48 protein-coding genes (2 of these 48 only partly in view) are annotated in these 57,671 nt (G+C 51.0%); 5 read left to right on the forward strand and 43 right to left on the reverse strand.

Annotated elements, in window-relative coordinates; genetic code table 11:
- The 9 genes from ABID13_RS08555 to ABID13_RS08595 form a co-directional block, all read right to left on the reverse strand.
- A protein-coding gene (locus ABID13_RS08555) for a Ppx/GppA phosphatase family protein (protein ID WP_007861944.1) crosses the window boundary here: on the reverse strand, positions 1–497 show its beginning. 1,069 nt of this gene lie to the left of the window's left edge; 497 of the gene's 1,566 nt are visible here — the first part of the coding sequence; the start codon lies at positions 495–497; its stop codon lies beyond the left edge, outside the window.
- 95 nt (positions 498–592) lie between these two features.
- A complete protein-coding gene (locus tag ABID13_RS08560) occupies positions 593–1,870 on the reverse strand; it encodes an ATP-binding protein (RefSeq protein WP_048929094.1) in 1,278 nt (425 codons plus the stop codon).
- A gap of 56 nt (positions 1,871–1,926) precedes the next feature.
- On the reverse strand, positions 1,927–3,063 hold the full coding sequence (locus ABID13_RS08565) for a bifunctional chorismate mutase/prephenate dehydratase (protein ID WP_048929095.1): 1,137 nt from the start codon (positions 3,061–3,063) through the stop codon (positions 1,927–1,929).
- A 110-nt stretch (positions 3,064–3,173) separates the two neighbouring features.
- A complete protein-coding gene (locus ABID13_RS08570) occupies positions 3,174–3,935 on the reverse strand; it encodes a lysophospholipid acyltransferase family protein (protein WP_007861949.1) in 762 nt (253 codons plus the stop codon).
- Between the two features lie 206 nt (positions 3,936–4,141).
- The gene (locus tag ABID13_RS08575; RefSeq protein ID WP_007861951.1) at positions 4,142–4,645 is read right to left on the reverse strand and encodes a putative ABC transporter permease; all 504 of its coding nucleotides are present in this window, start codon (positions 4,643–4,645) and stop codon (positions 4,142–4,144) included.
- 129 nt (positions 4,646–4,774) lie between these two features.
- Complete coding sequence (gene cls / locus ABID13_RS08580; RefSeq protein WP_007861953.1) at positions 4,775–6,307, reverse strand: cardiolipin synthase; 1,533 nt, start codon at positions 6,305–6,307, stop codon at positions 4,775–4,777.
- A 37-nt stretch (positions 6,308–6,344) separates the two neighbouring features.
- Positions 6,345–6,791: a type IV pilin protein gene (locus tag ABID13_RS08585; RefSeq protein WP_242849205.1), complete on the reverse strand. Its 447-nt coding sequence runs from the start codon at positions 6,789–6,791 to the stop codon at positions 6,345–6,347.
- Between the two features lie 53 nt (positions 6,792–6,844).
- Positions 6,845–7,210, reverse strand: a complete 366-nt coding sequence (locus tag ABID13_RS08590) for a type II secretion system protein (protein ID WP_007861958.1) — start codon at positions 7,208–7,210, stop codon at positions 6,845–6,847.
- Between the two features lie 38 nt (positions 7,211–7,248).
- A complete protein-coding gene (locus tag ABID13_RS08595; protein WP_045093038.1) occupies positions 7,249–8,940 on the reverse strand; it encodes a GspE/PulE family protein in 1,692 nt (563 codons plus the stop codon).
- 68 nt (positions 8,941–9,008) lie between these two features.
- Here ABID13_RS08595 and ABID13_RS08600 point away from each other — a divergent pair, with 68 nt between their 5' ends.
- Positions 9,009–9,767 (forward strand): prepilin peptidase, encoded by a 759-nt coding sequence (locus ABID13_RS08600; RefSeq protein ID WP_048929096.1) that lies wholly within the window; start codon positions 9,009–9,011, stop codon positions 9,765–9,767.
- A 13-nt stretch (positions 9,768–9,780) separates the two neighbouring features.
- Here ABID13_RS08600 and ABID13_RS08605 read toward each other — a convergent pair whose 3' ends face one another.
- From ABID13_RS08605 to ABID13_RS08670, 14 genes are all read right to left on the reverse strand, one after another.
- Positions 9,781–10,587: a hypothetical protein gene (locus ABID13_RS08605; RefSeq protein ID WP_334291741.1), complete on the reverse strand. Its 807-nt coding sequence runs from the start codon at positions 10,585–10,587 to the stop codon at positions 9,781–9,783.
- Entirely contained in the window at positions 10,571–11,119 is a 549-nt protein-coding gene (locus ABID13_RS08610) for a PulJ/GspJ family protein (protein ID WP_276325526.1), read from the reverse strand. The genes ABID13_RS08605 and ABID13_RS08610 overlap by 17 nt, the downstream gene beginning before the upstream one ends.
- Positions 11,120–11,122: 3 nt before the next feature.
- Positions 11,123–11,497 carry a type IV pilus modification PilV family protein gene (locus ABID13_RS08615; RefSeq protein WP_007861965.1) on the reverse strand — a complete coding sequence of 125 codons (375 nt, stop codon included), beginning with the start codon at positions 11,495–11,497 and terminating at the stop codon, positions 11,123–11,125.
- Positions 11,481–12,116: a hypothetical protein gene (locus ABID13_RS08620; RefSeq protein WP_048929098.1), complete on the reverse strand. Its 636-nt coding sequence runs from the start codon at positions 12,114–12,116 to the stop codon at positions 11,481–11,483. Before ABID13_RS08620 ends, ABID13_RS08615 begins: the two co-directional genes overlap by 17 nt.
- Positions 12,103–13,614 carry a type IV pilus biogenesis protein PilM gene (locus tag ABID13_RS08625; protein ID WP_048929099.1) on the reverse strand — a complete coding sequence of 504 codons (1,512 nt, stop codon included), beginning with the start codon at positions 13,612–13,614 and terminating at the stop codon, positions 12,103–12,105. The genes ABID13_RS08620 and ABID13_RS08625 overlap by 14 nt, the downstream gene beginning before the upstream one ends.
- Before the next feature lie 43 nt (positions 13,615–13,657).
- Positions 13,658–14,848, reverse strand: a complete 1,191-nt coding sequence (locus tag ABID13_RS08630; RefSeq protein WP_048929100.1) for a type II secretion system F family protein — start codon at positions 14,846–14,848, stop codon at positions 13,658–13,660.
- Between the two features lie 95 nt (positions 14,849–14,943).
- Positions 14,944–15,123, reverse strand: a complete 180-nt coding sequence (locus ABID13_RS08635; protein ID WP_082082625.1) for a DUF4250 domain-containing protein — start codon at positions 15,121–15,123, stop codon at positions 14,944–14,946.
- Between the two features lie 302 nt (positions 15,124–15,425).
- The gene (clpB, locus tag ABID13_RS08640) at positions 15,426–18,017 is read right to left on the reverse strand and encodes an ATP-dependent chaperone ClpB (protein ID WP_040416153.1); all 2,592 of its coding nucleotides are present in this window, start codon (positions 18,015–18,017) and stop codon (positions 15,426–15,428) included.
- Between the two features lie 266 nt (positions 18,018–18,283).
- Positions 18,284–19,120: a hypothetical protein gene (locus tag ABID13_RS08645; RefSeq protein ID WP_048929101.1), complete on the reverse strand. Its 837-nt coding sequence runs from the start codon at positions 19,118–19,120 to the stop codon at positions 18,284–18,286.
- Between the two features lie 163 nt (positions 19,121–19,283).
- Positions 19,284–20,117, reverse strand: coding sequence for a purine-nucleoside phosphorylase (locus tag ABID13_RS08650; RefSeq protein ID WP_048929102.1), 834 nt, complete (start codon positions 20,115–20,117; stop codon positions 19,284–19,286).
- 107 nt (positions 20,118–20,224) lie between these two features.
- A complete protein-coding gene (locus ABID13_RS08655) occupies positions 20,225–21,262 on the reverse strand; it encodes a hypothetical protein (protein ID WP_053095338.1) in 1,038 nt (345 codons plus the stop codon).
- A 407-nt stretch (positions 21,263–21,669) separates the two neighbouring features.
- Positions 21,670–23,007: an alanine/glycine:cation symporter family protein gene (locus ABID13_RS08660; protein WP_048929103.1), complete on the reverse strand. Its 1,338-nt coding sequence runs from the start codon at positions 23,005–23,007 to the stop codon at positions 21,670–21,672.
- Between the two features lie 119 nt (positions 23,008–23,126).
- The gene (locus ABID13_RS08665) at positions 23,127–24,116 is read right to left on the reverse strand and encodes a PHP domain-containing protein (protein ID WP_007861979.1); all 990 of its coding nucleotides are present in this window, start codon (positions 24,114–24,116) and stop codon (positions 23,127–23,129) included.
- A 61-nt stretch (positions 24,117–24,177) separates the two neighbouring features.
- Positions 24,178–25,482 carry an MFS transporter gene (locus ABID13_RS08670; RefSeq protein WP_007861981.1) on the reverse strand — a complete coding sequence of 435 codons (1,305 nt, stop codon included), beginning with the start codon at positions 25,480–25,482 and terminating at the stop codon, positions 24,178–24,180.
- A gap of 406 nt (positions 25,483–25,888) precedes the next feature.
- Here ABID13_RS08670 and ABID13_RS08675 point away from each other — a divergent pair, with 406 nt between their 5' ends.
- Genes ABID13_RS08675 through sdaAA form a run of 3 tightly spaced genes read left to right on the forward strand, consistent with a single transcriptional unit; the run spans position 25,889 to position 28,302 of the window.
- Positions 25,889–26,668 (forward strand): DeoR/GlpR family DNA-binding transcription regulator, encoded by a 780-nt coding sequence (locus ABID13_RS08675; RefSeq protein ID WP_007861982.1) that lies wholly within the window; start codon positions 25,889–25,891, stop codon positions 26,666–26,668.
- A 16-nt stretch (positions 26,669–26,684) separates the two neighbouring features.
- Positions 26,685–27,344 (forward strand): L-serine ammonia-lyase, iron-sulfur-dependent subunit beta, encoded by a 660-nt coding sequence (gene sdaAB / locus ABID13_RS08680; protein WP_007861983.1) that lies wholly within the window; start codon positions 26,685–26,687, stop codon positions 27,342–27,344.
- Positions 27,345–27,366: 22 nt separating this feature from the next.
- Entirely contained in the window at positions 27,367–28,302 is a 936-nt protein-coding gene (sdaAA, locus tag ABID13_RS08685) for an L-serine ammonia-lyase, iron-sulfur-dependent, subunit alpha (RefSeq protein ID WP_045093046.1), read from the forward strand.
- A 100-nt stretch (positions 28,303–28,402) separates the two neighbouring features.
- On the opposite strand, the gene ABID13_RS08690 is transcribed toward sdaAA, so the two are convergent.
- Together ABID13_RS08690 and ABID13_RS08695 are read right to left on the reverse strand one after the other, a co-directional pair.
- Positions 28,403–29,743, reverse strand: coding sequence for a polysaccharide deacetylase family protein (locus ABID13_RS08690; protein WP_048929104.1), 1,341 nt, complete (start codon positions 29,741–29,743; stop codon positions 28,403–28,405).
- Between the two features lie 11 nt (positions 29,744–29,754).
- Positions 29,755–30,333, reverse strand: coding sequence for an HD domain-containing protein (locus ABID13_RS08695; protein ID WP_007861986.1), 579 nt, complete (start codon positions 30,331–30,333; stop codon positions 29,755–29,757).
- A gap of 209 nt (positions 30,334–30,542) precedes the next feature.
- Here ABID13_RS08695 and ABID13_RS08700 point away from each other — a divergent pair, with 209 nt between their 5' ends.
- On the forward strand, positions 30,543–31,712 hold the full coding sequence (locus tag ABID13_RS08700) for a hypothetical protein (protein WP_045093048.1): 1,170 nt from the start codon (positions 30,543–30,545) through the stop codon (positions 31,710–31,712).
- A gap of 127 nt (positions 31,713–31,839) precedes the next feature.
- Here the strand turns inward: ABID13_RS08700 and ABID13_RS08705 are convergent, their stop codons facing one another.
- From ABID13_RS08705 to ABID13_RS08790, 18 genes are all read right to left on the reverse strand, one after another.
- A complete protein-coding gene (locus ABID13_RS08705; RefSeq protein WP_007861993.1) occupies positions 31,840–32,856 on the reverse strand; it encodes a TRAP transporter substrate-binding protein in 1,017 nt (338 codons plus the stop codon).
- 246 nt (positions 32,857–33,102) lie between these two features.
- Positions 33,103–34,407 carry a TRAP transporter large permease gene (locus tag ABID13_RS08710; protein ID WP_045093050.1) on the reverse strand — a complete coding sequence of 435 codons (1,305 nt, stop codon included), beginning with the start codon at positions 34,405–34,407 and terminating at the stop codon, positions 33,103–33,105.
- Entirely contained in the window at positions 34,407–34,931 is a 525-nt protein-coding gene (locus ABID13_RS08715) for a TRAP transporter small permease (protein WP_048929105.1), read from the reverse strand. The genes ABID13_RS08710 and ABID13_RS08715 overlap by 1 nt, the downstream gene beginning before the upstream one ends.
- A 73-nt stretch (positions 34,932–35,004) precedes the next feature.
- The gene (locus ABID13_RS08720) at positions 35,005–36,114 is read right to left on the reverse strand and encodes a TRAP transporter substrate-binding protein (RefSeq protein WP_007861998.1); all 1,110 of its coding nucleotides are present in this window, start codon (positions 36,112–36,114) and stop codon (positions 35,005–35,007) included.
- A gap of 191 nt (positions 36,115–36,305) precedes the next feature.
- Positions 36,306–37,097, reverse strand: a complete 792-nt coding sequence (locus ABID13_RS08725; protein ID WP_048929261.1) for a response regulator transcription factor — start codon at positions 37,095–37,097, stop codon at positions 36,306–36,308.
- Positions 37,098–37,187: 90 nt separating this feature from the next.
- On the reverse strand, positions 37,188–38,726 hold the full coding sequence (locus ABID13_RS08730) for a sensor histidine kinase (RefSeq protein ID WP_048929106.1): 1,539 nt from the start codon (positions 38,724–38,726) through the stop codon (positions 37,188–37,190).
- A 100-nt stretch (positions 38,727–38,826) separates the two neighbouring features.
- Positions 38,827–41,703 (reverse strand): 1,4-alpha-glucan branching protein GlgB, encoded by a 2,877-nt coding sequence (glgB, locus tag ABID13_RS08735; RefSeq protein WP_048929107.1) that lies wholly within the window; start codon positions 41,701–41,703, stop codon positions 38,827–38,829.
- 55 nt (positions 41,704–41,758) lie between these two features.
- Positions 41,759–42,223 carry a methylglyoxal synthase gene (locus ABID13_RS08740; protein WP_007862008.1) on the reverse strand — a complete coding sequence of 155 codons (465 nt, stop codon included), beginning with the start codon at positions 42,221–42,223 and terminating at the stop codon, positions 41,759–41,761.
- Positions 42,224–42,260: 37 nt separating this feature from the next.
- Positions 42,261–43,157, reverse strand: a complete 897-nt coding sequence (locus ABID13_RS08745; RefSeq protein ID WP_045091423.1) for a fumarylacetoacetate hydrolase family protein — start codon at positions 43,155–43,157, stop codon at positions 42,261–42,263.
- A gap of 262 nt (positions 43,158–43,419) precedes the next feature.
- Positions 43,420–46,128, reverse strand: coding sequence for a cation-translocating P-type ATPase (locus ABID13_RS08750; protein ID WP_048929108.1), 2,709 nt, complete (start codon positions 46,126–46,128; stop codon positions 43,420–43,422).
- A 198-nt stretch (positions 46,129–46,326) separates the two neighbouring features.
- On the reverse strand, positions 46,327–47,289 hold the full coding sequence (locus ABID13_RS08755) for a M20/M25/M40 family metallo-hydrolase (RefSeq protein WP_048929262.1): 963 nt from the start codon (positions 47,287–47,289) through the stop codon (positions 46,327–46,329).
- Positions 47,290–47,437: 148 nt separating this feature from the next.
- Entirely contained in the window at positions 47,438–49,525 is a 2,088-nt protein-coding gene (locus ABID13_RS08760) for an alpha-amylase (protein WP_082173778.1), read from the reverse strand.
- 313 nt (positions 49,526–49,838) lie between these two features.
- Positions 49,839–50,990 carry a galactonate dehydratase gene (gene dgoD, locus ABID13_RS08765; RefSeq protein WP_007862018.1) on the reverse strand — a complete coding sequence of 384 codons (1,152 nt, stop codon included), beginning with the start codon at positions 50,988–50,990 and terminating at the stop codon, positions 49,839–49,841.
- Between the two features lie 79 nt (positions 50,991–51,069).
- A complete protein-coding gene (locus ABID13_RS08770) occupies positions 51,070–52,920 on the reverse strand; it encodes an ABC-F family ATP-binding cassette domain-containing protein (RefSeq protein WP_048929109.1) in 1,851 nt (616 codons plus the stop codon).
- 30 nt (positions 52,921–52,950) lie between these two features.
- Entirely contained in the window at positions 52,951–53,706 is a 756-nt protein-coding gene (locus ABID13_RS08775; RefSeq protein WP_048929110.1) for an exodeoxyribonuclease III, read from the reverse strand.
- A gap of 67 nt (positions 53,707–53,773) precedes the next feature.
- Positions 53,774–54,259, reverse strand: a complete 486-nt coding sequence (locus ABID13_RS08780) for an S-ribosylhomocysteine lyase (protein WP_007862026.1) — start codon at positions 54,257–54,259, stop codon at positions 53,774–53,776.
- Between the two features lie 29 nt (positions 54,260–54,288).
- Positions 54,289–56,412 (reverse strand): substrate-binding domain-containing protein, encoded by a 2,124-nt coding sequence (locus ABID13_RS08785; RefSeq protein ID WP_048929111.1) that lies wholly within the window; start codon positions 56,410–56,412, stop codon positions 54,289–54,291.
- A 112-nt stretch (positions 56,413–56,524) separates the two neighbouring features.
- Positions 56,525–57,671, reverse strand: the 3' portion of a protein-coding gene (locus ABID13_RS08790) for an ABC-F family ATP-binding cassette domain-containing protein (protein WP_048929112.1). Its footprint extends 491 nt past the window's final position; the window shows 1,147 of its 1,638 coding nt (coding positions 492–1,638); the start codon falls outside the window, past its right edge; the stop codon is at positions 56,525–56,527.

Here is a 57,671-nt window from a genome sequence, read left to right on the forward strand (position 1 = left end):
AGGGGCAGGTTCTGGGTGGTGACAAGGGCGTCTTTGTCAAACAGGGACAGCTGGGCGCTGCCAAAGCCAACGTCCACAATGGCCGTCCCCTTTTGGATCACTTTATTAAATTCACCTGCCATGGCGGCAATGGCCTTGTAACTGATGAAGCGCTGCTCTGAATTGCTGATGATGCGCACATTCAGCCCTGTCCTGACCCTGATCTGTTCCAGTATGATCTGATTGTTGCGGGCCTCCCTCATGGCGCTGGTCGCATAAGCCCTGTAATCCTTTACCCGATAGGTCTTCATGATCTGGACAAACTCTCCCAGGACCTGGCACATCTCCTCCACCAAGCCATAGCTGATCTTGCCTTCGCTGTACGTATCCTTTCCCAAGGCAATTACGTGCCGGATGTGGTCAACACGCCGGATTCCCGTCTTGTACGACATCTCGTAAATACCCATCTCCAGCTCAAACGAGCCCACATCAATTGCTGCAAATGTCCGAATAGCCACCTTTATCACTCCTTTTGACCGATATTATAAACGGGTCCGCCTGCTTTTACATGTAATTTCAGTAAATCCCATGTAAAATCCCTGTAAAGTCAGTACTAATCCATACGCTGCCGCCCCAAAAGATGGGTTATGAACTGAGAGGCCGTGCGTCCCGACAGACCGCCGTGGCTCAGTTCCCACTTGTTGGCTTCCCTGTACAGCTCATCCTCCGGCATATCCAGATGGCAGCGGTCTGCCAGCGCTTTCACAATTGTCTCAAACTGCCGCTTGTCCGGTGAACCAAAGTAAATAGTTACCCCAAACCGGGATGCAAGGGACAGCTTTTCCTGCACCGTGTCATTGTTGTGCAGCTCATCATCCAGTTCCCTCTTATCGCTGAATTTTTCCCGGATCAGATGGCGCCGGTTGGAGGTAGCGTATATCAGCACATTGTCTGGCCGCTTTCCAAGCCCTCCCTCCAGAATGGCCTTCAGATACTTGTATTCCAGCTCATAATCCTCAAAAGAGAGGTCGTCCATATAGATAATGAACTTATAGTTTCTGTCCTTGATCTGCTCCAGCACATCTGACAACGCCTTAAACTGGTGCTTGTATACCTCAATGATACGCAGTCCTCTGGAGTAATATTCATTGAGCACTGCCTTGACGCTGGAAGACTTGCCCGTGCCTGCGTCTCCGAACAGGAGCACATTGTTGGCTTCCCTTCCCTCCACAAATGCCTCCGTGTTCTCGATCAGCTTTTGTTTCTGGAGTTCGTACCCCACAATGTCTTTAAAATATACATGTTCCACATTGATGATAGGGTCGATCAGTACGGTCTGCCCCTCATCCTTTTCCACAATGCGGAACGCCTTGTTCAGTCCGAATTTCCCCACGCCGAATTCCCTGTAAAACTCCGTTACATGGCTCTGGAACTCCTCCACATCCCCGGACTCCTCCAGCTGGACGGCCAGGTTCACAATACGGTCCCTGATACGCTTATTAAACACCCGGCTGCCCTTTCCCGCGGGCCTGTAGGCGGAGAGCTGTCTCCACATCCCGGACGGTTCAAGCTTTAATATGTCGTAGTCAAACAGAGCCTTAAAAATACCGAAATCCTCCCTGGCCAGCTCATCCAGGGAACCGCCTGCCGCCCCTGTGATCTCGCAGGTGGTGGTATAGGCATTTTCATTGTTAGCCAGGCAGAATGCCAGAAAACAATGCCACAGATTTCCCTCAAAGCCGTAATTCACGGCCAGTTCGACCAGCCTTCCCCCGCAGTGGAATGCATCCGGTTTTTCCTCACGGGAAGCGTATCCCATAAGGCATGCCATCTCTTCAAACAGTTCCTGGTGCTCCAGGTTCCTGTATATAACCAGTTCATTGATATCCATTTGTCCAAGCCTCCCTGTATGCCCAAATCCCAACGGACTGTACCATTGGTAAAATACTAATAATTTCCCAGGATCCGCATGCTCACGGCTTCCTCCGAGATTCCCTTTAACGCGTTCTGTATGGATGCATCGCCAAGACATCCTTCCACATCCACAAAGAACCGGTACTCCCAGCTGCGTCCCACAATGGGACGGGACTCGATCATGAGCATGTTCACATCATTATAGATAAAGTTGCCCAGCATGTTGTAAAGAGATCCGCTTTTATGTAAACCTTCAAAACAGATACTCACCTTACCGGCGCCTTTCCTGTACACGGGATGCCTGGACAGGATGATAAACCTGGTGGTATTATCCTTGTCATGGTTGATCGCCCGCTTCAGGACCTGAAGTCCGTAGATCCTGCCCGCCGTCTCACTGGCCACGGCCGCCTGGGAAATATCCTGGTCCTCCAGCACTTTTTTTGCAGCCCCGGCTGTATTCTCCACACTGAACTGAGTCCACTGCCGGTTGGCATTCAGGTACGGGGAACACTGCATCAATCCCTGGGGGTGGGAATACACCCGCTTAATATCTGAAAGCCGGGCCCCCTTAAGCCCCAGCAGGGCATGGGTGACGGAGACTTCCGTCTCGCCCACGATGTACAGATTGTGTCTCACAAGATTGTCATAATTGTCGCTGACAGCCCCGGCCAAGGAGTTCTCTATGGGAAGCACGGCGTAATCCGCCCTGCCTTCCTCCACCTCCACCATGGCGTCCTCAAAGATCGCCACATGGTACATATCCGCATCCTCGCCAAAAAACTGTATGGCAGCCCCATGGCTGTAGGCGCCCTCCACACCCTGGTAAACGATCCTGACACCCTCCCGCTTCAGTTCATCCACCATGGTAAAACCTGTATCCAATCCAAGTCCGTGCCGTGCCAAAAGCCCATACTGGTACTTGCGGCTTATGGTCATAAGCTGTGTGAACAGTTCATACATGCTCTGCCTGTTAAAATCCCCCTGGACCATGTCCATGACTGACTGAAGCTTCTGTTTTTCCCGCTCCCCATCATAGACCGGTTTGCCGGTCCCGATTTTAAACTCCGCCACATCCCCGCACAGCTTCATCCTCTGCTCAATTAATTTTACCAGCTGTTGGTCGATCTCATCCAGCTGTCCCCTGATCTCCTGTAAATCCAGATTTTCCATGGTCCTTCTATACTCCTGTTCTATCTTTCGGTTCTGTCTTTCGGTTCTGTCTTTCGGTTCTGTCTTTCGGTTCTGTATTTCGGTTCTATCTTTTGGTGATATTTTTCGGTTTAGGCTTTTTTATCCCCTAAGTCCTGCGCCTGATTCATTTCCCTCAACATACCGGAAATAATATTCCTTGTATAAGATCCCGGGAACTTGCGGCCCTCAGGCGGAAGCTCCTTGATATAAATAGGCTCTCCATACCGTATGATCACATGGCTCGGCTTGATCAGGGGCAAATGCTGCTCGAAAATAGGGGCCGTCCCTGTAATGGCCACGGGGATCACCGGGCATCCGCTCTTTTGCGCGATCTTCAGGCTGCCTTCATGAAAGGGCAGCAGCTCTGTCATATCCTCATTCTCATTGCGCGTCCCCTCCGGGAAGATCCAGATGGAAATGCCTGACTTCACCTTATCAATGCCCTCCAGGATCGTCTTTAACCCTTCCTTGATGTCCACCCGGTCCAGGAACAGGCAGTTCACCTTGTGCATCCAGTCCCGCAAAAGGGGCGCCTTCAGCATCTCCTTCTTGGCCACAAACCCCGTAAGCCCCGGTACAGTCACATACCCGATCAGTATATCAAAATAGCTTCTGTGGTTTCCCACGTACAAGACAGCCCGGTCCCTGGGTATATTCTCCAATCCCTGAACCTCATATGTAACCCCTGCCAGCTTTAATATAAAGCGGAACACCCCCTGCACCGTGTGCAGGCTTTTGGCCTGAACCTGCCCCGGGTTCCTTTTTTCCTGTATTCCCAGCACCACCAGCATGGGTATGCTGAAAATAAGGAACAGCACCACGGTCAGTGCCACCAAAATTATCCGTATCATTCCCGTTCTCCTTTGATTTATGCAGATATTTATTTCAATCGCAACAGTTCAGGACGGCGGGAAAATGGGTGCAAAAGCGGGCGTTAAGCTTGCTTATAAGTCCGTTTTTGCACCCATTTTCATATCGGATGTCCTGAACAGTTACTTTCAGTCTATTATATAAAAAGAGCGGATTAAATACAATACCCTGCATCCAGGTTTGACATTTAATATCCACTCTTTTTACGTGTCAGATACTCAAATAAAAGCCCTGTTCCAAACCACAGGGGGGCAAACTTCAGACGGATGACCCCGCCCACATTATCCGGCCACAGAGAGTAATCCCATGGACAGATTCCCAGGCTTGTAAGCCAGATCCCTGTAATATATTCCGCAATGAATATGAGGACCATATAGATCAGCCCATGGCGTACAGCCCGGGCCAGGCGGGAGATCCGGTCCGCTCCCGCATCCTCAAAGCCCGGCAGCCCGGCCAGCCAGCTGTCTATCAAGCGGCTGATGGGAAACAAAAGCGCCCCCATCCCATAGATCGGAAACATGATCAGGGAGGTGCGTCCCATAAGTCTCCAGTCGCCTGCCATAATGGAGTCCACCGAGGTGAACATCACCTCCAGGCACCATCCGGCTATACCGCACCGGCAAAAGTTCAACAGCAGCTCTGTTATTCTGTTTGTTTGATGGGTTGATTCTGTCTGTGCTCTCATAGACATTAGTATGAAAGTCCTGCCATTGTTTTATTCGCACAGTGGTATTTTTCCAGAACTTTCCCAAATCAGTGAACCCCTCTGCAATCCGCCGGCGGCTTCATCCCCGAAGCGGCTTGATGGACGGATCCTTTTTTACAGCAGTGGTGAAAGCAGGCGGCTGCACTGCTCCTTCACACGTATCCAAAGGCTTCTGTCCATGTAATCCTCCTTGGTGATCTCACAGCAGTGGGGAAGGTCATTCATAAATGCCTCCTCCAGTTCCCCGGTCACTTCCTCATCATAGATAGTGGCATTGACCTCAAAATTCAGTTCAAAACTCCGGATATCCATATTGGCCGTGCCGTAGCAGCTGACCCTTCCGTCTATGGTAATACCCTTGGAATGGAGGAATCCGTTCTCATATATATACACCCTGGCTCCGTAATCCAGAAGTTCTCCCGCATAGGAACAGGTGGCCCAGTATACAAAGGGGTGGTCCGGCTTGCAGGGAATCATAAGCCTTACATCCACGCCGGACAGGGCTGCTATCTTAAGGGCTGAGAATATGGCATCATCCGGAATAAAATAGGGTGTTTGGATATAGATATTGTGTTTTGCCTTGTGGAACAGCTCCAGATAGTTATTTCTGATGTGAGGTTCCCTGGTATCAGGCCCGCTGGTGATGATCTGCATGGCCACCAGCTCATTGACCCGTTCAGGGTCCGGCCATATGGGGGACATCCTTCCATTTAAGCACCGGGTCACATACTGGGAATCATCACCAAAATACCGGACCTCCTTAAACAGGTTCTCCCCTGTGGCGTAATTCCAGTCCAGGGCAAACCGTATCTGCAAACTGATGGCAGCTTCCCCCATGATCTCCAGATGGGTGTCCCGCCAATAGCCGAATTTAGGGTCCTTTGAAATATACTCCCGTCCCACGTTAAACCCACCCACAAACCCGGTACAGCCGTCAATGACAACGATTTTCCTGTGGTTACGGTAATTCACACGCAGGTTCAGCCATCCCAGAAAGGGGGGAAAGAATACCCCGATCTTGATTCCCGCTTCCTTCATCTGTTCCCAGCGTTTTCCGGGCATAAACCTTCCGCCCATTCCGTCACACAGGATCCTTACCTCCACACCCTCCTTCACCTTTTCCAGAAGGATCGGCACAATGGAATCAAACAGCTCATCATTTTTAATGATATAGTACTGGATATGGATAAACCTGCGGGCCTGGCGCAGTTCATTCCTCAATGCCTCAAACTTCTCCTGCCCGTCCGTATAGACCTTTACCTTATTGTTTACAGTCAGGACAGAGCCTGATGTTTCCAGATTGTAGAGGATCAGGCTCTTATAATCCCTGGACATGGGATCCATCAGTTCCTCCGGCATATCGTCAGCCAGAAATATTTCCTCCTGGCTTTTAATAGGCAGGTTCAGCCGATCGCTGATCTCCTTTACCCTGAACATCCTGCTCTTTTTTAAATCCTGCCCAAACAAAAGGTAGAATACGATTCCGAACACCGGGAGGAAATTCAGGGCCAGAAGCCAGGTCCACACCACTTTGGGGTCGCGCCTCTGAAAAAATATAATGACGATTGAAAATAAAAGGTTAATGTATAACAGATGTTCCAGCAGCCACCCCCATACACTGATAACCGAATCCAAGACTAATTCCATCCTTCAACCTCTTCCTTGCCGGCCTTTCTCATGTTCCTCATTTTAATACTTCGTTCGTCCGGGTCCTTTTCCCATCCTTATCAATGGTTATCTTAACCGTATAATACTTTGATTCATAGGTCAGGGATTTAAGGAGTCCACTGGTTAAATCCACATCCATGGCAGTAAGCTTTGCTCCCTGCTGTCCTCCATAGAGGTAGTCGCTTAGTACCGTATCCGGATTACTCAGCTCCTGGTTCACCAGCTTTACGATTTTTCCCGCTGACAGCGTTCCCTTTTCCTTTTCATCATCCAGATAACGCTGTACCGCATCCACGCATAGGTATGCCTCAGTTCTTCCCGCCATCCTGTGGGAGGCTTTGGTGTACCCTATCATCTGCGGAACTGCCATTGCCATAAGTATGGCCAGGATTGCTACTACCACAACCAGTTCCACCAGGGTAAAACCGGAGCAATTCTTCCTGTATCTCATCTTATTCCTCATTTTTATCTTCCTGTCATTCAGCTGATCATGGCTCATTGTACCACAAAAGCAGATTAGTTTCCACTGCTGCTCTCAATCTCACCCTTGCCTTCCGATCCGGGATACACGGCTTTATATTGGATTCCGTTTATTTCACCTTCCCAGTAAGCTGAATTCTTATCCTTATCATAGTTGTAGTCCTGTGTTTCAGAAGACAGCATCAGTCCTGCGTCCAGCATCTCCTGCTGTGTTTTCCCAAGTGTATAATTGGACCTGGCATTTGATATGGCTACCTGACGGGCTGATTTGTCCTGTATTCCCCGGTAGGACGGAACTGCCAGCGCCACCAGGATCCCAAGTATGGCAATGACGCAGATCAGTTCTATGAGGGTAAATCCATCCCTGCCCTTGGCCTTCTTCTTTATCCTTTGCATTTTCATTGTTATGATTCCTCTTTTCTTTTAATATAACATATATCCTATTCCACGGAATAGATGATTTTTTCAGCCTCTTCCATACTGGTTTCCCCCTCCAGGACCATCTGCAGCACGTATTCTTTTATAGACTTAAGTCCTCTCTTTCTCTGATACAGGCGGATATCCCTGGGAAGCGCGTCATCCAGTATCATGGACTTCACTTCCTCATCCACCTCCATCAGCTCGTAGACGGCTTTTCTTCTGATATATCCCGTTCCACTGCAGCAGGGACATCCCACCGCCCTGAATAAAGACTCCGGTTCCTTTAATCCCATCTCACCAAATAACCGCTTCTCCCTCTCATCCGGCGCATATGGCTTACGGCATTCCGGACACAGCAGCTTGACCAGACGCTGTGACACAATTCCGGAAAGGGCCGCCGCCGCCATATAGGGCGGCACACCCATGTTGCGCAGACGGTTAATGGTGGAAGCACAGTCATTGGTATGAAGGGTGGAAAGCACCAGATGCCCTGTGATGGCAGCTCTTACGCCAATGGACACTGTTTCCTCATCCCGCATCTCACCCACCATGATCACATCCGGATCCTGTCTTAAAATGGAGCGGAGCGCTGTGGCAAATGTAAGGCCTGATTTTGGATTGATCTGCACCTGGGTGATTCCCTCGATCACCTTTTCCACAGGATCTTCCACTGTAACCACGTTGATCTTCTTTTTCACAATGCGGCTGAGCACCGCATAGAGCGTGGTGGTTTTGCCGCTTCCCGTGGGACCGGTCACCAACACGATCCCATGAGGCACCTTGAGGATGCGTTCAAATACTTCCCTCTGTTCCTCATTCATGCCAAGGCGCTTTATATCCATCAGGGAATTATCCCTGTCATTTCCTAAAAGTCTGAGCACCACCTTCTCCCCAAAGATAGTGGGCAGGGTGGAAATCCTCAGATCAGTGGACACGGATGCCTTCTCATAGTGATACTTTCCATCCTGCGGAAGACGTTTCTCCGCAATATCCATACCGGCCATCAGCTTAAGGCGTGTCACCATGGGACGGTGATATTCCATTTCCAGGGTAGTATGGACGATCAGGTCACCGTTGATCCTCATGCGGATCACAAGATCATGCTTGCCCGGCTCCACATGGATATCACTGGCATTTCTGGAATAGGCGTTCTCTATGATGGCGTTGACCATGCGGACTACCGGCGCACTCTCCACCCGCTCCATGAACAGAAGCTCGTTCTGCCGGTCCAAAGAGGAGATGTCCATGGCTTCCCCTGAACCGCCAAACCTTTCCCGGCTGCTTCCATAAGTTTTCTCAATGGCCTTCTCCATTGCACAGGAGGTTACAAGCATGGCTTTTACCTCCATGCCTGTTATGGTGGCTGTCTCATCCAGTATGTCCTGGTCCATGGGATAGGCGGCTGCCACCACCAATCTGTCTCCGTCAAAATCAATGGGAATGATCCTGTTGCGCTCCGCAAATGCAGGAGAAACCATATCGGCCGCTTTCAGGTCGATCCTTATATCATCCAGATTCACCACAGGTACATGGTCTCTCAGAGCGGCACACTGGATCACTGCTTCCTCGGTCACATAACCCAGATCCATCAGAAGTTCTTCCACTGACTGGTCCATGTCCTGCCCCCTGAAATGCATGGCACGGTCCAGCTGGTTCTGCGTCAGGTAATGATGCTTTACCAGCAGTTCCTCTATTGTCAATTTATTTGGCACTGGTTGTCTCCTTTCAATTATAGTGGTATAATTCCCTTAATCAGAATTCAGTTTTAAAGAGGTCCTATATGAATCCATTGTACCCAGTTATATATGCATTGTTCGGCGCTGTCACGGGAAGCTTTCTCAACGTATGTATCATGCGGATTCCCAAAGGTGAAACCTTTGTCACCGGACGTTCCCATTGTCCCTCCTGCCAAAGGCAGCTGCCCGCCATTGACATGATACCTGTCCTTTCCTGGCTGTTCCTCAGAGGGAAATGCCGCTTCTGCCACACAGCCGTCTCTCCCCAATATCCGATCGTGGAGGCGGGGAGTGCCTTGATCTTTTATTTGTGCTGCCTGGTCAAAGGCCCCGGAGCAGAGTCCGTTATCCTGTGCGCCTTTGCATCCCTCCTGACCGTTGCGGCCTGGATTGACGCAAGATATTTATATATTCCCGATGGGATCCATATACTCATCCTGCTTCTTGGACTGGCATCCATTATCCTATGCCGCCGGCCCGGGATCCTGGAACGCATGGCGGGTTCGTTTATCTGCGGCGGTTTTCTGGAAATACTCCGAATCCTTACCAGGGGAGGTGTGGGCGGAGGAGATGTAAAACTTCTGGCTTCCAGCGGTTTTCTTCTTGGTGCCAGAGCCGGAATAGCCTCTGTCTTCATGGCTTATGTGATAGCCGGCCTGTGGTATCTTATCCCTCTGCTCAGGGGCCGGGTAAACGGCAAGACAAGCGCACCCATGGCGCCCTTCTTTGGCCTGTCCCTTATGGTATGCGGACTGTGGTACAGCGAGATCATAACCTGGTATCTGGGTCTGTTTCTTCCGTAAACAGATCCTGTTCCTATTCGTCCCCTTCCTCATAATAGCGGTAAACACCATTTCCATCCAGGTATACCCGTTCCCCTCTTGACCTCCGGTACATGCTGCCCCTGTCGATCACGGCTCCGTCACTGTGATCAAACACAATATCCGCTTTCAGCGAAAATGTATACCCATTACAAACCACCTTGGTACTTACATTGGCAGACCTGGCAAGCGGTTTTGCCTTGACCGTAATGTCCACTGACACATCCTCATCGGGCTGTCCGCTGGTCCCCTTCATCACATATTCTTTATTCCCAAGGGCATGGTAAAGATACCGCTCCCACCGTCCATCGATGTGGTCATGACTGCCGTCAGCCTCTCCATCCGCAGCCGCTTCCACGCGCTCATCCACATTTTCCGCGGAATCTTCTACTGCTTCCTTTTCCGCGGCATCCTCTTCCGCGGCGTCATCTTCCACAGCGTCATCTTCCGCAGCGTCCTCATTTTCCTCTTCGTCCGCCATCATTTCCTCATATTCTTCACGTACCATGTCACGGTCCGACTCAAAGCACTGCCAGATACTGTTCATAACGTCTGACTCTCCGCCTCCCACCGATTCACAAAAGGTACGGTGGATGGTCTTGGCCGTAAGCTGTGCTTCCATATATTTTCTGCTGTTCAGGGTGGACTGCATGTTGAACTTGGAAATGGTCATATATCCGCAGGAAAATACGGTCAGAAGGGTGACGAAAAGAACTACATAGATCATACTGCTGCCCCTGTCACCACCGCCCGGCATGCCATGGCCAGCAGCCCCGTCCTTCCTGTTACCACCCAACAACATCATCTCCCTCAATCTCATAATCATACATGGAACGTATGACCACTTCCTGTTCATAAACCTGCTCCTCTTCCTTTTTCACCACAAGGAGAGCCCTGACTTCCCTGCTTGTGGTTCCCCCAAAATCCAGTTCCAGAGTCATGCCGTCCATCTCCTCCACCTCAAGATCCCCGGCAGCAATACGGGGCCATTTGTCCATGGGCGGAAGCATCTCATAAACGGAACCGTCAGACTCGTGTACGGACTCATAGGGCTCGGTCTTTCTTATATAATATGCCAACTCATCCGGGCGGTCGGGATCTGCATGATACACATATCCATACCGCAGCACCTTCTCCAGCTTCACATACGCCTCTGCGCACATTGCCTTTGCCTGGGACAACTGGTCGAACTCATTATACAGCCCGATCTGCGGGCGTATGAATCCTATGGCAAATACGGTCACCATCGCAGTGATGGCCAATGCTATTACTGTTTCCAATAGTGTAAATCCCCTGCTGCCTGTCATATTTCCCTTTGATGATCGATTATCCATTCTCTACCTGTGCCTATATACTATAATTGAATACCCAGGGCCCGAACAGTCCCCAAATTCCTCATCCCTGCCTTCGTCCTCCCTGACACTGTACTGATAAAATATTTCCTCAGCCCCTGCATCCGGATAGCCGGAGTCCCCTTCCATGGAAAACTCCACCACCAGCTCCGCACCTGTGGCTTCTCCCAATCCTTCTTCCGCCATGGCGCTGAGCCTGTAATTGGACTGGTCCAGTCTGTGCTCCTTTGCCAGAAGACCTGTATTGGCCCCTGTCATCATAAGGAATCCTGTAGCTGTAACCATCAAAAGTGCGGTGGATGCAATCACCTCGATCAGCGTAAACCCTTCCCGGCCACGTTTTCTATTCCGTTTCTTCATAATAATATCTGACCTCCACCATACCGCTCAAGACGCTGCTCCCCGCCTGACTGTTCTCCGTCTGACTGTTCTCACTGGGGCTGGCTGTCCTGCCATCCGCCTCCCCGTCCTTTTCCTTCAGATCAATGTAACTGATAAAAAGGCTTGCCGGCTCCTCATAAACCTCATCCACAAAATTTTTAACCTGTTCCACTCCGGGACAGTTGACTTCCATGGTAATAACGGTTTCCATCATCATATGATCGGCTGCCCATGTGCCCACCTTCTCTGTTTCCTCATCCATGGGAAGAGGGCCGTTGATACTCATCCTCACGATCTCCACGCCGGAGCGTTTGGCAATTTCCTGGAGATGGCGGTCCATAAACGCATCGTCTATGTCATGGTAAAAGAATTCATCATCCTCCTCACCGTCCTGTTCCTTAAGCCTTTCCTCTAAGTCAGCGAACTGTTCCAAATACAGGTCCATCCTGTCCTTTTCTCCCTCCAGTTCCAGCAGATCCTCCCTGGTCCGGATCAGTTTTTCATATTCGGGTCCGATCAGGAGTTTAAAGGCCATGGTCCACAGGAGTACAAGTATCAAAATACCTATGAGGAAACGTTCCCTTTTACTGAATCTCATTCTGACCTCCCTGCTCCAGGACACCCCTGATCGATGCATAGACACGCCAGCCGTCCACATCCTCCCGTTTCTCCCACAAGGTGTGGCTTACCTCCCTGAATATGCCGGAGGATCTCACTTGTTCCACATAAGCGGGTACTTGGGCCGGATCATTATGGGAGATGACCATTTCCAGATAAGAGGCGTGACCGCGCTCGTAAACCACGGATCCCACCTGCATGTCCGGCTCCATGGCCTCTGTAAATGCCTCAAAATGCTCTTTTCTCAGATAGCTGGATGCAGCCTTCCTGGCTATCTCCGCCGCATTCCTGCGGGCGGCCTCCTCCACCATACGGCTGTCCAGATTCTGTATCTTCTGGTAGCGCTCCCTGTACTCCGTGGCATTCATGTCCCCGCGAAGGCTCACCATATCCTGATATGTCTGATGACTGAGCGCCTGTATATAAACAAAGATTCCCGCAGCCACTGCTGCATTTGCAAGGAGGAACAGGGCAAATCCCCTGGACATTATCCTGGATAATCCCCTGAACAAGCCGTCCCCCTCCCCGTCCCGGATCGCTTTTAATCTCAAGATCCCGGGAGCCCGCCTGCTTTGGGCCACGATCGCGGCCAGGGCACCGGGACTGACGGACTCCGGATCCACATTCACCTCCATATTGCGGCGAAGTGCCCTGACATCCGGTTCCACCGACACTTTAAAATCCGCACATGTGCATGGAAGTTTAAAATGTTGTTCCATAAAGGCAATTGCCTCTTTCATGTCTGAAAGGCAGTTTCCGGCCAGTACAATACGTTCAGGTCCGAATGATCCGAAATCCGTTTCAACCTGGCGCCGGATCTGTTCCGCCTGTTCCGCTATTTCCTCATACAAAAGTTTCCGGGCGTTCCGCTCACAAAATCTGCCGGCTTTTAAGGGAGTACTCCGCCATGCCAGACAGTGGCCGCTTGATACTGCATACAGGCCCATCCCCTCCTTTTCCACATCGATCAATATACTATTGCGCGTTTTACACAGGATCTGGGCTGCCGCCGCGGCACAGTCAGGCACCAGAAAAGTGGATCCATGAAGGATCCCGGCCTGTTCCATGGCATCTGTGTATACATCCAGCTTTTCCTTTTCCATATAATAGACCATAACAGGAATATGGCGTTCTCCAAATCCCCTCTGGATATCCACTGCAGCCAGGCAGTCCGCTTTGCATTTTCCCTCTGCGACAAGCTCATTTCCGGCCATACGCCTCAATGCCCGGTCCCCGGACTTGGGAAGCAGCACTTTCATATAGGAAAGGTCACGTCCCAGCACCAGGTTAACCTTTCTTCCCGCCAGGTCGTGCGCTTTTGCCAGGCACATGAATACGCCCTTCATGTCTGCGTCCGCGGACACACTCCGGGCATCCTGTACCACGATCCTTCCACGGCCCGGGTCACGGCCCGGTTTCCTGTATGTTCCGCAGACATATGTAATCTCATGTTCTTCCACACATATATAATGTTTCATCCTAAGTCTCCGTTCCGCCTTACGCATGGACGTCATTTTCCTCTTACAGCATCGAAGAATACATATTAAAGACAGGTATCATCACAGCCATGACAATGGAGCCAACAATCAATGCCATAAACAGGATCATCACCGGTTCTAAAAGGGCAACCATCTGTCCCAAGGCTCTGCCGGCCTCCCGCTGATAATAACCGCCTGCCTCAGACAATACGGTATCCAAAGCTCCTGATTCTTCACCTGCCACCACCATGGATATCAGGATCGGATGAAAAACATCCAGTTCCTTCAGTACCTGGGAAAGCATTTCTCCCCTTTTCATGTTCTCCGCTGCCCGTTCCAGACATTTCTCCACATATGTATTGCCAATGACACGCCCTGAAGCATGGATGGCATCCAAAATCCCAACACCGCTTCCATACAGCACCGCAAAGGTGGACGCAAAGCGCGAGGTCTCAACTGTTCTCAATAGTTTACCAATAACCGGAATATGGAGGATAGCCCGGTCAGCCTTTAACCGGACAGAAGGAATCATAAGAACTCCCATAGACAGGGCAATAAAAACCATTATCAATATCATATAATACAATCCGTAGTTTCTCAAGCTGATACTTACTCCCATCATCAAACGTGTAATCCAGGGAAGCTCCTGTTCCTCCATCATGGAAGCAAACTGGGGCAATACCGTTGTCAGCATAAAGACCGAAGCAATCACCGTGATGCAAAACAGGATGACAGGGTATGTCATAGCCGTACGCACCTTACCATTCAGTTCTTCCTCGCGGTCATAATACTCAGCCATCCTTTCAAGCATATGATCCAGCGTCCCACTGGCTTCACCTGTCTGAACCATATAGACCAATAGCTTGGGAAATGCTCCCGGCATCTCCTCCATGGCTTCATAAAGGGTCCGCCCTTTATGGACACTTTCCCTTAATTTAATCAAAGTTTCTTTCACCGTCCGGTCCTGGGAGGACTCATAGCTGACAGCCAGGGCTCTGGAAAGAGGAACCCCTGCGGCCAACATGGCCGCTAACTGTCTGCACAGAGGAGGAAGCATCTTCCCCTTCAGCTTTACCGGGCGAAGTTTTGTCCCCGACTCCATGGAATGATAATCCATACAGTAAAGCCCCTTAAACCGCAGGCCTTTAAGGAGGGCATCCTCATCCGCCGCCTCCATAACTCCCTTAAAGACCTTTCCATCCAAGTTCTTTGCCTTATATCTGTAACGCGGCACAGGAAACACCCCCTTTTATATTTGCTCACGACTAAAAGCCGGCCTCATCTGAATGGATCAGACAAAGCCGGCATTTTACCCCGATATATAATTGATTAACGGAAACAATTCTGAGCCGGCTCATAGCGATAACCAATGCCTGACAACACAGATATAATATTCGATTGATCCGTATCCAGCGCCTGGCACATCTCTTCCAGAGAATTATAATTGTCACGGAGCTGTGTATTAACATAACTTAATAATATAATAGGATCTTTTGGAAGGGTGTTCACATGTTTTACCTGCCTTTTAATCTGTTATAGTCCAGAACCAAACGGTGAATTTCATTTCAGCCGAAACGATTATATCACCTGCAAGTAACGTTTTCAACATTATTTTGGGGTATTTTCTCGTTTTTTTACCGCGATTTGTAAGTTGTTGGAATTAAATTTCATTATTAGAAGTATTCAGATAATATTTTATAAGAATATTTATGTAATCCTATCCTTGCATTAGTAAATATATGTAAAAACCACAGGGTTTCATACAAAAACCCTGTGGTTTTACCTACTCTTCTGCTCTGTTGTATTTAATCCTATTCCACATAGGCGATCAGTCTGCTGCCATCCTCAGCCACATCAACTACAATGGTATTGCCTTCCCTTACTCCATCGCCCAGAATGATCTTAGCGGCCAGTGTCTCCACATGTTTCTGGAGATACCGTTTCAGGGGACGGGCACCATACACGGGATCATAGCCGCGCTCGGTGATAAACTCCTTTGCACTGTCCGTAAGTTCAATGGTAAGGTTCCTGTCGGACAGGCGTTTATTCAGATCAGCCACACACAGATCCACAATACGGCTGATATTTTCTCTGGTCAGAGGTTTGAACAGGATCATCTCATCCAGCCTGTTCAGGAACTCAGGACGGAAGTGGGCCCTCAGGTCGTTCATGACCGCTGCCTCTGCCTCGGGCCTGATCCGCCCCTGGCTGTCAATTCCCTCCAGCAGGTACTGGGATCCAATATTGGAGGTGAGTATAATGATCGTATTCTTAAAGTCCACTGTCCTGCCCTGGGAATCCGTAATACGTCCGTCATCCAGGACCTGGAGCAGTACATTGAATACATCCGGGTGGGCCTTCTCCACCTCATCAAACAGCACCACGCTGTATGGCTTGCGGCGTACGGCCTCTGTCAGCTGGCCGCCCTCGTCATAACCCACATATCCTGGAGGTGCGCCGATCAGACGCGCCACGGAATGCTTTTCCATGTATTCACTCATATCAATACGGACCATGTTGGACTCGTCATCAAACAGTGCTTCCGCCAATGCCTTGGCCAATTCCGTCTTGCCTACGCCTGTGGGGCCCAGGAACAGGAATGAGCCAATGGGCTTTGTGGGATCCTTGATCCCGGCCTTGGAACGGATGATAGACTCCGTGACCTTTTGTACGCCCTCATCCTGGCCCACCACACGTTTGTGAAGAACCTCATCCAGATGCAGGGTCTTGCTTCTTTCACTCTCTGTTAGTTTCGACACCGGTACGCCGGTCCATCTGGACACGATCCTGGCAATCTCATCCTCGGTCACACTCTCGTGGACAAGGCTCAGATCCTCCTTCTTGACCCGTTCCTCCTCTGCCTCCAGCTCCTTCTGAAGCTGCGGCAGCCTGCCATACTGCAGCTCCGCCGCCTTGTTCAGGTCATAACGCTGCTTGGCATCCTGAATATCCCGGTTCACTGCTTCTATCTCTTCCCTGAGGGAGGAAAGGCGGTCCACACTTGCCTTCTCATTCTCCCACTGGGCCTTTTTTGCCGCAAACTCATCATGGAGTTCCGCCAGTTCCTTCTGCAGGTCGGCCAGACGGTCCCGGCTCAGCCGGTCAGTCTCTTTCTTAAGGGCCGCCTCCTCGATCTCCATCTGCATGATCTTCCTGGACATCTCATCCAGCTCAGCCGGCATGGTATCCAACTCCGTCTTGATCATGGCACAGGCCTCATCCACAAGGTCAATGGCCTTATCCGGAAGGAAACGGTCTGAGATATAGCGGTCTGACAATGTAGCTGCGCTGACCAGGGCGGAGTCTGTGATCTTCACGCCGTGGAATACTTCATACCTCTCCTTAAGTCCCCTTAAGATGGAAATGGTATCCTCCACCGATGGCTCATCCACCAGTACGGGCTGGAACCTGCGTTCCAGGGCCGCATCCTTTTCAATATACTGTCTGTACTCATTCAATGTAGTGGCGCCGATACAGTGAAGTTCCCCTCTTGCCAGCATTGGCTTTAACATATTGCCTGCATCCATGGAGCCCTCTGTCTTACCTGCACCCACAATGGTATGGAGTTCATCGATAAACAGGATGATCTGCCCATCGCTTTTTTTCACTTCCTCCAGCACTGCCTTCAGACGTTCCTCAAATTCACCCCTGTACTTGGCGCCTGCCACCAAAGCCCCCATATCCAGGGCAAACAGCTTCTTATCCTTTAACCCGTCAGGCACATCCCCCCGCACGATACGCTGGGCCAGGCCTTCCACAACAGCAGTCTTGCCAACGCCGGGCTCACCGATCAATACAGGGTTATTCTTTGTCTTACGGGACAGGATGCGGACCACGTTCCTGATCTCACCGTCACGGCCGATCACAGGATCCAGCTTCTGATCCCTGGCCCGCTCCACCAGATCGTAACCATACTTCTGGAGGGTATCATAGGTGGCTTCCGGATTATCCGTCACCACTCTCTGGTTGCCCCTGACCGTGGACAGAGCCTGCAGGAATGTTTCCCTTGTAATATTATAAAGCTTAAACAGCGCCTTAATATCCTTGTTGGAATGCTTGAGAAGGGATAAGAATAAATGCTCCACTGACACATACTCATCGCCCATGGCCTTGGCTTCATCCTCGCCATTGATCAGAACCTTATTCAGGTCATTGCTGATGTACAGCTGCCCGCCTCCGCTTACTTTTGTAAGGCGTTCAACCGCCTGTTTCGCTTCATTGGTAAACATATCGCCCTGGATCCCCATCTTGGTGATCAGTTTAAGGATCAGACTGTCATCCAGGGTCAGCAGACTGTAGAGCAGGTGCTGCTGATCGATCTGCTGGTTTCCATACTCATATGCCAGCTTTTCGCAGTTCTGCACTGCTTCCATTGATTTTTGCGTAAATTTATTAATATTCATCGCCCATTCCCCTTTCTCTGTCTCCTCCGCCATAGAAGTATGTATCATAACCTCATAATCTTGTTCATAGGATACGTATCTTCCGGAACGGATGGAAATCGGAATTGTGCTGCGGTTTTCTTTGTTCTAGTCGTACTATAACACATGTTGTTAGCACTGTCAAGGGTCGAGTGCTAATTTTTTTTAAAAATGAGGGGGCGGGTAAAAAGTCAAAAAACCGGCCTCTGCTTCCCGCAAAGGCCGATCTTCAATCTATGTCCTTTTATTTACTTTACTCCGGTAGCCCTAATTGCTTTATCCGTAAGTGTGCCCTCATAGGTCACAGTAGCCGTATCCCCTACCTTCACTCCGTCAAACATTCCTTCGGTTCCCAGGAATGTAAACAGGGTATTTTCAGGATCCACTGTATCCAGTACCACGTAGTCAGATTTTACTTCCGCAACCTTGCCTGTCAGGGCATTCACCTTGGCATCCGGCGTGTCTTTGGCATCTTCGGTCACGATCTTTGTTGCAACCGGCTTATCTTCCTCGTCCTCCAGATCTCCGTAGAATGTCACATCAGCGTTCACGCCTGCCTTGATGCCTCCCTTAGTCACCTTCTGGGCGATCAGGGCGTTAAATGTATAAATACCGTCCTCTGTTTTCAGAGTCACTGTCTTGTCATCGGCCTTCTCAATGGTCCCGCTTATGATCTCATCGTTCTCTGCGGCAGCTTCTGCCTCTGCTTCCTCAGCAGCGGATGTAATGATCTCAACGGATTTTGCCTTGGTGACATCCTGTGACATCTCACCGTTAAACGTTACCTCTACCTCGTCACCCACACCAATGGCGTCCGCTCCTGTGATCTCGGCGTCTGTAATATCAAACTTTACTGCTTTGTCCTCACCCTCTGCAACGGTTATGATCTTATCATTTACCTCGCCAACAAAACCATAGAAGTAATCCTCTTCCAGGTCATCTTCAGCCTCGGCGGATGCTGTGGCGGCTTCTGTTGTCTGGGCTTGTGTTGTAGTTGGTGCTGTGGTCTCATTTGTCTTTGAAGAACACGCTGTCATCCCCAGGGCCAGGGCCATGACTGCGATCGTTAAATAGTGTTTTTTCATAATGGATCTCCTCTTTTCTATTGCTGACACATGCTGCATTTAAACGCTGGAGGCGGAAAACGGGTTATCCCATACATGTTAATGCCCCCGCCGCGTTCACGATACATATTACTACGAAAAACACTATTTTACTATGTCTTTTTCTTTAATTTTTCCTAAACAATTAAGAAATCCCCATTCTTCCAATGGACTCCCATACCAGCTTTTTGAACAGAGGCGCTACCCTGTCCGAGGTTTCCTGGACCTCCTCATGGGACAGAGGGACATCCGTCATTCCGCAGGCCAGGTTGGAAATACAGGAAATCCCGCATATTCTCATTCCCATGTGATTGGCAGCCACTGCCTCGCACGCGGTACTCATTCCCACAGCGTCACCTCCCAGGACCCTGCACATCTTCACCTCCTGGGGGCTTTCATAGGCAGGACCTGTGAGCTGCACATAGACACCTTCCTTAAGTTGAATATCCAGCTCACGTGCCGTGTCCCTGATCATAGTTATCAGGTCTTCATCATAGATATGGCTCATGTCCGCAAACCTTGGCCCCAGCTCATCCAGATTGGCTCCGATCAGGGGGGATGGTACAAAGCAGGATATCTGGTCCTTGATCAGCATAAAATCCCCGGCCGCAAAGTCAAAATTCACTCCCCCGGCCGCATTGGTCAGAAACAGGATCTGGGCACCCATCAGTTTCATCAGGCGGATGGGAAGCACCACATCGGTCATGGGATATCCTTCATAGTAGTGCACCCGGCCCTGCATCATCACCGCAGGAACCCCATTGATATGGGCAAATACAAAACGCCCCTTGTGTCCGGGCACTGTGGACACCGGGAACCCCTGTATGTCATGATAGTCAATGGTGTCTTCCACCTCCACCTGTTCCGCAAAATCCCCAAGTCCTGACCCCAGCACCAAAGCCACCTTTGGTTTAAAGGGAAGCCTGTCCTTTACACTGTCATAACAGTTCATTAATTTTTCATATACCGGATTTGTCATGTCTGTTCTCCTTCTCATCAATCTGTACCCTCCGTGCACAAAGGGCTCACACGCCCTAAATCCACTTAGGGTGTCAGTTAAAGTATATCATAGACCCGGCCGCTGCCTCAACCATGAATCTCAGGCAGACACCGCTCCTGTCTTTCCCTCCTCCTTTTCTTAAGCCATCCTGCGGACAAGATAAGGATTCCCACCCCAATGCCCACAAGGCCGGCTCCCACCGTGATCACAAAACCGCTGCGCACCCAGTACCACAGCGGACTCTCCCGGGAAGGCCGCGCAGTGCCCGGTCCCTGATCCGGCTCATATACATCCGGCTGTTCCTCATCCACCCATATCTGAGAGGGGCGGACCGGCCGGTAGACCATTTCCAGTTCATAAGATACCGGCTCCTTTAATGATACCGTACCTTCGTAGGTGACCTCATAATCCCTCACCAGCTTCTGTCCCCTGGCCATGGCCTGCCTGCACATCTGCCCCTCGTCATCCTCAAAGGGTTCTCCCGCCCATTCCATGGACAGGATCCTGTATTCACCGGCGCTCAGCCCCATTATGCCCAGAATTTCTTCCTGCGCGCTTACAGCGGAGGCCAGTACATCGCTTCCGTCTATCACCATGGACCCCGCCTGATACTCATCCGCCCCATATGCGTGGAACAGGACAGGCGCCTCAAATCCGTCCTGCCATTCTTCCTTTGTAATCCTGGCGTCCCGTATAAAGAGTTCGCCGTCAGCCGGTCCGCCTGACAGCTCCTCCTGTACCCCAATTGACTGAGGAAACCCCTCTGCACCTTCCACTGCCGGATAAACCACCTGCTTTTCCATGTGGCGGTCCGCCATGTGTTCCGGGATCTCCTTTACTTCATACCGCTCCAGCTCAAATTGGTTTCCCTTTCTGTCCCAGTACGTTTCCTCCGGCGTTTCCGGAACCTCTGCCTGCTCCAGTTTTCTTGTAAGATACAAAAGGTCATCCGTACCCGGTTCCTGAACTGCTCCGGGCCGTGCATAGACTGATGTTACATTTGCCGTAAGACACAGCAGGATCATAAACAGGTACTTCCAGATTTCTTTCTTCCAGACGTTTCCCTTCCAGGCTGCTCCTTTTATGTTCCGGCCTTTCCGGCTATTTCCTCTTTCTTTTGTCATAACCATCCCTCCTTGGTATATTCAAATTACATTGTCATCCTTTTCTCAGGAAATGACAGACTGCAAATCCTATGAAATTATCAAGGTACGGGATCCGTGGCATACATTGTTAATGGGAAATCCGCAGGTCTCAGAAAGAAACCGCGTCTCTGCGCCAATGCACAGACAGGTGTCTGAACGAATCACCTGTGCTCATATTATACATAACCTGAAGCCAATATGCAAGGCTGAATTGGTGTTTGCCTGTCAAGTTTACATGACCCAAGTTTACATGCCATATCCCTGCATATAAGATCAATACCCTCGGTGGACAAGCTACACCAAAAAGGAAAAAGCGGTACCATATCAGTCCGGCACCGCTTTTTCCATCTGTCTCTATCTATTTATATCTCTCATATATTTACATTTTATTTGGAAAAATACTCCTTTGTGGCCTTCCTGACCTGAGGGGCCAGCACCACCATTGCAATCAGGTTGGGAATAGTGAGAAGGCCCAAGGCAATGTCCTGGATGACCCATACAAGTTCAATCTCAGCCAGCGCGCCCACAATACAGAAACAGGGGAATACATACTTAAACTTGCCTGCCACCCCTGCCCCGAATATGTAGTTCAGGCCCACAAATCCAAAATACCACTGGCTCATCAGGGTGGTGGATGAAAACAGCAAAAGGCACAATGCCACCACATAGCGCAGGGGTTCCCATACACTGGCAAATGCGTTGATGGCAAGCACATTGCCCGGCGCACCGGAATCCAGAACGCCAGTGACCCCCAGAATCAGCCCCGTAATGGTACAGATGACAAAGGTATCCAGAAATACCTCGGCCACGCCTGTGATCCCCTGCTCTACAGGATGGTTTACCTGGGCGGCTGAATGGATCACAGGAGCAGATCCCTCACCTGCCTCGTTGGAATAGAGCCCACGTGCGACACCTTTTTGCATGGCCACAAGCATGGCTCCCATGGCGCCTCCCGCCATGGCGCGCATGCCGAAGGCGCCGGCAAATATATCCGCAAATACCCCCGGCACCTTGGTAATATTGGCCAGGATAATGCACATGCCTCCCACCACATAGATAACCGCCATGGACGGGACCAGGGTCTGGGCCACATGGGCCAGGCGCTTTAATCCGCCCAGGGTAATGATGAAAATAAGCAGTACAAGCACAATACCGGTGGTCAGATAGGGAACGCCGAAATTTTCCTTCATAACACCGCTTATGGTGTTGGACTGGATAAAGTTTCCTCCAATGATTTGGGTCACCATAAAGAATGCGCAGAGAGTGGCCAGCCAGGGAAGACGGAGTCCCTTCTTTATGTAGTACATGGGGCCGCCCACATAGTTGCCCTCTTCATTTTTTTCCCGGTAAAGCATGCCCAGGATGATCTCGCCGTACTTGGTAGCCATTCCCACAAAAGCAGCCACCCACATCCAAAAGATCGCTCCCATTCCTCCTGCAAGCACGGCTGTGGACACGCCCACGATATTCCCGCTTCCCACGCAGGATGCAATGGCCGTACACAGAGCCTGAAAAGAAGAAATGGTTCCTGACTCTTTGGATTCCTTATCTTTTGAACGGATCGGCTCCCAGATGGTCTTCTTAATGATATAGCCAAAACGCCTGACCTGGATGCCTCCGGTCATGATGGTATAAAGAAGACCCACACCCAAAAGCACGAATAACAGCCAGTTGCCCCACAGCCAGTCGTCAAAGGTTGTCAGAATCGCCTGAAACTCTTTCATTCTTCCTCTCCTCCTCTATGTCTCAGTGTACTCTTGTAATCTCCTGGTACTCAGATTTGCGGGATGATTTTTTGTCACTGCAAAGATGGGTGCCGTGGAGACTCTGAGAGTGCCAGCATTTACCATTCCAGGTAAATGGGGTTCGTCCATGCAGTGCGGCCGTATTTGTCCACTGCCTCCACCCGTATATAGGTTTCATGGCCTTTCAGGGTGTACTCACTGTGGTTCAGGGTATCCTTAAAACGCTCACCTAAAACCGTGGTTCCATCGTTGATAATATTTCCACATACAAAATTTACATGGTTCACACCGGATGTGTCAATCCATACCTTCCCGTCCTTCACGCCCCAGTCATAGATCTCAGGCCCGGATGAGGAATAGTAGTTTCCCTCCATAAAGTTCTGCACAATGCTGTCATGGTTCAGGTCCGGCGCCTGGACACAGATCCAGCCCCCGCAGGAGTCCTCGAAAAGCCCCTCATTGTGATTGTCATCGCTGGCAAACGCATTGACACGCCTGCCCATGCGCAGCATTCTGTCCCAGTAGGTCACATCATATCCTGTATTGGATTCCTGGACCGTATTATAGTTAAATATTTCCAGGGCGCTGATGCCCTCCGTATGGATAAACTCCTCCTCCGTGACCCGGCTCCAGATCGGATGGTTGTAGGTGGTAACGCATCCATGGTCCCTCAGCATATCCGCCGCCTCCTGGGCTGCCTGGGCGCCGGTCCACTCCCCAAAAAACTTCATGGGCGGAATGTACTGCATATGTCCGTATGTTCCCAGAGGAGCTGCGTCCTGCATGGCCTGGGTTCCCAGAATACCGTGGAGATGGTGTACCTTATATCTCTCATTCGTGCCCTTGGCCCGGTAGAGGATCACACTGCTCTCCACCGCGGGCAGGATGATAAATGTTTCCGTGTTAAACTGTTCCCTGAAATCCGTAAATATATCGTGCTCTGAAAAGCACATGAAATGGTATCCGTTATCCCTGTAAAGCGTTACCGACTGCTCCGGCGTAAGCATTCCGTCCGATACAGTGGTATGGCTGTGGATATTTCCCTTATACCAGTTTCCACAATTTTTAAAGCCGTGATATTCCTTCATTTTGATACCGTCCTTTCCCTGATGAACATTCCTGATTACAACACTGCCCGGCCGGTCATGATCACTCCGTCCCGGCCCCTGCCTGACATTTCTTAATGCGGTGGATCAGGAACGTGGATACCCCCACGCCTACCACAGCCCATCCGATCATGACCATAAAAACGATCCTGAATCCGGCCATTCCCGGATATCTGTCAAGAAAGCTGCCATACATTACATAAGCGAACGCATTGGGAAGATAGATGACCAGGGATGCAAGGCTCATAGCCGCTCCTGTAATCTCCTTTGGGACCCTAACCTCATCCATGGGGGCAAAGAACACGGCGCGCATGGTAAAGACAATTGCTCCAAATCCAAGGGTACATGCCGCTCCCAGGATCCAGCTTCCGCTCTTTCCCAATGCCTCGTGAGGCACCATAAGGAACAGGACCATGGCAATAATACATACTACAAATCCTGCACGGATGTGCTTGGCGGAAGATTTGTGGACCTTGTCGGACATAAAACCGCCTATGGGTCCCCCCACCATCTTAAGACCGTACTGGTTTATTATACCATACATCCCCACCGCAGTTGCGGGAAGGAAGTAAATTTGGTTTAAAAAAGGAATGAAATAGGTAAGTCCGCAGTAAATACAGTATACAGTAAAGCCATTTAATGAAACTGCCCAGATATCCACGCTCTTTAACGCCTGCATCATGCCGCCGAACGCGGCCTGTGCCTTGTTGACTTCCTTGCCGGATTCATCCACCCTTTTTTCGTCATTGGGAACAAAGATCAGACACAGGACACCCGCTGCTGCCGTGACAGCTGACAAGAACAACAGTCCGCCTCTCAGTGCAGCTGCGCCCTCGCCCATTGCCTTAAAGATTGCAAGAGCCGTGGATGCTATGATTACGTCCACAATGCCGCGGCCCATTTCCAGAAAACCGAACATACGTCCCTGGGTCTTTTCATCCCCTAACAGACGGATGGCTTTTAACAGCACCGGCCAGTATGTAACCTCCCCCAAAATAGCCATGACTCCAAATGCGGCCAAAAAGCCCCAGTACCCCGGGAAAGTGGAGAGATACACGCCCACAGCACCGAGTCCTATGAGGGATCCTCCTATCATATATTTCTTGCTGAACATGTCACAGATATAAATTCCTGCAATCAGACCAATGGTCTGGACAATACCGTAGGCACTCAGGGCTCCGCCGATCTGGGTGTTGCTAAGCCCCATAAACTGCTGCATGGGCACATAGAACATATCCTTCATTGATGAAAGCTTAAATGCGATTCCTCCTGAAAGTGTGAGGATACAGAATACCAGCCAGCGGTTGGGAGCTGCTTTTACTATCTTTGCCCTTGTTTCATTACTCATATCAATTAATCTCCTTTCATTCCCTGTAAAATATCACGAGCTCAACCAAATACCTCGTTACGAACATAGTATATCTGCTTTTAATTGGGTTTTCAAGCAGATTCGCAATAATATCAAATTTTTTCGCAATTATAACAAATTTTTTGTTGGTTTTTTGTGCATTTTGCATCTATAAACTTGTGATTATGTTGGTTATAATGAATTCATCCCCCTATAAACGCATTTTTTCACAACCTGGCAGTTCCGTCAAAACAGGTTTCTTCTTGGGATATTTCTGGAAATGATTGTGTTTTTGGCTTTTCCAAATTGGGAATCCGGGGTATAATAAGAAAATGAATCAGCAATATTAAGGTGTGCTCCGGTAGTTTCCGAAGGTACGCTAAGAAAGAGGGGAGGGCAAGCATTTATGCTGGCTAAACAGCGCTATAATAAGATAATGGAGCTTTTAGATAAAGATGGAATCGTACATACCGCAGAACTGGTAAAACTAATGAATGTTTCATCGGAAACCATACGGAAGGATCTGGAATATCTGGACAACCAGGGCCGCCTGTCCAGGGTCCATGGCGGCGCCGTGCCATTGGAAACAGGGAAGTCTCCGGACATTCCAGGAGGCTACATTTCCTTTCAGATCCGTAATTCCCAGAATTTGGAACAGAAAGCGGCCATCACTGCAAGGGCCGCCGCACTGGTGGGCGAGGGACAGGTCATTGCTCTGGACTATGGGAGTACCAGCCAGATGATGGCCCTTGAACTTAGGGAACGGTTCCGCAATCTTTCGGTGGTGACCAATTCCATTCAGAATGCCCTGATCCTGGCTGAGAATCCCGGCATTACCATCATCCTGACAGGAGGGATCCTAAACAGGGACGAGTATACCCTGGTAAATGATTTTTCCTCCACACTGGAGAGCATCCACATTGACATCATGTTCATGACAGTTACGGGAATCGACCCGGCGATCGGGTGCACGGACCAGCGGCTCAGCGAGATACGGATCCAGAATCAGATGCACCGCTGTGCCAGCCGGACCATTGTCCTTGCTGACTCTTCCAAATTCGGCAAAGCCAGCCTTTTAAAAATATGCCCCTTTGATGAGGTGGATACCATTGTGACCGACTCAGGCATATCACCTGAACTGGAAAGCCGGATCAGGGAAACCGGGGCAAATCTTATAATTACATGACGAAAGGTAAAATACCATGAATGTATTCGATATTCTGGGGCCTGTTATGATCGGCCCATCCAGTTCCCACACAGCGGGGGCTGCCAGGATCGGAAAGATCACGCTGGCGCTTTTGGGGGCGCCAGCGGTAAAAGCGGACATTTTTCTCCACGGTTCCTTTGCCAAAACATATAAGGGCCATGGAACAGACAAGGCACTGATTGCCGGGATCATGGGCATGGCCACAGACGACAGCCGGATCCGCATGGCTCCGGAGCTGGCCAGGAAACAGGGACTTGAGGTAACGATCACTACCGGTGATATTGACGGCGCCCATCCCAACACAGCCAAAGTGACCCTGACGGACGCGTCAGGAAAAACCGTATCCCTTTTGGGCAGCAGTATCGGCGGCGGCAACATACTCGTGAAGGAAGTCAATGGAATGGAGGTATCCATCACCGGACAGCACACCACCCTCATTGTTCTCCACAGGGACGCCCCAGGCACCATTGCTGCGGTAACTGAGGTGATGGCTGACGCGGGAGTCAATATCTGCAATTTCCGTTTGTCCAGGCAGCAAAAGGGCGGGGAGGCTGTTATGACCATTGAGATCGATGGCAGTTTTGGACCTGAACTCAATGAAAGGATAAAGATACTGCCCAATATTTTCTCCAGCACCATGCTGCAGCCCATATAATCATAAGAAGGAAGGATCTATTATGGAACTTGATTTTAATTACTCCTCTGTCGCTTCCCTGACAGCCGCAGCCCTCCGCAGCGGACTTCCCATCTCCGTCCTGGTCTTAAAGCAGCAGGCCCAGCAGATGGAGCTGCCCGAGGAACATATATATGAACAGATGCGGAAAAATTACCAGGTCATGGCGGACTGTATTGAGCCGGGATGCAAACAGGATCTGCGGAGCACCAGCGGGCTTACCGGAGGCAGCGCTTACAAAATGCGCCAAATATCTGAGAGCGGAAAAAGCCTTACAGGCTCCTTTCTCTCCGGCGCCCTTTACCGTGCCCTGGCGGTTTCTGAGTTAAATGCAGCCATGGGCCGCATTGTGGCGGCTCCCACGGCCGGCAGCTGCGGCATCCTCCCTGCCGCCCTGCTCACCATGCAGGAGGAGAAGGGATTCTCGGAACGGGACTGTGTCATGTCCCTTTTTACCGCATCAGCCGTTGGTATGGTCATTGCCAACAATGCCTCCCTGGCAGGCGCCCAGGGCGGATGTCAGGCTGAGTGCGGTTCCGCGGCTGCCATGGCTGCGGCCGCCATTGTGGAACTGGCAGGCGGTACCCCCGGTATGGTGGAAAACGCCATTGCCATTGCCATCAAGAATATCCTGGGGCTGGTATGCGATCCCGTGGCAGGACTGGTGGAAATTCCCTGCATCAAGCGCAATGCCTCCGGTGTGGCCGGGGCGTTTGTGGCAGCAGAGCTGGCACTGGCAGGGATTGAAAGCGCTATCCCGGCAGATGAAGTCATATGGACCATGAAAAAGGTGGGGGATGCCATGTCCTCTACCCTAAAGGAAACCGCAGAGGGAGGCCTGGCAGCCACCCCCACCGGAAGACGGCTTCATGAGCAGGTTTTTGGCACTGCCAGGGAACCGGGACAGGGATGCGGCAGCTGCGGTGGATGTTCCTCATAATAAGCAGCATTTTTCATAAAAACCCATGTACAATGCCGCCGGCACATTACAGGTGATACAAATCACCCTTGTGCCGGCGGCATCCTTTTGTCTTCTTCTATTATCTGAATTGGCTGTACTTATGTCCCGGAGCTGCCCCGCCCCTGTAGGATGCCAGCTCACTTACTGTCACAAGCTGGTATCCCCTGGCAGTAAGCTCAGGTATGAGAACAACTGCGGCGTCTGCCGTGGTGGCATAAATATCGTGCATCAGTATCACATCCCCATCCTTCACCTGGCTTAACACCGTATCAATGGTTCTCTGCGCATTCCTGTGCTGCCAGTCCCTGGTGTCAATAGACCACATAATGGCCGGCATTCCCATGCTTCCCAGTACAGACAGGGAGTGGGCATCAATATAACCGCCCGGAGGACGCATCAGAACCGGTGAAACGCCGCATACTGCCTGGATCTTCTGGTTGGTAGAGCCCACCTGGCTTACGATCCCGTCCGCGCTCAGCTTGGAAATATACTTGTGGTCATGGGTATGGTTGGCCACCTCACAGCCCTGTTCCACCATGCGCTTGATCACACCGGCATTGGCATTCACATTGGAGCCAAGCATAAAGAAGGTGGCTCTTGCGCCATTGGCCTCCAGGCTGTCCAGGATCCTGCTGGTAACTGCTGTTCTTGGGCCGTCATCAAAGGTTAGGGCAATCATTGGCTTTGAAGGATCTATGGACGACTGGGGAACCACAATATCCGCAGGAAGGCCTGCTCCCTTTGAGGTGATGGATGCGCGGATACCGTCCACACGCAGTCCTGCGCCTTCCACACCTGCCGCAGCCCCGTTCGCAGCCCAGTCTGTCCAGGAACCATTCTGGTACACCATATAATACAGATCATAATCAGCCGCCAAACTGCCTGTCAGTTCCATGCGGATGGACTCCAAAGGCATTACGCCACCGGAACCGCCGGACTCTGCGCCATCCTCGGACCAGTTCAGCCATCCGGAACCGCTCAGGTTCACCTGATACCGGATTCCGACCTGGGCACCTGCAGGTATATTGATCAGGTTCGCCTTCATGGCGGAAACCCATGTTCCTCCCGGAGCCACGCACTGGTGGTTGTCAGCAGTAACCGTACTCCAGCCCTGCTGGACCATAAAGGCGCTGTAGTTGACCTGCAGCGGATCCTGGCCGGTTCCCGCCTGTCCTTCCGGCTGGGCGGTCTGCTCCTGGACGGTCTGCTCCTGGACGGTCTGCTCTTGGACGGTCTGTTCCTGGCCTTCCGGCTGGCCGGTCTGTTCCTGGCTGACTACCCCGGGGCCTGACTGTTCAGACTGGGCGGATGAGCCCATGCCCATAGTACCGGCCGCAGCGGTAAAACCCTGCATGCTAAAAACAATTCCAGCCGCCAGGGCAGCGGCCAGAATTTTATGTTTTATTCCAACTTTTCTCATTCACAATCTCCTTAGCTGTTATAATTATGGGGAAATTCTTCCCCGGACAGGCACATGTCCGGGCCAAATACATTTCTGCAAAGCATGATATACTCCTGATAATACACATGCTCCTCCAGTTCTTTTAATGCGCGGGCAATTCCCCAGTAGTACCACGCATGTTTCTTTTTATCCTTCTCATTAAATCTCTGCCATATGGCATCCCCCACCACCAGATAATCCCTGGCCGTGCTTCGCATATTGCTGAGCTTGTCCCCCAATGCCAAGATCTTAATATCCCTGGACGCAGTGCTCAGGTGCCGGACCGTATACCCCTTGCGCTCCTGCCAGGTTTTTCTCTTATCTTCGCTTTCATCCATCACCAGGCAGGCTACTCTGGCTCCAAAGGCTTCCTCCAGTTCTCCTTTGGTAACCCCTGCATCCTCCATAACATCATGCAGCAACGCGGCTGCAATCATCTCCTCATCATCCGTAAATGCGGATACAATCACTGCTGTTTCCAATGGGTGGGTAATATAAGGAATGTCCGTTCCCTTCCTGAATACACCCCTGTGTGCCTTTTCGGCAAATGCAGCTGCTTCTCCTATCATGGGTTCTGCTCCTTTTGTGACGGCATAATTTATTTTGCTGTACATGTCCCACACCCGCAGGACATGTACCTATCATACCATAATTAAACCGTATTTTGAAGAGTGTTGTGTAATCTTTGGCATTTTCCAACTTCACCTTGTAAGAAAAGACATTTTCTGCTATGCTATAAAAGTATTTTTCAGGTGCCTATACAACAAGGAGGATTTTTATGACTCGTCATTCATCATATTCAGCGCCCCGAAGCGAGCGCCCATCCGGCTCCTACGGTGGACAGCGGGGCCGCGGCAGCAAGCGCAACACTTATAATAAACGTTCCTGGAAGGACAACAAGACCCTTTTTACCCTGGTCTGCTTCATACTTCCTTTTATCGCCATAAACCTGATCATCCTGTTTCTTGCAGTCTCAACGCCCAAGATCGACTACACCATATCGGATACCCAGGATTACAAGACAGTGGATCTAAGCATCAAGATCCGCTCCCTGCTTCCCTTGAAGGAGATGACCGTGACCCTTGAGACAAAACCTGTGGAGCTGGTTAAGGAAAAGGGCGTATATAAAACCACACTGGAGGATAACGGAACCCTGGAGATACAGGTGACCGGGTGGAACGGGATGACAAAACGCGCTTATGAGCACATTGCCACCCTGGATGACGCGCCGCCTTCCATTGACGAAGATGATTATGTGATGGAGGACGGGCAGTTGACCGTGATTGCCAGCGACAGCCAGTCTGGCGTCAACTATGACGCCGCCTACGCAGTGGATGAAAAGGAAGAAACCATCAAGCCCGTGAGCATTAATAAGGACACGGGCGAGATAACCTTTGCCATGGACACCTCCTCCCTGACTGTGTACATAGAGGATTTTGCCGGCAACACATTTAAAGCTTCTTTTACAAACCGCACCGAGGGCATTGACACAAGCAGCCGCGATTCCAAGTTCCCATCGGACGGCACCAACGGCACCAATGGCAACGGAAGCTCTTCCGATTCCAATACGAACAGCTCCAGCACCAAGGAGACCACCAAAGCCAAAGAAACTACCAAAGCGACAAAGGCAACTGAAAAAGCAAAAGAGACCACCAAAGCAACAAAGGCAACTGAGAAAGCCAAGGAGACCACCAAGGCGACAAAAGCAACTGAGAAAGCCACACAGGCAACCAAGGCCACAAGCGCTGCCAATGCCACAAAAGCGACTGAGGCGTCAAAGCCTGCCGAGTCCACTACCGCTCCTGCCACATCTCCCACCACCGCTCCTACCACCCCGGTGGTACCGGGTCCCGGTGAGAGCAGTTCCCCGACACAGGCTCCCACACAGGCTTCCCAGGCAGTGCCCGGTGGTGACTCCAATGATGTCACCATTGTGCCCATTACCTGATATAAAAACCTTATAAATGCAAGAAGGCCATGGACTTCTCCCGAAGGGAGCCATGGCCTTTTTATATTATATTGTGATATTACATATGATCTCCGTTCCATTTCCTTTATCTATGTTCTCCGCCCTACTATTCCCCGTCATCCCCGGCTTCCATGATGGCATCGATAATATCCACGTACTCAGAGCAGTATTTTTCATACATGGGGGCTGCTGCCTCCTGGAACCTGGCCTTTTCCTCAGGTGAAAGTTCGGTCACGATACAGCCTGCTTTTCGTACAATGCTCTCCGAAACCTTTTCCCGCGCTGCCCACAGCTGGCGCTCATATTGAGCTGATTCCTGGGCGCACTCCCTGATGATATCCTGATATTCCGGTGAAAGCTTATCCCATGTGGGCTGAGCCGCCAGCTGGAGTTCAGGCACTCTGGTATGTTCATCCAGGGTAAAATACCTGGCCACCTCATAATGCCTGGTGGATTCATAGGAAGGCCAGTTGTTCTCAGCCCCATCGATTTTACCGGTCTGAAGTCCGGAGTACACATCCCCGAATGCAGTAGGTACCGGTGTCGCCCCAAGGGCTTCTATGGTATCCATCATCAACTCCGATTCCTGGACACGGATATTAAGCCCTCTCATATCCTCCAGTGTTTCAATGGGACGGCCGGTATTATAGAAACTTCTGGCACCGGCATCATACCAGGACAGCGCCACCAGATTGGAACCGTCAAAGGAATTCATAAAATCATCGCCGATAGGTCCCTCCAATACCCTCCACATGTGTTCCCTCCCCGTGTACAGATACGGCATCTGGAGAACATTGAGCTTGGGCACAAACTCTGCCAATGGCGAAAGGGAGACACGCGCGAAATCAACGCCGCCAAACTGCAGCTGCTCGATTACTGTCTTTTCATCTCCCAGCACAGCCTCTGCATTGACCTGGATCTCGATCCTTCCCCCGGTCCTTTCCCTGACCAGTTCCGCGAACTTATACGCCCCCTGAGTGGTAGGATAGTCCTCTGCCTGATTCTCAGCATAAGTCAGGACAAACTCCGGCGCCTGGGACTGGGCCTTGCCCTTCCCGCTGCTGCAGGCAGTCACCGCAGCTGCCAATACACACAGCACACCAAACAACACGTTACCTTTCAAACACTCACCCTCCTTGCCTTACCCTGCCTGACATCTATTATAGATAATGCCCTTATTATAAATATAACCTTTTGTACAAATATCACTCAGTCCGTTTCCTATCATATCATATTTGTCCATATAATTATACCTGTCAATTGATGGAGCGTGAAGATACAGATACTGTTCGTGTATAAAAATATTTCCAGCCAAATTCAAATGGCTGGAGATATTTCATAGTCTTATTGATACTCTCGCTATGTACCCTTACTTAGCCAAACCGCCCAGAACATTAGGCAGCCACATGCTGACAGCCGGTACAAAGGTGATCAAAAGCAGAGTGATGATCATGCACAGGTAAAATGGAAGAGTAGCCTTAACCACACGCTCCATGGGCACCTTGGCCACAGCGGAACCGATAAAAAGTACTGCTCCTACAGGAGGTGTCAGAAGGCCGATACCGCAGTTAAGCACCACCATAATACCGAACTGGATAGGATCCAGGCCAATGGAGGTTGCGATAGGAAGCAGGATAGGCGTTGCGATCAGAATAATGGGCGCCATATCCATGATGCATCCCAGGACCAACAGGATCAGGTTCAGCAGCAGGGCCAGAATGATCGGGTTGTTGGTAACTCCTGTGATCGCACTGGCAGCCAGAACCGGCACATGCAGCTGTGTCAGACAAAATCCGAAGATACTGGAGGTTGCGATCAGGATCATAACGATGGACAAGGTATCCACGCAGTCCCCAAGGACTCTCCATACACCCTTCCAGTCAAGTCCCCTGTAAACAAATACGCTGACGATCAGGCTGTAGATAACAGCGACCGCGGCAGACTCCGTTGCTGTAAACACACCGCCCACAACGCCGAACACAACGATCAGCACAGCGGCCAGAGCCCAGAAGGACACGCTCAGCTGTTTGATAAGATTGATAATGCTGAACTTCTCCCCCTTGGGATAATTGCGCTTAACAGAGATGATATAGGAGCCGATCATCAGTGAAACAGCCAGAAGTGCTCCCGGAATATATCCTGCAAGGAAAAGGCTTCCCACGGAAATGCCTCCAGCCGTGGTTGCGTAGATAACCATGTTGTGGCTTGGGGGAACCAGAAGACCCTCGCATGAGGATGTGATCGTAACAGCGGTTGAAAAGTCATCATCATATCCCTGATCTACCATCATAGGAATAAGGATGGAACCCAGGGAAGCCGTATCCGCCGCTGCAGACCCGGAAATACCTCCGAAGAAATAGGAGGCAACAATATTGACCATTGCCATGCCGCCGCGCATCCAGCCAACACATGCATTAGCCAAAGCGATCAGCTTTTCGGAAATTCCTCCGGATCCCATAAGGCAGCCCATGGTAATAAAGAAGGGAACTGCCATAAGGCTGAAGGAGCTGATGCCTTTTACCATCTGCTGGCAGATAGTTGTCAGGTTATGCCCCTGATACAGAAGGCAGAACACAGAAGACAGCGCAACCGCGTAGGCGATGGGGAAACGCAGAAATACCATCAGGAAGAAACTTCCTAGCAAAATCAGAATTGCCATACTGTTTGCATCCATTACTCCATTCCCTCCTTTACAAAAAATCCCTTTACATGATTATATAAAGCCTCTATCTCAAAAACCAGCATTGCCACACCGGCTAAAGGTACCGGGAAATACATCCAGAAGCGTGAGAGCTTGGGCATACTTACGTAAGTACCCTTGGAACCGATTCCCGTAGCATACTTCCAGCCCACGGTGATCATGATGAGCGCAAGTGCAAGCACTGCCAGATCGGCAATGATATCCAGGCTTTTCACAACCTTTTCAGGCAGATACTGGTCAAATGCTGTCATGCGGATGTGTGCCCCTCTTCTGATCGCAAGGGCGGCAGAAAGCACCGCCATATAGGACATACAGGTAAGGACCACTTCCTCGCTCCATGCCGGGTCAGGAATAAACGGTATGTATCTTCCTGCAACCGCCATACTTGTGATAAGGATATCCACTACCAGAAGCACCTTGCAGAGAAACATCACGGCTTGGTATGTCATGTCATATGCAGGTTTGATTCTGTCAATCTTTTGAAATATTGATGGCATATTGATTCCCCTTTCAATAACACAGGCACAGAGTGGTCTCACTTTCCCTGTGCCTGTCATGGTTGCCGTTTAATTATTTGTTCATGTCAAGAAGCTGCTGATACAGCTCAGCCTGATCCTTTGTGGAAGACTCGATAATATCCTTACAAGCATCCTGCCATGGTTTGATATCAGGAACTTCAACTACATTGATTCCATCAGCCTTTAACTCATCAAGCACTTTATTCTCAGCTTCCTCAGAAATGGTTCTGTTAAACTCAGATGCAACCTTACCTGCTTCCATCAGGATATTCTGCTGCGCCTCTGTCAGCTTATCCCATGCCTCATCCGTGATGATCACCTGGATGGCGCCAAGTGTATGTCCGTCAAGGATCAGGTTTGGAGCAACCTCCTGGAATGCATTGGACTTATAGTTAGCAATTGGCTGCTCAGCACCGTCAACAACACCGGTCTGAAGCGCGGAGTACAGTTCGTTAAAGGATACAACCGTTGGGCTTGCACCAAGTCCGTTAACCATACCGTTCATGATCGGGTCGTTGGACACACGTAACTTCATTCCCTTCAGATCCTCTAAGCCATTTACTTCCTTAACTGTGAAGAAGTGACGGAAACCTTCCTCGCCGTAGAACAGACCTCTTACGCCCAGTCCATTGTCGTGGGGTTCCATGAGGAATTCAGGAGCCAGATCACTGTCTGCAAAATTCCAGAAATGGTCACGGTTAGCAAATGTATAAGGTATGGACAGAAGTACGGATTTCTCAGCACCATAGCTTGTAAGGGCAAATGCGGAGATACGTGAAATATCAATGGTTCCGCCGCCGCCCAGCATGGTATCCAGAACATCATTCTCAGAACCAAGAACACCGCTGGCCTGCAGATCGATCTTAATCTTACCGCCGGACAATTCCTCAACGGTCTCTTTAAATTTGCTGTCTGTCTGGCCTACAATGGTATCCAGGGGGTTAACCTCTGCCATTACCAGGGTGATCTCAGGCATATCGCTTGTATCAGCTGCTGCCTCAGTTGTTGCATCTGCATCTTTGTTCTCAGCCGCGGTTGTGGCTGCCTCAGTTGCAGCAGCTGCAGTTGTGGTTGGTGCATCCGGGGTCTTCAGACCGCAGCCTGCCAGGGAACCAGCTACCATTACTGCACACATTGTTGCGCTAATCCATCTTTTTTTCATGTAACATTTCCTCCTCTTAATACATTCTTTATGCTTTTTCAGAAAAGTTTTACGTTTTCTTAACGCTAATTAAATTATAAGAGGAAAATCTTATTCTGAACATAGTAAATTTTTGTGAATCATAGTACGATTTTAACCAATCTTAACATTTTATTTATGTATATGTTGTACAAAACTTTACCATATTACCTTTATATCTTTTGGAAAATGCACAATCTATATTCCGTAGGGCTCTGTCCTGTTATGCGTTTGAACACTTTTGCAAAATAATTGGAATCCCCATATCCCACTGCTTTCCCAATATCTTTTACATTAACAGTGGGCTGGGCCAACAGCCCTTTCGCCTTCTCCACCCTGTATTCCGTCAGATAGGCTGTAAAATTTTTATGAAAGCACTGTTTAAACAGCTTGCAGAAGTACGCCTCAGAATAATTCATATGCCTGGCCAAATCCTGCATGGAGATATCCAACCTATAGTTTTCCTCAATATAAAGGCTGATGATCTCCGTCACCTTAGATAGGCGGATCTGCCCCCCATCCTCGGCTTCCTCTCCGGCCGGCATAGGGGGCTCAGTCAGTTCTTCCTTGAGTATCCTGTTAGCCTGGTACTCGGATGCAAGGCGGATCGCTTCCTCCACCACAAGCATGAGCTCCTGTTCATCATAGGGCTTTAGCAAATAGTCCAGCGCCCGGACCGTGATGGCCTTTTTTGCATAATTAAACTCATCATAGGCAGTGAGGAATATGATACAGCACTCCTTGTCCGTTTCACGGATCTGCTGGGCAGTCTCGATTCCATTGACCCCCGGCATCTCAATATCCAGGATTGCTATCTGGATTTTTTCTTCCTCATATATCTTAAGTGCCTCCCGGCCGTTCTCAGCCTGGAAAATAATGCACCGGTCCCCAACATTTTTCTGAAGGGTCTTATGTAGCACTTTCCGCTCTATCATCTCATCATCAGCTATCAATAAACGCAGCATATGTTCCCCCATTTCCTGTTATCCTGTTTGCCGTTATCCTATTTCCCACCACTTATTTCCCATACCCATTTCCCATTATTATGCTTTCTGCTATTCCGCTGTCTGCGGACCACTCTCCATATATTCTGTCTTCAGCCCGCTGTCCGTGTGTTCTGTCTGTGGTATCACCACCTGCACCACAGTCCCCTTTCCTTCCTTGCTGTATATCCTGAAATCCCCGCCGTGGTACATTGCCTGGATCCTGTGGTATATATTTCCAAGCCCAATTCCGATCCTGGCCGTTCCACGCTCTGTTAAAGCGGACCTCAGTTCCTCCAGCCTCTGCTCATTGATCCCCACCCCGGTGTCGGCCACGGATATAATGACATTTTCATCCTTTCTCCATACCTTCAGACAGATCCTTCCCCCCTGCTCCTTTTTGGACAGTCCGTGGATAATTGCATTTTCCACAATGGGCTGAAGGGTAAACGCCGGTATCATGGTCTCCTCTTCATCCACATCCAGCCTGCTTTCATACACGATCCTGGTTCCAAAGCGCATCTGCTGAATGTACATATAATCCTGAACCACCTTCAGTTCCTGTCCCAAAGGCACGATCTGCTCAGAGGTCTTAAGGTTGTACCGGAACAGGTTGCTCATACTGGATATCATGCGCTCCGTGGTATCCGCTTCCTCCAGCTTAGCCATGCACGCGATCATGTTCAGGGTATTAAACAGGAAATGCGGATTAATCTGACTCTTTAGCAGCTCCAGGCGGGCGGCATCCAGGCGTTTTTCCATCTCGATACGGTCCATCTCCTCTTTATGAAGACGCTCCGCCATCTGATTTTTCTCCATCAGGGTGTTAATATACCTTTCTGTTGCATGTTTCATCTTGTTAAAAGCCCTGACCAGTTCCCCCATCTCATCCTTATTCTCAACCGTCACATCCTTGCCGCTAAAGTCATTTCTGGCAATTTTACGGGAACAGTGGGCCAGTCTGACCATAGGGTTGATCAGGGTATTGGCCAATAGCTTGGTCAGGCAGATTACAGTGATGATCATAAGGATCGAATATGCCATGATCATATATGGAATGTAATAGAGCACAGGAGCCTTTTGCTGGTAGCTGCTTTTACCCTCCTTTAGGGTAGCCTGCATCAGCCTTCTGGCATAGGTCTGAAGATAACCCTGCATATCATATACCTGATATAACAGGTTCACATAATTTGCATCCTCGGGATTCATGGACGCCACATGATCCCTGAATTCACAGTATCCCTCATAGCCATTCTTTAAGTTCCAGGTACGTGCATACCGTTCTGAGCTGATGGAAGTGTGATCAAAGGGCAGATTCCTGATGCTCTCCTCTGTCCTGAAACAGGCCAGCCTGTATTCCCTGGCCTTTTCCCAGGAACGGTCCCTCACATATTCCTGGAAAACAGCCGCTTCATGCTCCAGCGCTTCCTGTACTTCATAGCAAAGGGAGTTGTCGTTTAATATGACATTAAAACTATTCAGGGAAAAATTCATGACAAGTATGTTAAAGGATATGGACAGCCCCATAACAAGTATGACAATAATAGAAAATGCTCCCAACTTTTTCTTCAGGGAGATTGTTAACCATAAATTTCTTACATACCCAAACATTTCCGCCCCCCATAGTATACTGCTTTCTGTCACAGTATACCATAAATCATAAGAGAGCGCAAAGCCTGCGGCCCGCGCTCCCAATGGTATTACCTGGTATTTATTCTGTTTTCTTATCCTCCAGCTTATGAGGTTCCTTCCTGGAGGTTTCCAATTTATGCGGTTCTGCCTTAGCTGTGGATATCTGCTTTGGCTCCGTCTTTTTGGTGGATATCTGCTTGGCCTCGGTCTTTTTAGTGGATATCTGCTTTGGCTCCGTCTTTTTAGTGGATATCTGCTTGGCCTCGGTCTTTTTAGTGGATATTTGCTTTGGCTCCGCTTTTTTAGTGGATATCTGCTTTGGCTCCGTCTTTTTAGTGGATATCTGCTTGGTCTCCGTCTTTTTAGTGGATATCTGCTTTGGCTCCGCTTTTTTAGTGGATATCTGCTTGGCCTCGGTCTTTTTAGTGGATATCTGCTTTGGCTCCGTCTTGGAGGTGGTCAGTCTTTTCACTTCCTCCTTCTTCTCAGGAAGGTCCCCCGGCTTCTCTTTTACCGGAACAGTTTCCTTGGAAGCCGGTTTCGCATTTTCCGGGACAACCGTTTGGACAGCCTGCTCCCCCTTTACTGCCTCCACCTTTTTTCCAGATGTTTTCCCGGTACTTGTCTTACCAGCGCTTGTTTTCCCGGCACTTGCTTTCCCGGCACTCATTTTCCCGGTATCCGTCTTCCCAGTGTCCGCTTTCTTTGCCTTTGGTTCCGGTGTACAGGTATAGATGCTGACGCTCATGGGAGCAATGTGGATTTCGATGGAATTTTCCTTCTCGTCCCACTCCACCTTCTTGGAAGTCTTGACACGGCCGTTGACCTTGCCTGTGCCGCCGAACTCCTTTGCATCACTGTTGAAGATTTCTTTATATTTGCCTTCAAAGGGTACGCCTACGCGGAATTTTTCATGGTCCACATTGTCAAAGTTGCACACCAGCAGCAGGGTTTCCCCTGAATCCTTGCTTCTGCGGGTAAACATGACCATGCTCTCTTCCTGATAGCTGCAGTTGATCCACTCAAAGCCATCCGGGTCATAATCAGTCTCATACAGGGCGGGATGCTCCAGATACAGCCGGTTCAAAGCCTTCACATAATCCCGCATGTTCTTGTGCACAGGAACCTCAAGCAGATCCCAATCCAGGGAAGCGCCCTCGTTCCACTCTCTCAGCTGGGCGTACTCCTGTCCCATAAACAGCAGCTTCTTGCCTGGATGTCCCATCATAAATGCATAGGCAACACGCAGGTTTTCCGCTTGTTTTTCCAGGGTATCTCCTGGCATTTTGCCAATCATGGAACCTTTTCCGTGCACCACCTCGTCATGGGAGAATACCAGGACAAAGTCCTCGCTGTACGCATACAGCATGGAAAATGTCAGCTCCCCATAATTGTTCTTCCTGAAAAACGGATCGCAGTGCATATAGTTGGTAAAATCGTTCATCCAGCCCATGTTCCATTTATAATCAAATCCAAGTCCGCCGTCCTTTGGATTGCCTGTTATCTTAGGCCATGCCGTGGACTCCTCGGCTATAATGACCGCGCCATTTCCCCTCTCTCTGTATACTGTATTCAAGTGTCTCAGGAATTCCATAGCCTCCAGGTTCTCATTGCCCCCATATAGATTGGGCACCCATTCCCCGTCATTCTTTCCATAGTCCAGATACAGCATGGAAGCCACTGCATCCATGCGGATTCCATCAACATGGTATTTTTCCGTCCAGAACAGTGCATTGGCTATGAGGAAATTGGACACGCCGGGGCGGCCATAATTGTAGATCAGGGTCCCCCAGTGTGGATGTGCACCTTTGCGCGGATCCATATGCTCATACACGCATGTGCCGTCAAATGCAGCCATTCCATAAGCATCACGCGGAAAATGGGCCGGTACCCAGTCTAATATGACTCCAATACCCTGTCCATGCATATAATCCATAAAATACATAAAGTCATCCGGTGTCCCATAGCGGCTGGTCGGACAATAGTATCCGGTCACCTGATATCCCCAGGACTCATCCAGGGGATGCTCCATCACCGGCATCAGCTCCACATGGGTGTAACCCATTTCCTTTACATATTCCGCCAGGCGAACTGCGATCTCCCTGTAATTATAGAACTCGGAGCCCACAACATTTTCCCCTGACTCATCCTTTGCAGTATCCTTCCTGATCCAGGAACCAAGATGGACCTCGTAAATATTCAGGGGCTTGTCCTTTGTATCTGTTTTAGCCCGCTTGTCCATCCACTCCCTGTCATTCCACTGATACTGGTTGATGTCCCATACAACAGATGCATTGTTGGGGCGCAGCTCACTGTAATTTCCATAGGGATCCGCTTTCAGCATGGGCAGGCCGGCCTTTGTCTTGATCTCATATTTGTAGATTGCTCCCGTCTCCAGACCGGGTATGAACAGCTCAAATACACTGCCCTCTCCTTCGCCCACTCGGCGCATCTGATGGCGCCTTCCATCCCAGAAGTTGAAATCGCCTACCACACTGACGCGCATGGCACAGGGCGCCCATACGGAAAAATACACGCCTGACACACCGTTAATGGTCATGGGATGCGCCCCCATCTTATCGTAGATGGAATAATGGTTGCCTGCTTCAAATTTCTTTAAGTCTTCCTGTGTATACTGGGCCCCAAATGCGTATGGATCCTGGAGTTCTTCCTTTGTACCATTGTCATACGTCACAAGCAGCGTATAGGGCACCAGGCTCTTTCTGGGCACCAGCACTGCAAAAAATCCGGCATCATCAGCCATTTCCATGGAATATTTCTTTCCGGTGGATGAAATCTTTACGGTTATCTCCGCCGCTGTTGGGATCAATGCCTGAATCAACAGCCCGGATTCCGTCAAATGGGGCCCCAGCATACCGTGGGGATTGGAGGATTCTGAATACACCAGTTCCTCTATTCCCGCCCAATCCATCAAATCGTATAAGTTCTGTTCCATAATATGTGCCCCCTTATCTGCTTAATCTGCCGTTTGGCCACGGCTTCAGGCAATACTACAGCGTGTTTGCCCTCTCAGTTATATTCTGCTTAAAATTCACCACATCATGCTCATATTCTTCATCCATAAGAGGAGAGGTGATCATAAAATCCGCGCTTGCTTTATTATTGGCAATGGGAATATCATAAACCTGGGCGATCCGCAGCAATGCCTTCACATCAGGATCGTGGGGCTGTGCTGTCAAAGGATCGGAAAAAAAGATTACAAAGTCAATTTTCCCCTCCACGATCTTTGCTCCTATCTGCTGGTCGCCGCCCAGAGGACCACTGTTGTATCCCTTTACAGGGAGATCGGTATTGTCCGTGATCATACGGGCCGTGGTACCTGTTCCGCACAGGAAATGCTTTGACAGGATATCCTTGTGCTCATTACACCAGCTGATCAGCTCCTTCTTTTTCTGGTCGTGGGCGATCAGGGCTATATTCTTTTGTTTGCGTATTGTCATTGGTAAATAATCCATAGTCATGTTCTCCTTTTTGTCGCGCTTCAGACATACTTTAATCCACTACCTGATTGGCAATGGTTCCGATGCCCTCAATGGTGCACTCCACCACATCCCCCGGTTTTAAGAACTTGGGCGGGTTAAAGCCCATGCCCACTCCGGCCGGCGTGCCTGTGGCAATGATGGTCCCGGGCTGCAGTGTCATGCCCTGTGACAGCTCACTGACAATGTGGTCAATATCAAATATTAAAAGTTCCGTGTTGCTGTCCTGGCGCAGTTCACCGTTTACCCTGGACTGTACCTGTACATGGGGGGGATAAGCCAGCTCGTCCACAGTGGAGATGCAGGGTCCCATGGGCAGAAATCCGTCCAGGCTCTTGCCGAAATACCACTGCTTGTGCTGTGTCTGAAGGGTTCTGGCGCTGACATCATTGATGATCGTGTAACCAAATATATGATCCCTTACCTCCTCGGCAGGTACATTGGCAGCTCTCTTTCCAATAATGACTGCCAGCTCCGCCTCATAATCCAGGTCATTCACAATATTCTTGTGGCTGGGGATCCCCTCGCCGGGAGCCGTTGCCTTATTCACCCTCTTTGAAAAATAGATGGCATAGGGTCTTTCCCCTCCAAATTCTTCTTTTTTATAGCGGGCTGATTCCTCCGCATGGGCCATGTAGTTAATGCCCAGGCAGATCACATCCTGTCTGGGGTAAGGGATCGGCGCCTGAAGCCGTACTTCATCTATGGGCGCGGCTCCCCTTATCTTATAGGGATCCTGTCCGGACGCATACTCCAGCAGCTGTTTCTCCGAATCACTGATATTTTCGATCAGGTCCTGCATGGTCTTATAATCCATATCCAGCGATGCCAGGGGATAGATCCATCTGCCGTCTCTGCTGATCACACCAAGTCCGGATTTGTGTTCAATTTCGTATGTTACAAGTCTCATTATGCCCTCCTGATTCTCCCATCATAATGCTGCGGCGCCTTTGGCGGACCGTTAAAGCCGTGCAAACCACCATGTACCATGTCCGCCCAGAAGACTGACAGCCCTGCTGGAGTTGTTTCGAGAGCGTGCCTGAAAATTTCTTTCTGACAGCTGTGCGTCACACATTGCGGGAATGGATTTTCAAACACGCTCTAGGATTACTCTACCACATTTTTACCAACTTTTCTACGATTTTGCTATTATTTCAGGAATCGGAACTTAATTAACTGATGGATTCCTTTAAGATTTTATGGATCTGGATCACCAAAGTTGGCAGGAACGCGGCCGCCACAATGGTGGAAAGCTGGCTCAGACTCAGATCCGCTGCCGCGAACATGATCTGCAGGCCCGGCACAAAAAGGACCGCTGCAAGCAGGACAACCCCCAGCTGGAACGCCATCACACTGTACAGGTTGCTTCCCAGCCCCAGCCGGATAATGGAATGGGCACTCCTGCAGTTAAATCCATGGAACAGACGGGCCAGTGTAAGGGTGGAAAAAGCCATGGTGCAGGCTCTTCCCGGCCCCCCCTCATGGAGTCCTGTGGTGTACGCCCACATGGTGGCCGCTGCTATAAGGCCGCCCTGGACCAGGATATCCCGGATAAAGGACATGGTAAGTATGCCTTCCTTGGGATTCCTGGGAGGTTCCTTTAACAGCCCTTCCTCCGGCGGCTCCATGCCGATGGCGATTGCCGGAAGGGAATCCGTGATCAGGTTGATGAACAGCAAATGCACCGGCGCAAACGGCAGCGGCAGGGCCAAAAGCGAGGTGTAGAGCACACACAGGATACCTGCCATATTGCCGGACAGCAGAAACTGGATGGCATTTTTTATATTGCGGTATACATTTCTTCCATTGGCTACCGCCTTGATGATGGTCGCAAAGTTATCGTCCGCCAGGATCATGGAAGCCGCGTCCTTGGATACCTCTGTTCCCGTAATCCCCATGGCCACGCCGATATCCGCCTTTTTTAAGGCCGGGGCATCATTTACCCCATCACCGGTCATGGCCACGATATGTCCGCGCCCCTGCCAGGCATTTACAATACGTATCTTATGTTCAGGGGATACCCTGGCATACACGGAAATATGTTCCAGCCTGCGGTTTAGATCCTCATCCCCCATCTGATCCAGTTCCGCCCCCGTGGCCGCCATGTCACCGGGGTTCAGGATGCCGATCCGTTCCGCTATGGCCATGGCTGTCACCTTGTGGTCCCCTGTGATCATCACCGGGCGGATCCCTGCCTGGCGGGCGCTGGCCACTGCCGACCTGGATTCCGGTCTGGGAGGATCCATCATGGCCACAAGGCCAAGAAAGATAAGCTCCTCCTCTTCCCCATTCTTTTTGGCCGACTGGTAGGGACGGCAGGCCAGGGCCAGGACCCGCAGGCCCTTAGAGGACCAGGACCCGTTCTGGTTCATAATCTTCTGACGGTCCGAGGAGGACAGGATACGGGAAGGAACCGGGTTTGGCGCTTCCATTGGTCCGCCCGGGGTGCCGCCTCCCGGGTTACTTGATCCCGTTCCCGCGCCCCCCTCTCCGCCCGGGAAAGATGACGCCGGATTGGCCAGCCTGGTACACTTTTTTAAAAGCACATCCACCGCCCCTTTTACAAAGATCAGATCCGTACCCTCAACTTCATTGACCGTGGTCATAAGCTTTCTGGCTGAGTCAAACGGGATTTCCCTTCTTCTGGGACTCATCATCCGTATCTGCTCCGGTATCATACCCGCTTCCCTGGCCATATGCAGCAGCGCTATCTCCATGGGATCCCCCTCGTCCTGGCTGCTGCCAGTGGATGCATTGTTGTTAAGCATGGCTCCGTACAGGAGCATTTTCACATCGGTCCTGGCCTTGTTCTTTTCAAGCCATCTGACCTCCTGCTCCGTATGGTTTACATAAACCTTCTCCACATCCATCCTGTTCTGGGTCAGGGTTCCTGTTTTATCGGAGCAGATAACAGAGACGCATCCCAGGCTTTCCACCGCCTTCAGATCCTTGATGATGGCCTGCTCCTTTGCCATCTTCTGGGTCCCCATTGCCTGGACAATGGTCACAATGGAGCTTAATGCCTCGGGAATCGCTGCCACTGCCAGAGCCACTGCAAACATAAGGGCATCCAGCACCGGCTCCCTGCGGTACAGGCTGAGAAGGAATACCAGGCCGCAGATGGCTATGATAGCAATGGCAAGGCGGCCGGAAAACCGGTCCAGGCTCACCTGGAGAGGCGTCTTCTGCTCTTTGGTGTCATTCATCAGAGAGGCGATCTTTCCGATCTCCGTGCCCATTCCCGTGGCGGTAACCACGGCCATGGCCCTTCCGGAAGTCACCAAGGAGCCGGAAAAGACCATATTGGTCCTGTCCGCAAGAGCCACTGCGCCGCCCTGGCTCTTAATTCCCCTGGTATGCTTTTCCACACTCAGCGACTCCCCGGTCAGGGAACTCTCATTGACCGTAAATCCATGGACCTCCAGAAGGCGCCCGTCCGCCGCCACCAGATCACCGGTCTCCAGCATAAGGATGTCCCCGGGAACCACCATGGATGATGGGATGATGCATAATAAGCCCTCCCTTATGACCCTGGCTTCCGGTGAAGAAAGCTGCTTTAAGCTGTCCAAGGACTTCTCCGCCTTCTGGTGCTGGACCGTCCCCAGCACCGCATTGAGAAGAAGAACCGCAAATATGACCATGGCGCTTTCGGGATCACCGGTCAGCATGGAAACCGCTGCCGCTGCGATCAGGATAATGACCAGCAGGTCCTTAAACTGGGAGAGGAACACCTGCCACCACTGAAGCTTTCCGTTCTCCTGCAGTACATTTTCCCCATATGTCCCAAGCCTTTTTTCAGCCTCGTCCTCACCGATCCCCTGCCTTCCCGTGCCAAGGCCGTCTAACACATCTGTCTCTGACAGTTCAAACCAATCTGCCATCTGTCTCTCCCCTCTTCCTGGTACTGCATTACATAAGGATACAAAAATGCCCCCGGAAACCTGCAGGTTCCCGGGAGCACTCCATAAGAGTACCCACTCTAAATCTATGTAGGGGAAATTATCATTATGACTGGTACACAACTGTGCGGATCTCACGGGCGCAGGGCACTGTTAAAGGGAGAAAATGCCTTCCCCATCTCACCCAAGGATCATACCAAAGGCCACCTGGTAGCCCTGCTTCAGGGAATCGATCTCCACATACTCGCTCCTTGTGTGGGCGCCCTCCCCGCGATAGCATCCCACGCATACGCTGGGAATGCCCAGGGAAAGGGGAATGTTGCAGTCCGTGGAGCCGGAACCGCGCCTGGGCATACTGCCCGTGGCCTGGCGCACCACCTCCATGGCCCTGTCTGTCAATGCCTTCTCCTTATCCGGATCCACATCACCGCCGCAGGGCCTGACGCCGATCACCTCAACGGACACATCCAGTCCCTCCGCTCTTGCCTGTTCAATGATGGACGTAAACCTTCCTTCCATAAGCTCCAGGCTCTCCCTGGATTCGGAGCGTACCTCGTACAGCACTTCCGCCTGCTGCGCAATGGTATTTACCGAAGTGCCGCCGGATATGAGCCCCACGTTATAGGTGGTCCTCGGACCCTCGGGAACTTGGATCTCATACAGCCTTACCACAATTCCCGCCAGCTTTGCAATGGCATTGTCCTGTCCAAAATCGCTGAAGGAATGTCCTCCCCGGGTGGACACCGTCACCTTAAAGCGCTTGGAGCCCACAGCCTGGTTTACGATCTTATCCAGGGAACTGTCAAAGGTACAAAAGGATTCCATCCTTGTTCCATAGGTTTCACAGATCTTTCTTACGCCCTTCAGATTCCCAAGGCCCTCCTCGCCTGCATTGCAAACCAGCACCAGTCCCGGTTTTCCCTGTCCGCGCAGCGCATCCCAATCAGGCTTTCCCACATGGGCCGCAATATACTTGGCAGCCATGAGAAGACATACCAGGCAGGCTGTATCATCACCCACGCCGGGGCAGCAGATCCGTCCGTTTTCCACCGTTAGGGGAAGCTCCCGGGTATCGGGAAACACCACGTCTGTGTGGGCCATATAGACCTCTACCGGTCCCTCTGCCTCCACGGGATATACCACATTGAGGGCCTCATCCACATACACGCCCCGGGCGCCCTGGGCAGCCAGCCAGTCCCTGCAAAATTCAGCCCGCTTCTCCTCATGGTTGGAGGGCGCCGGGATCCTGGCCAGGGTCAGCAGAAGTTCATATGCCTCCTGGCTGTGGGCTTCAATGTAACTGAGTATTTCCTGATTTAACATGGTGATCTGCTCCCTTCGTATTTCCTGACCTTTTCCTGCCCTTTCCAGCAGCTGTCCCCTGGCCTGCGCCTGTCTTTGTTCCTGGCTCTGCTTTGGGCTTTGCGCCTGGCTTTGCGCCTGACTTTGCTCCTGGCTTTGCGCCGGGCTCTGCGCCGGGCTTTGTTCCCGCCCCGGCATCCGGCATTTCCTTTGTTCCGTCCGGGCTGTCGCCGCCCTCCCGGCCAATGAGCACCACGATGCTTCTGGCCATGACCATCATGCGCTTCTGGCTGTCCGGCAATGCCTCGCTGCCCTCGGGGTAGATCCCCTGTTCCGAATCCGTATTCAGCGCCACATACCATTTAAGTTCCTTAGGAAGATTTGGCAGGGCAAATTCACATGGCTCCCAGTACATGTTGTACGCCACATAAAAATAATTGTCCTCTGCCCCATCCTTTTTCCCATACTTTCCGCAGTACAGGATTCCAAGCTGCCTGCAGTAATTATCAAACATGGGGCACCATGTCTTTAAGCCGTGATAAGACACGTCCGGCAGGCCCACGGAATTATAGTCCAGCAGAGCGGGTTCCTTCGGCATGTGGAAGATGGGATGCTCTTTTCTGAAAGCAATCAGGGACCTGGCAAACTGGTACAGGCCGCGGTTGGTATCCTGCAGCTTCCAGTTAACCCAGGAGATCTCATTGTCCTGACAGTAGGAATTGTTATTCCCCTTTTTAGTCCGTCCGAACTCATCCCCTGCCATAAGAAGGGGCGTGCCCTGGCTCAGGAACAAAAGAACCATGGCATTGCGCAGCTGCTTTCTCCGCATCTGCACGATCCGCTTTTTCCTGCTAGGGCCTTCCTCGCCGCAGTTCCAGGACAGGTTATAGTCTGTCCCGTCCCGGTTGTCCTCCCCATTGGCCTCATTGTGTTTCCTGTCGTAGGACACCATGTCCATCATGGTGAATCCATTGGTATTGGCCATGTAATTGATGACCCCCACCTTTTCCGGATTGTTGCGGGTGTGGTAGGCCAGATGGTTCATATGGCCCTCATCCCCTTTCAGGAATCCCCGCATGTCCATCATAAACCCGTCATTATACTGGGCCAAATGCTTTCCATCCCCCGGCTCCACCCCATCCCAGCCTGCTGCAAACAGCTTAAGCCTGCTCAGATACGGATCTTCTCCCAGCAGTTTTAAAGGAGCGGATCCCACCAGATGGACGCCGTCCACATGGTATTCCTGGACCCAGTAGCGAACCGCATCCAGCACATGGGACGGCGCCTCCCTGCCGTCAAAAAACAGTTCCATCACCAGCTCCAGCCCTGCTTTGTGCAGAGCCTTAACCATATCCTTAAATTCCTTTATGGGCTGCTTCACGGCGCCGCTGCAGTAGGAGCTTTTGGGTGCAAAGGAATAACCGCGGCCGTACCCCCAGTAATTCAGCCTGCCGTCCGGCTTTTCCGGCCCAAAGGGGCTGTCCCCACGCTCAGGCATGATGATCTCCTCAAATTCCACAGGAGGCATGATCTCCAGGGTGGTGACTCCCAGCTCCTTAAGATATGGGATCTTGTCCACAATACCTGCAAAGGTTCCCCTCTTTGCCTGCTCCACTCCTGAGGACGGATGTTTTGTAAATCCCCTTGGATGGATGCGGTAGATAATGCATTCCTCATAAGGGATCTGCGGAAGCCGGTCTTCCTCCCAGTCATAGGTCCCATCCGTTCCCTCCACCGGGGTGCGCACCGGTTTTCCCAGGCGCTCCATACTTCCCCAATGTTCCTTGCCGGTAAACCGCGTTCCATAGGGATCCGGGACCTCCAGACCATCCACCTCATAGACATATTCCAGTCCGTCAAAATCCCCCAGAACAGTAACGCTCCACACATCCCCCGTCCTCATGGAATCCTGAAACCCGATCCTTGCCAAAGGCGTGTCAGCACCTTTTTTGAACAGAAGAAGGGCACAGTGAGCGCCTTTGGATGCAAAGGAAAAATGCATGCCTCCGGCAACAGCAGTCACACCCATTGCGTATATTTTCCCATCCGACCTGTCTATCTGAAAGCTCTCCTTCATATCAGCTACCGCCTTTCCTTAACTGTCTGTGCACTTGTCCGCTGAGGGTATTATCCGCTAAAAATAATGATGCACGATAACAAAAGTATATATTCACTTTGTCCCTTTGTCAACAAAACAGCGGGTTTCATCTTATATCGTTCTTCTATACTGCATAGAATAAAGGTACCCTCAGCGGACAAGGGCGTATATCCCCCTTGTCCACTGAGGGTAACAGTTCAGAAAGGCGGGAAAATGGGTGCAAAGGCGGGCGTTAAGCTTGCTTATACGTCCGGTTCTCCACCCATTTTCACATCGGATGGCGGCTTTAGAATCACCACTCGGCCATGGTCCCGTCATAATTGCGCCATACAGGGTTCTTCCAGTTATGCCCGATCCTGGCTGCTTCCACTATCTTTTCTTTATTCAGCTGGATTCCAAGACCGGGGCCGCCCGGAATATCAATGAATCCGTCATGGAATCTGAATACATTCGGGTCCACAAGATAATCCAGCAGGTCCGCCCCTTCTTTATTATAGTGGATTCCCAGACTCTGCTCCTGAATAAACACATTGGGAGTGCAGGCGTCCAGCTGGACGCAGGCAGCCAGGGCAATTGGCCCCAGCGGACAGTGGGGCGCCACCGCAACGTCAAAGGCCTCCGCCATGGCGGCAATCTTCTTCACCTCACTGATTCCCCCCGCATGGGACAGATCCGGCTGAATAATGTCCACATAACCATCCATGAGCAGGTTCTTAAACTCCCACCTGCTGAACATCCGCTCACCGGTGGCAATGGGTGTGGATGTATGTCCGGCAATCTCCCGCAGGGCCTCATTGTTCTGGGAAAGCACTGGCTCCTCTATAAACATCAATTTAAAGGGTTCCAGCTCTTTGGCCAGAACTTTTGCCATGGTCTTATGTACACGTCCGTGGAAATCCACTCCAATGTCCATCTTATATCCCAGGGCTTCCCTGATGGAGGCCACCCGGTTCACCACCTCCTGGATCTTCTCATAGCTGTCCACATAGTGCATTTCCTCTGTGCCATTCATCTTTACTGCCGTGCATCCTGTCTCATAGAGTTTCAGGGCTCCCTGCCGCACATCCTCAGGCCTGTCTCCGCCGATCCAGCTGTACACCCTCAGCCTGTCCCTGCATCTTCCTCCCAGCAGTTCATAGATGGGGGCATTATAATATTTCCCCTTAATGTCCCATAATGCCTGGTCAATGCCGGCAATGGCGCTCATCACCTCCGGGCCGCCCCTATAAAACCCGCCCCTGTACATGACCTGCCAATGGTCCTCGATCCTTAAAGGATCTTTTCCTATCAGGTATCCGCTGAAATCCTCCACTGCTGTTTTGACAATGGAGGCCCTTCCCTCGATCACAGGTTCGCCCCAACCGGTTATCCCCTCGTCTGTCTCAATCTCCAGAAACAGCCACCTGGGCGGCACCTGATATAGATTCATGCTAGTGATTTTCACAGTAAATTCCCCCTTTACCTTATTGTGTACTCTCGGATCCCCCCGCTCTCATTTTTGCGTCCGGAATCCCGGGAGACTCCTATTTCTGCGCTTCGATCTTTTCCATCAGTTCATTGAGATACATCCACCTGTCCATCTTCTCCTCCAGCCGGGCTTCCGTGGAAGCCTTTTTCGCCATCAGTTCATTGAGACGGGTATAATTGCTGGCAGCTCCCAGTATCTCCTTTTCCAGTTCCTCCAACCCTGCCTCCAGACCGGCGATCTCCTCCTCTATGGTTTCCCAGTCCCGCTGCTCTTTAAAGGACATCTTCAGTTTCTTGGGGGCCGACTGGCTGTCTTTCCAGTTGTTCCGGTTCACTGCCTGGGACGCCTCAGTGTCCTCCTGGTCCTGTCCGGTCACATTCCCGTCCCCTGCGTCCCGGGCATTTGCCCCCCGCTGCAGACTGGCCTTCTGGTAATCCGTAAAACCGCCCTCATATTGGGTGACAATCCCCTGTCCCTCAAATGCAAAGATCCGGTTTACCACACGGTCCAGGAAATACCTGTCATGGGATACGGTGATCACAATGCCTGCAAATGTATCCAAATAGTCCTCCAGTATGGTCAGTGTCTGGATATCCAGGTCATTGGTCGGCTCATCCAGAAGGATCACATTGGGGGCTTCCATCAGGATGCGCAGCAGGTAAAGGCGGCGCCTCTCACCGCCGGACAGGCGGCTGATGGTCGTATACTGTATGCTGGAAGGAAATAAAAAACGCTCCAGCATCTGGCTGGCGCTGATGCTGCCGTCCTTTGTCTTTACATACTCTGCCACATTTTTAATATAGTCGATCACCTTCAGGCTTTCATCCATGGCCTCATTTTCCTGTGAGAAATACCCCATCTTCACGGTCTGTCCAATTTCCACCGTACCGGAATCAGGCTCTACCCATCCGGCTATGATCTTCATCAGAGTGGACTTCCCGCTTCCATTGGGTCCTACGATCCCCACACGGTCGCTTTTCAGGAAAATGTAGGTGAAATCCTTCATCAGCACCTTGTCCCCATACGCCTTGCTAAGATCCCTCACCTCAACTGTTGTCCGGCCCAGGCGGCTGGCAATGGACTCCAGCTCCACATTCCTGTCATACTCCGGCCCCTTTTTGTCCCGCAGGTCCTCATAGCGCTGTATATGGGCCTTCTGTTTGGCGGACCGCGCCCTGGCCCCTCTCTGGATCCACGCGATCTCCCTGCGCAGGATGGTCTGGCGCTTGCGCTCCGTGGCCTCCGCCATCTCCAGCCGGTCTGCCTTCAGCCCCAGAAAGGACTCGTATCCTCCCTGGTAGCTGTACAGTTTTCCTTTGTCCAGCTCCACGATCCGGTTTACCACGCTGTCCAGAAAGTATCTGTCATGGGTGATCATAAGAAGAGCGCCGCGGAAGTTCTTCAGATACTCCTCCAGCCAGTCTGCCATAGCGCTGTCCAGATGGTTGGTGGGCTCGTCCAGGATCAAAAGCTCCGCCCGGCTCATCAGCACGCCGGCAAGGGCCACACGCTTTCTCTGTCCCCCCGACAAGGTCTCCACCTTGGCGTCATGGTCCCGGATTCCCAGCTCATTGAGCATGCTCTTGGCCGTTGCCTGCATTTCTTCCCTGGAGCTGTAATGGGATTCCCCTGCATTGTCCCGCAGGATGCTCTCTATGACCGTGTCGCCTTCCGTGAATTCCGGTATCTGGGGCAGGTAGCGTATATACAGGTTCCTCCCTCTTACCACCGTTCCTTCGTCCGGCTCTTCCAGCCCTGCCACAATCTTGAGAAGGGTGGACTTTCCTGTGCCGTTGATCCCAATAAGGCCCACCTTTTCCCCTTCGTTGATGGAAAATGCCGTGTCGTCAAACAGCAGCCGTTCCGTATATGATTTTGATAAATGTTCTATTGTAACCAGATTCATATGAATTGTTCCTTTTCCTTAAGCTGTGCTTTAATTGACCACCAGTTCCACGGGACAATGGTCGGAACCCATGATATCCGTGTGGATGGAGGCGCTTACCAGCCTGTCCTTTAAGGATTCCGATACGCAGAAATAGTCAATGCGCCACCCTGCATTTTTAGTTCTTGCACTGAAACGGTAGGACCACCAGGAATAAATGCCCTCCATATCCGGGTAGAAATAGCGGAAGGTATCTATGAATCCGGCAGATAAAAGGTCTGTAAATTTTCCCCTCTCCTCATCGGTAAAGCCCGCGTTCTTCCGGTTGGTCTTAGGATTCTTAAGGTCGATCTCCTTGTGGGCCACGTTCAGGTCCCCGCAGAAAATAACCGGCTTGTTCTTCTCCAGCCCTTTGAGATAGGACAGGAAATCGTCCTCCCATTTCATCCTGTAGTCCAATCTTGCAAGGCCGTCCTGGGAGTTGGGGGTATAGCAGGTAACCACGTAGTATTCCGGGAACTCAGCCGTTATGACACGCCCCTCGGTATCGTGTTCCTCCATACCGATCCCATATGCCACGGAAATGGGCTCCTCCCTGGTAAATACGGCAGTGCCGGAATATCCCTTTTTCCGCGCATAATTCCAGTATTGGTGATATCCGGGAAGATCCAGTTCGATCTGTCCCTCCTGCAGCTTGCTCTCCTGGATGCAGAACACATCCGCATCCACAGCCTGGAAGAAATCCAGGAAACCCTTTCCCACGCAGGCTCTGAGCCCATTTACATTCCACGAAATCAATTTCGCCATTATATAACCTCCTTCTTGTCATGCAGTCATTCCATTTCCTTGTTCCGGGTCATCATCCTCTGTCCGCTTATTCCGGATATATAAGTCTGGACTCCGGAAATTCATCAATGTGGTACAGGACATCCAGATATTTATCTGCCACATATTTGGCCATGCCCAGGTTCATGTCCAGGTAGTTGCCGCAGTCCCTGGGGGACGCTCCGGGCACCTCGCCCTCAAAATCACGGATATATTCAAAGGTGTTTGTTATCATAGGAAGGATATCCCTTGATTCAAGATCACCTGCCATCAGCAGGTAGAACCCGGTCCTGCATCCCATGGGGCCAAAATACAGGACATTTTCCCCCTGTCCGCTGTGGATACGAAGATAGGTTGCCCCCAGGTGCTCGATGGTGTGAAGCTCAGCTGTCTGGATCACCGGCTCCTCATTGGGGGAGGTCATGCGAAGGTCAAAGGTGGTGATCGTGGCATCCCCCGCCTTATCCTTGCGGGATACGTAGATGCCGGGCTGCAGTTTATTGTGGTCAATGGTAAAGCTAGTTATTTTGTCCATGATAAATTCCTCCTAAATTAGTGATAGTGTCAGTCATTGCCATAATATCCATACAGGAATTTGGCGCAGGGCTCATCCTGGTAATTATAAAAATACAGGTAATTTCCGCTGGATCTGGTATAAAAATCAGGTCTGATATCATATATGTCCCCATTCTGATCATCTGCCAGTTCCTTAAAGAGTATACCATCCCGGTATATCCTGTATTCCGGCTCCATGGGGCCTGATTCCCCCTGCCGGCTGTCCAGCCTTATATAGGCCGTGTGCTCATCCACCGGGACCACATATCTGTAAGGCAGTTCTTCCTCTGTTCTTCCCTCCATGTCAAAGTCCAGCAAAAACCTGCCGTAGGCATCATAGTAGTGCTCCGCATTTCCCTCTGTAATGCAGATAACAGGGTCTGCGCTGTCCCAGTAATAACAGGTCCGAACCTGTTCCCGGGTGACGCCATACTGTTTAAGCAGCTGCGGATGGTCCTCTGGAAAGGTTGTGACAAGATCATAGACGGAAGGCTCTCCATCCCCGTTCTGATCCCGGGTACGGCCGATCAAACGGTTTTCCCTGACGGAATAATCACTGTGCTCTCCCGTCCGGCTGTCTAACACGGAAATGACCGCGTCCCTGCTGCACTCCATAAACTGGTCTGAATCCCACATCTGCGCATGGCTCATGAACTGCAGAAGGCGCATTCTGGAATCAAACACAGCAATCCCGTTTTCCCCGTAGAGATAACTTCCCGAGGCCAGGATCACATTTCCCTCAGGGAGCGGTATGGAGGCATCAAACTCTGCTTTCCCACCGGATTCCCCAAGCTCCTGGGGCAGTTCCTTGGATGCATCCTTGATGCCCACATATCCAAGACCGTTTATCAGGGACTGTCCGTCATCACCGGTAAGCCACTCAAAGAGCTGGTATGCCTTGGAATCCTTGGGTTCATCCGCCCTTATGGCCGCATAAAAATCATTGACATAGGGATAACTGCCATCCCGTATGGTTTCACTGGAAGGCATCACGCCGTCTATGCCCATAAAGGTAAGCTCCGGCTTCTGGTACATGTTCCTGGCGTAATAATACACCGAATAGCCCAGGGCATCCCCGGTGTCATCATAGGAGGAAACCTCCTCCAAAAGCTCTCCCATTTCACTCACCACATAATCCCTGGGGGCATCCGCCATCTTTTTCCCCTTCATCACCAGCTTATCCATCATATTCTGGCTTCCTGAATCCTCAGGGCGCTGAAACGCCTGTATGGCCTTATCCCTGCCGCCCACATCTTTCCAGTTTTTTATGGTGCCGGAGTAGATATCCACCATCTGTTCCCGGGTAAGGGACCGGACCGGATTGGACTTGTTGGCCAGGAATACCAGGGCATCCCTGCCAATGGGCTTTTTGATGATCTTTACGCCGGTTTCTTTCAGCTCCTGGTCCACCCGGTCGCTGGGCTCATAGGCGATCACAAGATCCGCTCCCCATCCCTGCCCATCCCCGCCGCGGATCAGGGATATCCACGCCGCAGTGGTCTTTCCATGGGTCACGGCAGCCTCGGCTTCCTGCTCCGTGGCGCCGGTAGCCATGCGGTATATGGCCTGGGACAGGGGAAGGGTGGCCGTGGAACCATCGATCCTTGGAAATTCCTCCATGCCGATTTTGGGGATCACGCACACGGTCTTCCCCTCCTCCGCCTTCTGGAGCATCCTCAGGTTATCCCTCTCATTCTGGTTCAGGATCCCGGAGTCAAAGCTGTCAGGGTCCGTGGTGCCCTGATACCAGGACTTACCTGAAAAATACCGGTTCAGGTCATCACTCTTAAACCTGCGCCCATGCCGCGCATAAATCTCGTTCCTGGCCAAACGCAGTTCCTCTGCCGTCATCCCGGACAGTTCCTCCTGGGTGTACACATGCTCCCCGGCATGGGGAAGGAGATAGTCATCCCCCAATGTTCCCACCTGGAAAGCAGGCTCTGTTTCCCGGACTTCCCGGTCCCCAGGTTCCTTTTCCCCTGCGGATGCCCCTGTATCCTCCTGGTTCCCGGACTGGTCCTGGACTGCGGCCTCCTGGCCGATCCTGTCCCTGCCCATGCCGCAGCCGGCCGATGACAGCACAAAGGCGGCGGCGCACAGTCCCGCCACACGCCTGACATACCTGTTCCTCATACGCGCTCCTTTCCTCCCAGCGCACTGACACCTTCATTTTGGCTGAATTTCGCAGTCCGATGGAAAAACAGAAAAGGGGCAGGATAACCATCCTGCCTCCCATCCCTTTTTATTAATCATCTGCCTCTTCACTCTCAGTAATGGTAAAGGTAAATCTCTTACGTGCCATCTCATCACTGTCAAGATACTCATCATATGTGGTAATCTTGTCAATGAGCTTGCCGCTTACAATCTCCATGATACGGTTGGCTGTTGTCTGTACGATCTGGTGGTCACGGGAGGAGAATATCATCACACCCGAAAACTTGATCATGCCTCTGTTAAGGGCATCAATGGACTCCATATCCAGGTGGTCCGTAGGCTCATCCAGCAGCAGAACATTGGCGCCGGATATCATCATCTTGGACAGCATGCAGCGCACCTTCTCGCCTCCTGAAAGAACCTTGACCTTTTTCACCCCGTCTTCCCCGGCAAACAGCATACGGCCCAGGAACCCGCGGACATAGGTCACATCCTTCTCAGGAGAGTACTGTGTCAGCCACTCCACAATGGTATCGTCATTGTCAAACTCAGCGCTGTTATCCTTGGGGAAATAGGACTGGGATGTGGTAAGGCCCCACTTGTAGCTTCCCTCATCCGGCTCCATCTCTCCTGCCAGGATTTTAAACAGGACTGTCTTTGCTCTCTCATTCGGTCCCACCAGGGCCACCTTGTCCTCCCGGCCCAGGATAAAGGAAATATCATCCAGGATCTTCTCACCGTCAATGGTCTTGGAAAGATGCTCCACGGTAAGGACCTCATTGCCAATCTCACGGAACGGCCTGAAATCAATATAGGGGTACTTACGGCTGGAGGGCCTGATATTATCCAGTTCGATCTTCTCCAGAGCGCGCTTACGTGAAGTTGCCTGCTTGGACTTGGAGGCATTGGCAGAGAAGCGCTGGATGAATTCCTGCAGTTCTTTGATCTTCTCCTCCTTTTTGCGGTTGGCTTCCTTCATCTGCTTTACGATCAGCTGGCTGGACTCCACCCAGAAATCATAGTTGCCTGCGAACAGCTGGATCTTGCCATAGTCAATATCCGCGATCTGGGTACATACTTTATTTAAGAAATAACGGTCATGGGATACCACGATCACGGTGTTCTCAAAGTTGATCAGGAACTCTTCCAGCCATGCAATGGCATCCAGGTCCAAATGGTTGGTAGGCTCGTCAAGGAGCAGGATGTCCGGATTGCCGAACAATGCCTGTGCCAGAAGT

It is taken from the genome of Enterocloster citroniae, assembly GCF_040545455.1.
Taxonomy (GTDB): domain Bacteria; phylum Bacillota; class Clostridia; order Lachnospirales; family Lachnospiraceae; genus Enterocloster; species Enterocloster citroniae.

Coding starts and splice junctions, on each gene's coding strand:
- ABID13_RS08670 (WP_007861981.1), bottom strand. CDS start 25,482: ATGAGTAATGAAACAAGGGCAAAGATAGTAAAAGCAGCTCCCAACCGC.
- ABID13_RS08570 (WP_007861949.1), bottom strand. CDS start 3,935: ATGATACGGATAATTTTGGTGGCACTGACCGTGGTGCTGTTCCTTATT.
- ABID13_RS08750 (WP_048929108.1), bottom strand. CDS start 46,128: ATGGCAGATTGGTTTGAACTGTCAGAGACAGATGTGTTAGACGGCCTT.
- ABID13_RS08710 (WP_045093050.1), bottom strand. CDS start 34,407: ATGGATGCAAACAGTATGGCAATTCTGATTTTGCTAGGAAGTTTCTTC.
- ABID13_RS08665 (WP_007861979.1), bottom strand. CDS start 24,116: ATGAAGGAATATCACGGCTTTAAAAATTGTGGAAACTGGTATAAGGGA.
- ABID13_RS08770 (WP_048929109.1), bottom strand. CDS start 52,920: ATGAATCTGGTTACAATAGAACATTTATCAAAATCATATACGGAACGG.
- ABID13_RS08575 (WP_007861951.1), bottom strand. CDS start 4,645: ATGTCTATGAGAGCACAGACAGAATCAACCCATCAAACAAACAGAATA.
- ABID13_RS08700 (WP_045093048.1), top strand. CDS start 30,543: ATGACTCGTCATTCATCATATTCAGCGCCCCGAAGCGAGCGCCCATCC.
- ABID13_RS08720 (WP_007861998.1), bottom strand. CDS start 36,114: ATGAAAAAAAGATGGATTAGCGCAACAATGTGTGCAGTAATGGTAGCT.
- ABID13_RS08650 (WP_048929102.1), bottom strand. CDS start 20,117: ATGACAAATCCGGTATATGAAAAATTAATGAACTGTTATGACAGTGTA.
- sdaAB (WP_007861983.1), top strand. CDS start 26,685: ATGAATGTATTCGATATTCTGGGGCCTGTTATGATCGGCCCATCCAGT.
- ABID13_RS08725 (WP_048929261.1), bottom strand. CDS start 37,097: ATGCTGCGTTTATTGATAGCTGATGATGAGATGATAGAGCGGAAAGTG.
- sdaAA (WP_045093046.1), top strand. CDS start 27,367: ATGGAACTTGATTTTAATTACTCCTCTGTCGCTTCCCTGACAGCCGCA.
- ABID13_RS08590 (WP_007861958.1), bottom strand. CDS start 7,210: ATGAAAATGCAAAGGATAAAGAAGAAGGCCAAGGGCAGGGATGGATTT.
- ABID13_RS08745 (WP_045091423.1), bottom strand. CDS start 43,157: ATGAGACTTGTAACATACGAAATTGAACACAAATCCGGACTTGGTGTG.
- ABID13_RS08660 (WP_048929103.1), bottom strand. CDS start 23,007: ATGAAAGAGTTTCAGGCGATTCTGACAACCTTTGACGACTGGCTGTGG.
- ABID13_RS08615 (WP_007861965.1), bottom strand. CDS start 11,497: ATGAAGAAACGGAATAGAAAACGTGGCCGGGAAGGGTTTACGCTGATC.
- glgB (WP_048929107.1), bottom strand. CDS start 41,703: ATGGAACAGAACTTATACGATTTGATGGATTGGGCGGGAATAGAGGAA.
- ABID13_RS08560 (WP_048929094.1), bottom strand. CDS start 1,870: ATGGATATCAATGAACTGGTTATATACAGGAACCTGGAGCACCAGGAA.
- ABID13_RS08760 (WP_082173778.1), bottom strand. CDS start 49,525: ATGAAGGAGAGCTTTCAGATAGACAGGTCGGATGGGAAAATATACGCA.
- ABID13_RS08780 (WP_007862026.1), bottom strand. CDS start 54,259: ATGGACAAAATAACTAGCTTTACCATTGACCACAATAAACTGCAGCCC.
- ABID13_RS08625 (WP_048929099.1), bottom strand. CDS start 13,614: ATGAAACATTATATATGTGTGGAAGAACATGAGATTACATATGTCTGC.
- ABID13_RS08695 (WP_007861986.1), bottom strand. CDS start 30,333: ATGATAGGAGAAGCAGCTGCATTTGCCGAAAAGGCACACAGGGGTGTA.
- ABID13_RS08605 (WP_334291741.1), bottom strand. CDS start 10,587: ATGTTGTTGGGTGGTAACAGGAAGGACGGGGCTGCTGGCCATGGCATG.
- ABID13_RS08740 (WP_007862008.1), bottom strand. CDS start 42,223: ATGGATTATTTACCAATGACAATACGCAAACAAAAGAATATAGCCCTG.
- ABID13_RS08620 (WP_048929098.1), bottom strand. CDS start 12,116: ATGAGATTCAGTAAAAGGGAACGTTTCCTCATAGGTATTTTGATACTT.
- ABID13_RS08565 (WP_048929095.1), bottom strand. CDS start 3,063: ATGGAAAATCTGGATTTACAGGAGATCAGGGGACAGCTGGATGAGATC.
- ABID13_RS08775 (WP_048929110.1), bottom strand. CDS start 53,706: ATGGCGAAATTGATTTCGTGGAATGTAAATGGGCTCAGAGCCTGCGTG.
- ABID13_RS08675 (WP_007861982.1), top strand. CDS start 25,889: ATGCTGGCTAAACAGCGCTATAATAAGATAATGGAGCTTTTAGATAAA.
- ABID13_RS08715 (WP_048929105.1), bottom strand. CDS start 34,931: ATGCCATCAATATTTCAAAAGATTGACAGAATCAAACCTGCATATGAC.
- ABID13_RS08785 (WP_048929111.1), bottom strand. CDS start 56,412: ATGAGGAACAGGTATGTCAGGCGTGTGGCGGGACTGTGCGCCGCCGCC.
- clpB (WP_040416153.1), bottom strand. CDS start 18,017: ATGAATATTAATAAATTTACGCAAAAATCAATGGAAGCAGTGCAGAAC.
- ABID13_RS08600 (WP_048929096.1), top strand. CDS start 9,009: ATGAATCCATTGTACCCAGTTATATATGCATTGTTCGGCGCTGTCACG.
- ABID13_RS08585 (WP_242849205.1), bottom strand. CDS start 6,791: ATGAGGAATAAGATGAGATACAGGAAGAATTGCTCCGGTTTTACCCTG.
- ABID13_RS08730 (WP_048929106.1), bottom strand. CDS start 38,726: ATGTTTGGGTATGTAAGAAATTTATGGTTAACAATCTCCCTGAAGAAA.
- ABID13_RS08645 (WP_048929101.1), bottom strand. CDS start 19,120: ATGAAAAAACACTATTTAACGATCGCAGTCATGGCCCTGGCCCTGGGG.
- ABID13_RS08655 (WP_053095338.1), bottom strand. CDS start 21,262: ATGACAAAAGAAAGAGGAAATAGCCGGAAAGGCCGGAACATAAAAGGA.
- ABID13_RS08610 (WP_276325526.1), bottom strand. CDS start 11,119: ATGGATAATCGATCATCAAAGGGAAATATGACAGGCAGCAGGGGATTT.
- ABID13_RS08690 (WP_048929104.1), bottom strand. CDS start 29,743: ATGAGAAAAGTTGGAATAAAACATAAAATTCTGGCCGCTGCCCTGGCG.
- cls (WP_007861953.1), bottom strand. CDS start 6,307: ATGGAATTAGTCTTGGATTCGGTTATCAGTGTATGGGGGTGGCTGCTG.